This window comes from Paenibacillus glycinis, from assembly GCF_009909185.1.
Lineage (GTDB): Bacteria > Bacillota > Bacilli > Paenibacillales > Paenibacillaceae > Paenibacillus_Z > Paenibacillus_Z glycinis.
Genome location: NZ_JAAAMV010000022.1, coordinates 57,672 through 115,342 on the forward strand (window position 1 = coordinate 57,672; position 57,671 = coordinate 115,342).

At 59.8% G+C, this 57,671-nt stretch carries 47 protein-coding genes (1 of these 47 only partly in view); 7 read left to right on the forward strand and 40 right to left on the reverse strand.

Going from position 1 to position 57,671, the window contains the following annotated elements; translation table 11 throughout:
* Positions 1-260 precede the first annotated feature (260 nt).
* Complete coding sequence (locus GT019_RS22295; RefSeq protein WP_161745563.1) at positions 261-3,116, forward strand: efflux RND transporter permease subunit; 2,856 nt, start codon at positions 261-263, stop codon at positions 3,114-3,116.
* Here GT019_RS22295 and GT019_RS22300 read toward each other — a convergent pair.
* The 9 genes from GT019_RS22300 to GT019_RS22340 form a co-directional block, all read right to left on the reverse strand.
* On the reverse strand, positions 3,097-3,294 hold the full coding sequence (locus GT019_RS22300) for a hypothetical protein (RefSeq protein WP_161745565.1): 198 nt from the start codon (positions 3,292-3,294) through the stop codon (positions 3,097-3,099). The genes GT019_RS22295 and GT019_RS22300 overlap by 20 nt on opposite strands.
* Positions 3,295-3,409: 115 nt before the next feature.
* Positions 3,410-4,012: a hypothetical protein gene (locus tag GT019_RS22305; RefSeq protein ID WP_161745567.1), complete on the reverse strand. Its 603-nt coding sequence runs from the start codon at positions 4,010-4,012 to the stop codon at positions 3,410-3,412.
* A 496-nt stretch (positions 4,013-4,508) separates the two neighbouring features.
* Entirely contained in the window at positions 4,509-5,471 is a 963-nt protein-coding gene (locus GT019_RS22310) for an aldolase catalytic domain-containing protein (protein WP_161745569.1), read from the reverse strand.
* A 111-nt stretch (positions 5,472-5,582) separates the two neighbouring features.
* The gene (fumC, locus tag GT019_RS22315; RefSeq protein ID WP_161745571.1) at positions 5,583-6,965 is read right to left on the reverse strand and encodes a class II fumarate hydratase; all 1,383 of its coding nucleotides are present in this window, start codon (positions 6,963-6,965) and stop codon (positions 5,583-5,585) included.
* A 158-nt stretch (positions 6,966-7,123) separates the two neighbouring features.
* Entirely contained in the window at positions 7,124-7,537 is a 414-nt protein-coding gene (locus GT019_RS22320) for an acyl-CoA thioesterase (protein WP_161745573.1), read from the reverse strand.
* 287 nt (positions 7,538-7,824) lie between these two features.
* Positions 7,825-8,832: an iron-hydroxamate ABC transporter substrate-binding protein gene (locus tag GT019_RS22325; RefSeq protein ID WP_235949007.1), complete on the reverse strand. Its 1,008-nt coding sequence runs from the start codon at positions 8,830-8,832 to the stop codon at positions 7,825-7,827.
* A 317-nt stretch (positions 8,833-9,149) separates the two neighbouring features.
* Positions 9,150-9,632 (reverse strand): hypothetical protein, encoded by a 483-nt coding sequence (locus GT019_RS22330; RefSeq protein ID WP_161745574.1) that lies wholly within the window; start codon positions 9,630-9,632, stop codon positions 9,150-9,152.
* Between the two features lie 592 nt (positions 9,633-10,224).
* Complete coding sequence (dgoD, locus tag GT019_RS22335) at positions 10,225-11,358, reverse strand: galactonate dehydratase (RefSeq protein ID WP_161745576.1); 1,134 nt, start codon at positions 11,356-11,358, stop codon at positions 10,225-10,227.
* A 93-nt stretch (positions 11,359-11,451) separates the two neighbouring features.
* Positions 11,452-12,222 (reverse strand): SDR family NAD(P)-dependent oxidoreductase, encoded by a 771-nt coding sequence (locus tag GT019_RS22340; protein WP_161745578.1) that lies wholly within the window; start codon positions 12,220-12,222, stop codon positions 11,452-11,454.
* A 159-nt stretch (positions 12,223-12,381) separates the two neighbouring features.
* Between GT019_RS22340 and GT019_RS22345 the strand changes: the two genes are divergently transcribed.
* A complete protein-coding gene (locus tag GT019_RS22345) occupies positions 12,382-12,531 on the forward strand; it encodes a hypothetical protein (protein WP_161745580.1) in 150 nt (49 codons plus the stop codon).
* A gap of 299 nt (positions 12,532-12,830) precedes the next feature.
* Here the strand turns inward: GT019_RS22345 and GT019_RS22350 are convergent, their stop codons facing one another.
* The 14 genes from GT019_RS22350 to GT019_RS22415 form a co-directional block, all read right to left on the reverse strand.
* Positions 12,831-13,280: a hypothetical protein gene (locus GT019_RS22350; RefSeq protein ID WP_161745582.1), complete on the reverse strand. Its 450-nt coding sequence runs from the start codon at positions 13,278-13,280 to the stop codon at positions 12,831-12,833.
* Between the two features lie 132 nt (positions 13,281-13,412).
* On the reverse strand, positions 13,413-14,156 hold the full coding sequence (locus GT019_RS22355) for a Bax inhibitor-1/YccA family protein (RefSeq protein ID WP_161745584.1): 744 nt from the start codon (positions 14,154-14,156) through the stop codon (positions 13,413-13,415).
* A gap of 500 nt (positions 14,157-14,656) precedes the next feature.
* Complete coding sequence (locus tag GT019_RS22360; protein WP_161745586.1) at positions 14,657-15,433, reverse strand: hypothetical protein; 777 nt, start codon at positions 15,431-15,433, stop codon at positions 14,657-14,659.
* 601 nt (positions 15,434-16,034) lie between these two features.
* Positions 16,035-16,949 carry an N-acetylglucosamine kinase gene (locus GT019_RS22365; RefSeq protein WP_161745588.1) on the reverse strand — a complete coding sequence of 305 codons (915 nt, stop codon included), beginning with the start codon at positions 16,947-16,949 and terminating at the stop codon, positions 16,035-16,037.
* A gap of 29 nt (positions 16,950-16,978) precedes the next feature.
* Positions 16,979-18,544 carry a glycoside hydrolase family 3 protein gene (locus GT019_RS22370; protein WP_161745590.1) on the reverse strand — a complete coding sequence of 522 codons (1,566 nt, stop codon included), beginning with the start codon at positions 18,542-18,544 and terminating at the stop codon, positions 16,979-16,981.
* A gap of 13 nt (positions 18,545-18,557) precedes the next feature.
* Positions 18,558-19,697 (reverse strand): exo-beta-N-acetylmuramidase NamZ family protein, encoded by a 1,140-nt coding sequence (locus tag GT019_RS22375; RefSeq protein WP_161745592.1) that lies wholly within the window; start codon positions 19,695-19,697, stop codon positions 18,558-18,560.
* Positions 19,694-20,401, reverse strand: coding sequence for a PIG-L deacetylase family protein (locus tag GT019_RS22380; RefSeq protein ID WP_161745594.1), 708 nt, complete (start codon positions 20,399-20,401; stop codon positions 19,694-19,696). Before GT019_RS22380 ends, GT019_RS22375 begins: the two co-directional genes overlap by 4 nt.
* Positions 20,402-20,404: 3 nt before the next feature.
* On the reverse strand, positions 20,405-21,376 hold the full coding sequence (locus GT019_RS22385) for a GNAT family N-acetyltransferase (protein WP_161745597.1): 972 nt from the start codon (positions 21,374-21,376) through the stop codon (positions 20,405-20,407).
* 47 nt (positions 21,377-21,423) lie between these two features.
* Complete coding sequence (locus GT019_RS22390; RefSeq protein WP_161745599.1) at positions 21,424-22,620, reverse strand: anhydro-N-acetylmuramic acid kinase; 1,197 nt, start codon at positions 22,618-22,620, stop codon at positions 21,424-21,426.
* 1 nt (position 22,621) lies between these two features.
* Positions 22,622-23,482, reverse strand: a complete 861-nt coding sequence (locus tag GT019_RS22395) for a carbohydrate ABC transporter permease (RefSeq protein WP_161745601.1) — start codon at positions 23,480-23,482, stop codon at positions 22,622-22,624.
* Positions 23,483-23,500: 18 nt separating this feature from the next.
* Complete coding sequence (locus GT019_RS22400; protein ID WP_161745603.1) at positions 23,501-24,403, reverse strand: carbohydrate ABC transporter permease; 903 nt, start codon at positions 24,401-24,403, stop codon at positions 23,501-23,503.
* 98 nt (positions 24,404-24,501) lie between these two features.
* Positions 24,502-25,950 carry an ABC transporter substrate-binding protein gene (locus tag GT019_RS22405; protein ID WP_161745605.1) on the reverse strand — a complete coding sequence of 483 codons (1,449 nt, stop codon included), beginning with the start codon at positions 25,948-25,950 and terminating at the stop codon, positions 24,502-24,504.
* Positions 25,951-26,003: 53 nt separating this feature from the next.
* Positions 26,004-26,918 (reverse strand): N-acetylmuramic acid 6-phosphate etherase, encoded by a 915-nt coding sequence (gene murQ / locus GT019_RS22410; RefSeq protein ID WP_161745607.1) that lies wholly within the window; start codon positions 26,916-26,918, stop codon positions 26,004-26,006.
* Positions 26,919-27,121: 203 nt separating this feature from the next.
* Positions 27,122-27,985 (reverse strand): MurR/RpiR family transcriptional regulator, encoded by an 864-nt coding sequence (locus GT019_RS22415; RefSeq protein ID WP_161745609.1) that lies wholly within the window; start codon positions 27,983-27,985, stop codon positions 27,122-27,124.
* 250 nt (positions 27,986-28,235) lie between these two features.
* On the opposite strand from GT019_RS22415, the gene GT019_RS22420 reads away from it, so the two are divergent.
* The 4 genes from GT019_RS22420 to GT019_RS22435 all read left to right on the forward strand — a co-directional run bounded on the left by GT019_RS22420 (position 28,236) and on the right by GT019_RS22435 (position 32,626).
* A complete protein-coding gene (locus GT019_RS22420) occupies positions 28,236-29,540 on the forward strand; it encodes a 6-phospho-beta-glucosidase (RefSeq protein WP_161745611.1) in 1,305 nt (434 codons plus the stop codon).
* Positions 29,540-30,550, forward strand: a complete 1,011-nt coding sequence (locus tag GT019_RS22425; RefSeq protein ID WP_161745613.1) for an N-acetylglucosamine kinase — start codon at positions 29,540-29,542, stop codon at positions 30,548-30,550. Before GT019_RS22420 ends, GT019_RS22425 begins: the two co-directional genes overlap by 1 nt.
* Positions 30,551-30,840: 290 nt before the next feature.
* Entirely contained in the window at positions 30,841-31,914 is a 1,074-nt protein-coding gene (locus tag GT019_RS22430; protein ID WP_161745614.1) for a M42 family metallopeptidase, read from the forward strand.
* A 160-nt stretch (positions 31,915-32,074) separates the two neighbouring features.
* Positions 32,075-32,626 (forward strand): hypothetical protein, encoded by a 552-nt coding sequence (locus GT019_RS22435; protein ID WP_161745616.1) that lies wholly within the window; start codon positions 32,075-32,077, stop codon positions 32,624-32,626.
* A 5-nt stretch (positions 32,627-32,631) separates the two neighbouring features.
* Here GT019_RS22435 and gntK read toward each other — a convergent pair whose 3' ends face one another.
* From gntK to GT019_RS22450, 3 genes are all read right to left on the reverse strand, one after another.
* Entirely contained in the window at positions 32,632-34,176 is a 1,545-nt protein-coding gene (gene gntK / locus GT019_RS22440; protein ID WP_161745618.1) for a gluconokinase, read from the reverse strand.
* A gap of 24 nt (positions 34,177-34,200) precedes the next feature.
* Complete coding sequence (locus GT019_RS22445; RefSeq protein ID WP_161745620.1) at positions 34,201-34,908, reverse strand: DNA alkylation repair protein; 708 nt, start codon at positions 34,906-34,908, stop codon at positions 34,201-34,203.
* A gap of 276 nt (positions 34,909-35,184) precedes the next feature.
* Positions 35,185-35,676 (reverse strand): hypothetical protein, encoded by a 492-nt coding sequence (locus GT019_RS22450; RefSeq protein ID WP_201755524.1) that lies wholly within the window; start codon positions 35,674-35,676, stop codon positions 35,185-35,187.
* Positions 35,677-35,995: 319 nt separating this feature from the next.
* Between GT019_RS22450 and GT019_RS22455 the strand changes: the two genes are divergently transcribed.
* A complete protein-coding gene (locus tag GT019_RS22455) occupies positions 35,996-36,199 on the forward strand; it encodes a hypothetical protein (protein ID WP_161745622.1) in 204 nt (67 codons plus the stop codon).
* 183 nt (positions 36,200-36,382) lie between these two features.
* Here the strand turns inward: GT019_RS22455 and GT019_RS22460 are convergent, their stop codons facing one another.
* The 14 genes from GT019_RS22460 to GT019_RS22525 all read right to left on the reverse strand — a co-directional run.
* Complete coding sequence (locus GT019_RS22460) at positions 36,383-37,684, reverse strand: MFS transporter (RefSeq protein WP_161745624.1); 1,302 nt, start codon at positions 37,682-37,684, stop codon at positions 36,383-36,385.
* A 43-nt stretch (positions 37,685-37,727) separates the two neighbouring features.
* Positions 37,728-39,290, reverse strand: coding sequence for a leucyl aminopeptidase (locus GT019_RS22465; RefSeq protein ID WP_161745625.1), 1,563 nt, complete (start codon positions 39,288-39,290; stop codon positions 37,728-37,730).
* Between the two features lie 151 nt (positions 39,291-39,441).
* Positions 39,442-40,815, reverse strand: a complete 1,374-nt coding sequence (locus tag GT019_RS22470; protein ID WP_161745627.1) for an ATP-binding protein — start codon at positions 40,813-40,815, stop codon at positions 39,442-39,444.
* Positions 40,816-40,818: 3 nt separating this feature from the next.
* On the reverse strand, positions 40,819-41,217 hold the full coding sequence (locus GT019_RS22475) for an ATP-binding protein (protein ID WP_161745629.1): 399 nt from the start codon (positions 41,215-41,217) through the stop codon (positions 40,819-40,821).
* Between the two features lie 158 nt (positions 41,218-41,375).
* Positions 41,376-43,010 (reverse strand): anti-sigma factor domain-containing protein, encoded by a 1,635-nt coding sequence (locus GT019_RS22480; protein WP_161745631.1) that lies wholly within the window; start codon positions 43,008-43,010, stop codon positions 41,376-41,378.
* On the reverse strand, positions 43,007-43,828 hold the full coding sequence (gene sigI, locus GT019_RS22485; RefSeq protein WP_161745633.1) for an RNA polymerase sigma factor SigI: 822 nt from the start codon (positions 43,826-43,828) through the stop codon (positions 43,007-43,009). The genes GT019_RS22480 and sigI overlap by 4 nt, the downstream gene beginning before the upstream one ends.
* A 119-nt stretch (positions 43,829-43,947) precedes the next feature.
* The gene (locus tag GT019_RS22490) at positions 43,948-44,373 is read right to left on the reverse strand and encodes a hypothetical protein (RefSeq protein ID WP_161745635.1); all 426 of its coding nucleotides are present in this window, start codon (positions 44,371-44,373) and stop codon (positions 43,948-43,950) included.
* Between the two features lie 325 nt (positions 44,374-44,698).
* Positions 44,699-45,247, reverse strand: coding sequence for a peroxiredoxin (locus GT019_RS22495; protein ID WP_161745637.1), 549 nt, complete (start codon positions 45,245-45,247; stop codon positions 44,699-44,701).
* Positions 45,248-45,382: 135 nt separating this feature from the next.
* Positions 45,383-46,462 (reverse strand): 3-isopropylmalate dehydrogenase, encoded by a 1,080-nt coding sequence (gene leuB / locus GT019_RS22500; RefSeq protein WP_161745639.1) that lies wholly within the window; start codon positions 46,460-46,462, stop codon positions 45,383-45,385.
* Between the two features lie 484 nt (positions 46,463-46,946).
* A complete protein-coding gene (locus tag GT019_RS22505; RefSeq protein WP_161745641.1) occupies positions 46,947-48,650 on the reverse strand; it encodes an S-layer homology domain-containing protein in 1,704 nt (567 codons plus the stop codon).
* A gap of 193 nt (positions 48,651-48,843) precedes the next feature.
* On the reverse strand, positions 48,844-54,039 hold the full coding sequence (locus GT019_RS22510; RefSeq protein WP_235949010.1) for a cohesin domain-containing protein: 5,196 nt from the start codon (positions 54,037-54,039) through the stop codon (positions 48,844-48,846).
* 542 nt (positions 54,040-54,581) lie between these two features.
* A complete protein-coding gene (locus GT019_RS22515; protein ID WP_161745645.1) occupies positions 54,582-55,241 on the reverse strand; it encodes a response regulator in 660 nt (219 codons plus the stop codon).
* Positions 55,238-56,602 carry a sensor histidine kinase gene (locus tag GT019_RS22520; RefSeq protein WP_161745647.1) on the reverse strand — a complete coding sequence of 455 codons (1,365 nt, stop codon included), beginning with the start codon at positions 56,600-56,602 and terminating at the stop codon, positions 55,238-55,240. Before GT019_RS22520 ends, GT019_RS22515 begins: the two co-directional genes overlap by 4 nt.
* Before the next feature lie 583 nt (positions 56,603-57,185).
* Positions 57,186-57,671, reverse strand: the 3' end of a protein-coding gene (locus GT019_RS22525) for a 2-isopropylmalate synthase (RefSeq protein ID WP_161745649.1). It continues 1,059 nt past the right edge of the window; the window shows 486 of its 1,545 coding nt (coding positions 1,060-1,545); its start codon lies off the right edge, out of view; its stop codon occupies positions 57,186-57,188.

Consider the following 57,671-nt stretch of genomic DNA (forward strand, 5'->3'; position numbering starts at 1 on the left):
CCGTCGTGAGCCGTTCTGATATGCCCATTGTAGCATAGCGGCCGAATGCCGTAAAACAATAAATGACCAACGGTCATTTATTTAGCAAAACCTTGATCCATTTGTGTCATCCTCTATTCCATGCATGCATGATACCCTCTTCTAATCTATTATTCCCGATTGTGAAAAAATTATGACCAACGGTTCAATAATATTGACTTCGGCTTTTCCGATACGCTATAACTATTCATAGAGATTCCATGCATGAGGAGGGTTTGCTTATGACAGAAAGGTTTATCCGCGGCCTCGCCCGCGCCAAATGGGCGATATTGCTGGGATGGCTCGCCATTACCGCCGCGTCCATGCTTCTACTCCCCGACCTGGCGGCCATCGTGCGCCAGACCGAGCAGAAATTCGTGCCCGCGGATTCCGAATCCGTCGTCGCCAAGAACCTGCTGGAGCGGATCAATCCCGAAACGACGACCAAGTCGAGCGCGATTCTGGTCTATTCCAGGGCGGGCGGCATGACGGACCGGGACCGCGCGTGGCTGAAGGCCAAAGCGGCCGAGCTTGCGGCGCTGAGCGGCAAAGACGGCTTCAAGTCGGTCCAGTCCGCATACGAGACGCCGGAGCTCGCATCCAAGTTCCGCAGCAAGGACGGCACGACCGAGATGCTCATCGTCGGCTTTACCGGGACGGACAACGACGCGATTACCCAGGATGCGGTAGACTCGCTCAACGAACGAATCAAAGGAGCGCCGGGCGGCAGCAAGGTCGAGCTGACCGGCAGCGCGCCGATCGGCAAGGATTTTCAGGAAAGCTCCTCCGAAGGTCTCCAGAAAACGGAACTGCTGACCGTCGGGCTCGTGCTGGTCATTCTCCTGATCGTCTTCCGCTCGCCGGTCGCGCCGTTCATCCCGCTCGTCACGATCGGATTGTCGCTCGTCATCACGAGAGGGCTCGTCGCCGCGGCAACGCACTTCGGCATGCCGGTATCCTCGTTCACGGAATCGTTCCTGATCGCCGTCATGTTCGGGGCGGGAACGGATTACTGCATCCTGCTCATCCAGCGTTTCCGAGAAGAAATGAGCCATGACGGGGACAAGGTCGAAGCGCTCGCGCGCACGGCGCGCTCCGTGGGCAAGACGGTCGCTTTCTCCGCCAGCACCGTGTTCGTCGCGTTCTTCCTGATCGGCTTCGCGCAGTTCGGCCTGTACCAATCTGCCGTAGGCGTCGCCATCGGCGTGGCCGTTACGCTCGTCGCCGCGCTGACGCTGACGCCCGCGCTGCTGCTGATCTTCGGGAAAGCCACGTTCTGGCCGACGCGGATCGCCGGCGGGCAAGGACACGGGGAATCCAGGCTATGGAGCGCCATGGCTTCGCTCGCCGCGCGCAGGCCCGTCGCGATCATCGTCGTGACGGCCATCCTGCTCGCGCCGCTGACCTTGCTTTACCATAATAAGCGCTCCTTCGACGACTTGGCCGAGATCAGTCCAAGCCACGGCTCCGTGCAGGGCTTCCGCCAAGTGGAACGCAGCTTCGGCTCCGGCGAAGTATTCCCGCTCTCGATCGCGATTACGTCTTCCGCGTCCATGCGCGATCCGGCGGCGCTGGCGGTCATGGAAACGGCAAGCGCCAACGTCGCGAAGCTGAGCGGCGTCAAGGAGGTGCGCAGCGCGGTCCGCCCGCTCGGCGCGCAGCTACCCGATCTTACGGTGTCGGATCAGTTGACCAAGACCTCCGAGGCGCTGCAGCAGCTCAAGGACGGCGTGGATAAAGTCGCCGGCGGCCTGCAGGATGCGGAGACCTCCATCTCCGGCGGGCAGGGCGACGTCGACAAGCTGACGAGCGGATTGCGGACGATGGCGTCCAAGGCGAAGGAAGCGCAGCGCGGCCTGGATCAAATCCACGGCGGCCTGCAGCAGGCTTCCAAAGGCGCGGACCGGCTGGCCGGCGGCCTCAAGCAAAGCGCCTCCGTCTCGGACTCCATGAGCGCCGACATCAAGGCGCTGCTGAAGGCCCATCCCGAGCTGTTGCGAGAAGCAGCCATGCAGCAGCTCGTCGGCAAGCAGAAGGGGCTCTCGGACGGCTTGAAGCAGCTGCAGGGCGGCGCCGATCAGTTGACGTCCAGCTTTACGCAGCTGAATCCCGGGGTTGCCGGCGTGGCCAGCGGGCTGGGTCAGCTGGCCACGGGGCAAACGGATGCCGCCGACGGCACCGCCAAGCTCGGCAGCGGACTGACCGAGCTGACGAACGGGCTGGATTCCGGCGCCAAAGGGCTTCGCGACGTCTCCTCCGGTCTGACGCAGGTCAAGGAGGCGGAGCAATCGATCGGGGACAGCCAGATTCCCGGCTGGAATTTGCCGGCGTCCGCGCTTGACAGCCCCGAGCTGAAACAAGCGCTGGACTACTACATCTCCAAGGACGGCAAGACCGCGAAGATCGACGTCGTGCTCGCCGTCAATCCCTACTCCGAAGAAGCGCTGCGAACCGTCGATCAAGTCCGCGAAGCGCTGCGGCACAGCCTGGGCGGCAGTTCCTTGAAGGACGCGAAGGTTTACGTATCCGGCACCTCCGCGCAGATTACGGAACTGAAGGCTATCTCCAAGAACGATTTCTTGCGAACGGGCGGGTTTGTCCTGATCGGCATCTTCATCGTGCTCATGATCATGCTCCGTTCCATTCTGGCGCCGCTCTATCTGCTCCTGTCGCTCGTCTTCAACTTCCTCGTGACGATGGGCATCGTGGAGTTCATCTTCGTCCGATTGCTCGGCAAGGAAGGCTTGTCCTGGAGCGCGTCGTTCTTCATCTTCCTCATCATCGTGGCGCTCGGGGTGGACTACAGCATCTTCCTCATGGCGCGGTTCAAGGAAGAATACAAGCCCGGAGGCGTCCGGCTCGCCATGGCGAAAGCGATGTCCACGACCGGCGGCGTCATCGTCTCGGCGGCCATTATCATGGGCGGCACGTTCGCCGCGCTGATGATGTCGGGCGTGAACACGCTGCTCCAGATCGGCGCGGGCATCGTGATCGGCCTGATCCTGTACGCGTTCGTGTTCATGGGCCTGGTCGTGCCGGCGCTGGCGAATTTGTTTGGCGAAGCGAATTGGTATTTCTTTAGGCGCAGCAAGAAATAAAAATTCGGCTCTGGCGAGCTGGTAGTTCTTCTCGCGAAGCAAAGAACGGGAGCTCGGCGAAGCGAATTGGTATTTCTTTAGGCGCAGCAAGAAATAAAAATTCGGCTCTGGCGAGCTGGTAGTTCTTCTGGCGAAGCAAAGAACGGAAGCTCGGCGAAGCGAACTGGTAGTTCTTCACGCGGAGCGAACTCGCAACTTTCGCGGTCGCTTTCCGCTACGCGGCCGTCATGCACACGCAAAAAAATAAAAAGGCCGTATTCGCTCCACGACGAGCGAATACGGCCTTTCTCAAATTATACGATGGCGTGCCGCGCGGCCTGCTGCGTATGCGCGAACAGCTCCGTCAATTCCAAGTGCTGCAAATATTCCAAAGCGCCCCTGGATTCCTCGGACACGCTGCCGCTCTCCTGGAGCGAGATCATGCCGGTAAACGCGCTTGCGTTCCAACGCGCTTGCCGGGCGATCGCAGCCAGTCCGTCCCGGATCGCCCCGTCCGGCAGATCGTTCAGGATCGTGCTATTCCGCACCCAGTCCGCGGACCGTTCCTGCAGCCGCTGCATCGCGGGATGAGCCCCGGCCATATGGAACCAATAGTTCGCATTCGAGAAATCGCCTTCCATGCGATGCATGATGCCGTGCCAGTAACAGCCGGTCGCGTCGTCCTCGATCTCCTGGGCATGCGCATGCGAGGCGGCCAAACTTTCGTTGAGGAGATGCAGGCCCGCTTTCAGCGCGATCAACGCAGGCAAGTCGGCGCGCGGCGTAGCCGCGGTAATGAGCGGCAGGTCTTCGATTTGTTGCTCCAACGCAGCGTCCCATGCGTGCTTCGGCATCAATGCTTGCAGGGGTTGGCGGGATTCCAATCGTTCCGCGATCGACGTCAAGGCTTTGTACATGCGGCAAACACTCCTCCAGCGTTATAATGCCAATCCGGTTGTTGCGAGCGTAAGAAATGGCGAGCGGCGGAACATGTACGCCGTGAGTGACGGCCGAAGCCGCAAAAAAGTAGAATGGATTCTATTGTAATGGATGCATCCCGGCAATTCAATATCGCCCGCGGCAGAAACCGACGATCGGGTCGATCCGGCCGTGCCGCGGAAGCTCGGCTATCTTCAGCGTTGGCTCTGACCGGGCAACTGCCGGCGCACGGAACCGCCCGGATAAGCCATGCCCGCGAGCGGCCAGCGCCGCGAAAGCGCACCTCCGCGTCACTCTTCTTTATATGCGGCCGGAACGGAATTTTGTTAAGCGCCTCGCGCGAAATAGGCCGAAACGCAATAAAAACATGCGCGTTCCATACCATGCGATAGCGGCCAAATGAGCGATGCAAGCCTTGGAATACGCGACAAGCCCCCGAACCGGGTAGGATCGGGAGCTTGTCGATGGCTTTGCTTACTTGCTATGCAGCACTTCCGGCGTCGTCAGCTTGTCGTAGAAATCGACCGCTTTGTCCTTGTCGTCGGATTCGCGAAGCGCCATGGCGGAACGCGGATGTTCGTCCAGCATGCCCGTGATCATGTACGGGATGATGTAGCCCCATTCTTCTTTCTCGCGAAGCGGGATCATGTACTTCTCGATCATATCGAGCACCGGGCGCACGTTGTATTTCGTGTTCTTCAGGTGGGCGACGAGCAGTTCCGTCGGGCAGTTGCCTGCCGCGCGGCCCATGCCGTAAACGGATGCGTCCAGCAGCTCCACGCCTTGGTCGACGGCGGTAAGCGTGTTCGCGAACGCCAACTGCATGTTGTTGTGCGTATGCACGCCGAGACGCTTGCTCGGGACATGTTTCTTGAACTTGCTGATCAAGTAGTCGAAATCCTTCGGATCCAGACTGCCGTAGGAGTCCACCACGTACACGACGTCCACGACGCTGGCTTCGATCAGCTCGAACGCTTCCAGCAGCTGATTCTCCATGACGTTGGACAACGCCATGATGTTGATCGTCGTTTCGTAGCCGCGATCATGGAACACTTTCACGAGCTCGAGCGCCTTCTCCACGTCTTGGATGTAGCAGGCCACGCGGATCAGGTCGAGCAGGCTTTCTTCGCGCGGAAGAATATCGTTCTCGTCGACGCGGCCGATATCCACGAGCGCGGACAGCTTCGTGTTCAGCTTATGCGGAATGACCTTGCGCAGGAAATCGTCGTCCAGGAAGCGCCACGGTCCAGCGGATTCGGCACCTTTCAGCAGCTTCGGGGAGTTCTTGTAGCCGATCTCCATATAGTCCACGCCCGCATCGTTCAAGGTGCGGTACAGGTGCTGGACGAATTCGACGCTGAAATCCCAGTTGTTGACGAGCCCGCCGTCGCGGATCGTGCAGTCGACGATTTTGCAATTATTGTTCTTTGCGGTCATGTGCGTGTACTCCTTTGATCCATGCATTTTTTTATAATCATACTTGAAATCTGCCATGAACGCAAAAAAAATTTTGTCGCTTTAAAGCGAATCAGCGGTCTGAAATGGCGTTCAAATCATTGCGTCCGCGCGCACGACCTCGTCGAATTTCTCGGCGGAAATCAGTCCGCTGCGGATGGCGGCCTCGCGCAGGGTCAGTCCCTCCTTGTGCGCCGCTTTGGCGATCGACGCGGCATTTTCGTAGCCGATATGCGGATTCAGCGCCGTCACGAGCATCAGCGATTCGTTCAAATGCCGCTGAATCGCCTCGCGGTTCGGCTCGATGCCGACGGCGCAGTGCTCGTCGAACGAGCGCATGGCATCGCTCAGCAGCCGCGCCGATTGCAGGAAGTTGTGAATGATGACCGGCTTGAACACGTTGAGCTCGAAGTTGCCCTGGCTCGCCGCGAAGCCGATCGCCGCGTCGTTGCCCATGACCTGGCAGACGACCATCGTCAAGGCCTCGCATTGGGTCGGGTTCACCTTGCCCGGCATGATCGAGCTGCCCGGCTCGTTCTCGGGGATGCGGAGCTCGCCGATGCCGCAGCGCGGCCCGCTCGCCAGCCAGCGGACGTCGTTGGCGATCTTCATCAGATCCGCCGCCAGCGCCTTGAACGCGCCGTGCACGAAGACGAGCTCGTCGTGGCTCGTGAGCGCCTGGAACTTGTTCGGCGCGCCGATGAACCGCTTGCCCGTCAAGCCGGAGATCGCGTCGGCGACCTTGTCGCTGAAGCCCGGCGGCGCGTTGAGCCCCGTGCCGACGGCCGTGCCGCCGATGGCCAGCTCGCGCAGCTCCTCGCGCGCCGCGCCGATGTTCCGCTCGGCCTTCTCCAGCATGCGGACCCAGCCGCTGATCTCCTGGCCCAGCGTCAGCGGGGTCGCGTCCTGCAGATGCGTCCGGCCGATCTTGATGATGTCCGCGAAGGCCGCGCTTTTCTCAGCGAGGGTGGCCTTAAGCTGCGCAATGGCGGGCAGCACGTCATCTTCGACGGCGATCAGCGCCGCGACGTGCATCGCGGTCGGAAACGTGTCGTTGGAGCTCTGCGAGCGGTTCACGTCGTCGTTGGGATGCACCTTGGCGGCAGCATCGCCGCCGCGCTCCGCCAGCAGCTGCCCGGCGCGGCGCGCGATCACTTCGTTGACGTTCATGTTCGATTGCGTGCCGCTTCCGGTCTGCCAGACGGCCAGCGGAAATTCGCCGTCCCATCGCCCCGCGACGATCTCGTCGGCCGCCTCGGCGATCGCGCCCGCCTTCGCCTCGTCCAGCTTGCCGAGTCCCCCGTTCACGACGGCGGCCGCTTTCTTCAGGTACGCGAACGCCTGGATGAGCTCGCGCGGCATTTTCTCCGTGCCGATCTTGAAATTATGAAGACTGCGCTCGGTCTGCGCCCCCCATAGCCGGTTGGCGTCCACCTTGATTTCGCCCATGGAGTCCTTCTCGATCCGATAGTCCATCTTGCTTGCCCCTTCCTATGCTTGATTCTCCGCCGCTCGCGGCATATGTCGAAGACATGCGCTTACCTCTCTATTCAAGTAAATAGGCGATGCATGAATCATCATGCGCCGCCTCTATCCATGATTGCCTAATTCAGGGTATGCGATACCGCCCTCAATTAGGGCCCTATCGGAAAATGCGCCCGCAGCTCCTCCGGGATCGGCCGGCTCGCGCGCGTCCGCTCGTCCATCGCCACGCTCGTCACGAGCGCGTCCGCGCATCGTTCCCCGGACTGGTTGAAGATCTCCTGCTTCAACACGTAGCTCGTGCGGCCGGCCCGTTCCGCCTCCGTAACGATCGTCAGCCGGTCCCCCTGCCTGCATTCCTTGCGATAGTTGATGTTGATGTTGACCGTCACCGTCTGGACGCCCAGCGCCAAGAACGTCTCGTACGAGAGGCCGCGCCGCTCGTACCATTCCTCCCGGCCCCACTCCAAGTACTCCAAATACTTGGCGTTATTCACATGCCCGTTAACATCGATCTCCGTCGACCTGACGACGATTTCCAGGCTCACGCCCCCCATGATCTCCATGCCCTCCACGCTCCCTCGCCTCTGCGCCGGCTTCTTGCTTGCGCCGGCATCCGCATTTTGCTCATATGGTAGCCCTACGGAGAGCGATTGTCAAAAAGGCGGCGCAGCATCGGACATTTACCTAGGGCCGGCAACCATATTGGGCAACAATAACATCGTACGGCCTTCCCTGGAACGAGGCGATCGCAACGTTATGCGCACCGAAACGAAGAGAGACCCGGCCCCGGGGCCAAGTCTCTTTCCCGCGAAGGAAGAACCGCCTCCCCGGCGAATGCGGAGGATCGGGCTTACGATTTCGCGGACAGCAAGCTATCCGAGATGAACTTCAACTGCGCGTCGAGCGAGATCGGGTCGTTATACGTGTCGCCTTTCGGGTTGAGCTGGAATACGTGTCCGGCTTTGACGGCCGGCAGTCCCTGCCATATCGGGCTGTCGTAGACGATCTTCGGATCGCTGGTATCGCCGGACCATGCGCAAGTGAAGACGATGTCGCCGGAGAATTCAGGAAGCTTCTCGAGCGAGATCGAAGCCCAGCCCGTTCCGCTGTCGATAGCGGCCTTTTGCGCTTCCGGCGGCGCCTTCAAGCCGAATTCGCCGTAAATGATTTCGCCGCCGCGGCCGTAGTTGTGACCGAATACGTACAGCCCCTTCGCGTACGGGTTAATGATCGACACGGTTTTATTGCCGACGGCTTTCTGAACCTGCGGCTTCAGCTCGCCGATTTTTTTCTCCCATTGGCCAATCCACTGCTTCGCCTCGTTTTCTTTTCCGGTCAGCTTGCCGAAATCCAGCAATTGATCCTTGTAGTTTTTCTTGCCGTATTCGATCGCCACGACCGGCGCGATTTGCTCCAGCTGCTCGATGCCTTCCGTACCGCTATACGTCACGATCAGATCGGGCTTGAGCTCGAGAATCTTCTCCGGCGACGCGTCGTCGCCAATGCTGACGGCGCCGTCCAGCATCCCCTTGAAGTAAGGATTGCCCATGGCCCCTTCCCCGACTCCGACCGGCTTGGCGCCGAGTACCAGGAAGTAGCCGGTATAGAAAGTGGTCAAGTCGACGATCCGCTTGGGGTGCTTAGGCACTTGGATATCGCCGTTGGCCGCTTGGAAGGTGACCGTTTCCGCTTCTCCGGGAGCCGTATCTTCGGCAGGCTCGGTCACGGACGAGGCCGCATTCCCCGCCTTATTGCCGTTCTGGCTCGCATTCTCCCGCGTATTCCCGCAAGCCCCGAGAAGCAGCGCCATTCCAACTGAAAGCAAAAGCATAACCGGCATGAACTTCAATCTGCGCAAAACCAATTCCTCCTAATTGATATTGATTATCATTATCAAAAATAGCATAAGTTGCATCGGTTGGCAATCATTTAAAATGGACGCGCGTCGCCGCAGGACCGCAGCCTCAGCGCGCCAAGTCCCCTTCGGCGGCAATTGTCCGGCAAGTGAGCCATGAATACCAACCAAATAACCGCACATGTTGCAGATAAAAAAAACAGCCTCGGCCCAATGAAATTCAGGACCAAAGCCGTTCATGGACTTGCCGGGGGCAGTTCACCGATTATCCTATTGATTCAAAAGACGCCGCGCTGCACGCGACGTTCTTCAAGCGAAGCCTATTGATCGGCGTCCATCCGCACGCCTTGTCCAAGCGGGATCGGGGTTCTTGTTCTGGCCGCGAGGCGCTCGACGGCATAGACGAGGCCAAGCACGGCGAGCAGGCCGCCAAGCGAAACGGCGACGGACAGCGGAGCCATCCATAGATCCGCGGGGTGCGCGAAGAACGGAATAAGCGAGACGGCGATGATCGGCGGCGCGTTCAGCTTGAGCGTACGGACGAGCCAGATCACGATCAGCGTGCTGACGAACAAGGATACCATGCCGCTGTCGACGGCGTAGGCGAGCGTGCCAATGATGGAGGACAGCACCGCGCAGCAGGCGATGCCGAGCAGCTCCGGCAGCCGCGGAGAACGGGTAATGAAGAGGAAGCCGAAAGCCCCCAGCGTCGGGAAGAACAGCATATGCATGCCTGGCCCTTGCGAGGACAGCCAATAGACGAACATAATGAACAAGCCGAGGCCGACGGATCGAATCAACATCGCGCAGCAACCTTTCTTTCGTAAAAGGATCAACCAAGCAAACCTGACATGAAAATCACTTTTACGAGCTTAAATCAGTTCGGCGCGAACGTCAATGGAAAATTCCGAGCGGTTGTCCCGTTCGCGGCGGAAGCGAAGCCGACCCGGAAAGAAACGGCGGAAGCGCGGTCGGCCGCAAGCCGCGATCAGCAAGCATGTCTTTTTAAGTACGCTAATCGCTCTTCAAGGCTATCTGAAATGGTTTTAATCGATTCGGAAGCTTTGCAGTAGCCGACGCTTATGATCTGACCTTCTTTTTTCGTGAATCCGCCCAAGAAAATCGTTTCGGTCGTGGAATGTACATGTGTTATGTTGCATCTAACGCAAAAATACATTGCAATTCCTCCCTTTGTAAGTGCTTATGCTTGATCATAGTACGAATGGAAAAATATAGATATCATTATTTTCCAGCCGCTTTATACCGCTGAGAATAAGAGATACGCGATTCGTGCATGCTCTCGAATACGAAAAAGAGCTGCCCTGCGGCCTTGGCACGCAGGAAGCAGCTCCCTTATTCCGTACTTTACCCGGCGGACATGCCTTCCTTATGCGCCTACCATTCCGCGAACGAGCCGTCGTCGTACGCCAGTCTCGGCGTATCCCAATCGCCGCCGTAGCCGCGTTCGATCAGCGCTTCCTCGTTGATCTCGATGCCGAGGCCCGGTCCCTGCGGCACGGCAATGTGCCCGCCTTCGACTACGAACGGCCGCTTCAGGTAGCCTTCGCCGAGGTCCCATTTCTCCGCCATGGACGGATGCTCCTGGATGAGGAAGTTCGGCGTGCAGGCATCGAGCTGCAGGCAGGAAGCCAGCGAGATCGGCCCGAGCGGGTTATGCGGCGCGACGGAGGCGTAGTGCACCTCGGCCATCGCCGCGATCTTGCGGCCTTCGAAGATTCCCCCGGCATGGCACAGATCCGGCTGGACGATGGCCACGGCGCCCTTCTCGAGCGCCTCGCGGAAGCCCCAGCGCGTGAACAGCCGCTCGCCGGTGGCGATCGGAATGCTCGTCGACTGCGCAACGCGAAGCAGCGCGTCCACGTTCTCCGGCAGCACGGGCTCTTCGATGAACATCGGATAATACGGCTCCAGCGCGGCCGCGAGCCGGATCGACATCGCCGGGCTGACCCGCCCGTGGAAGTCGATCGCGATGTCGAGCCCGCTGCCCGCGGCTTCGCGGATCGCCGCGAACTTATTCGTCACGTTCTCCACGAACGCCAGGGTATCCACCTGCCGCACCGGCGCGTCCACGCCGATCTTGATCGCGGTGAAGCCCGCTTCCATGCGCTTCTTCGCGTTCGCCGCGATCTCGTCCGGCGTCGCGCCGCCGCAGTGGCTGTACATGCGGATAGTCTCGCGTACCTTGCCGCCGAGCATCTCGTAGACGGGCATGTTGTAAAACTTGCCCTTGATGTCCCACAGCGCCTGCTCGATGCCGCTGATCGCGCTGACCAGCACCGGGCCGCCGCGGTAGAACGTGCCGCGGTACATGACCTGCCAGTGATGCTCGATGCGCAGCGGATCCTCTCCGATCAGGTAACGCTTCAGCTCCTCCACCGCGGTCGCGACGGTGAGCGCGCGCCCTTCCACGATCGGCTCTCCCCAGCCGCTGATTCCCTCGTCGGTCTCGATCTTGAGAAACAACCAGCGCGGTTTCACATGGTAAAGCTTCATATCGGTGATCTTCATAACGATTCGTCTCCTCTTGCGTTCCGCTTTGGATTGATCTTGCATCGCCTGCCGTCAACCGCATGCCCATCACGCATGGCGCGTATGCTTCGGTTACCCTTTATCCGCCCATACCGGCAGCAGCGCGCCGCCGTCCATGTACACCGTCGTCCCCGTCATGTAGCCCGCCTTGTCGGAGGAGAGGTATACGGCCGCCTCGCCGACCTCGTCCGTCGTGGCGAAGCGGCCTAACGGAATGCGCGAGGCCACGCCGGCGATGCGTTCGCGCGCCTGCTCGTCCTTCGGCTCGCCGAGCAGGGTGTAGCCCGGCGCGATGCCGACGACGCGGATGCCGTAGCCGGCCAGGTCGAGCGCCATGTTCTTCGTCAGCTTGTTGACCGCCGCCTTGGCCGCGGCGTACACCGTCGCGTTCGACCACGTGCCCTCCGCATGGTTGGAGCTGATGTGGATCAGCACGCCCCCCGTGCCCTGCTCCGCCATGAGGCGCGCCGCCCGCTGCGAGCAGAAATAAAGCCCTTTCAAATCCGTGTTCATCACTTCGTCGTACAGCTCCGGCGTCGTCTCGAGAAACGGCCGCATCCGCGTAATGCCGGAATTCGCCACGCTGACGTCGAGCCGGCCGAACGCCGCGCGCGCCCCGTCGTACAACGCGTCGACGCCTTCGATCGTCGAGATGTCCGCCTGCACCGATTCGGCCCGCACGCCGACGGCCCGAATCTCCTGCACGACGGCCTCCGCCTTCTCCGCGCTGCGGTTGTAGTTCACGCAGACATCGTAGCCCGCTCTCGCGAACGCCAGCGCGATGCCTCTGCCGATGCCCCTGCCGGAGCCCGTAACCAATGCTACTTTGCGTTCCGCCTGCATTCCCTCGCCTCCTTGCGCCTTCGGCCGCGATCGCCGCCGAAACCGCCCTGTCCTTTCAGCCCCATAAACGACACGCCTTTCTCGATCAGCTTGTGGCAGGAAATGATGATGATCTTGCAGCTTATCCATCTTCAAATAGAGCGGAACGAGGCTTGCACGATGCAAGGATCGAACAGCCGCTTCCAGTTCCCAGACTCTGAAATCGCTTGCAATTCTCGGAGCAGCTTGATCCGCATCTTCGCGTCCGCGGCGAGCTGGGTCGACAAGATCTGCGGCCGTCCGATCGTGAAATTGTACGCGGGCATGTAAGCTTTATATACGACGCGGCGTCCTTGATTCCTGTCACGCGCATGGCGCCGATCGGGTCGTTTTTCATTTTTTTCCACGCGAACCGGATGCTGATGAGCAGCTCGTCGATGAAGGCGCCGGGAACGGCAGAAAGCTCCGTCCCATTCGGGAACGGAGCTCTCTTGTTTACGTTCGCGTTACGCGATCCAACTCTGGCAAGCCGCGCCAAAAAAATCGAAGCGGTCTCTGATTCGGCGAGACACGTCTTGCTCGTGCGTCGAGAGCCGCGCGAGGCCTATTATCCCGCCCGGCCACCGACGTTATTTGCCGATGAACGTCCGCGAGCCGTTGTCCCCGCTATACGGCGGAGCATTCGGCGCCGTGACGTAGCAGATGATCAGCTTGTACGATTTGCCCGTCGGGATCACGCTCTTGAAGGTCAGGATGAAGCTCGTGTTCGTCGTGTCCGCCGAAGTAATCGTCACCTTGTCCGCCGTCAGCGCGTTGCCCGGATTCACCGTGTCGTTCATGCCGAGCGTCGCGATGCCGGTCGGCATCGTTTCGCTCAGGCTCTGAATCCAGTAGTTGCCCGGTTTGATGCCTTTCGCTCCGTCGACCGGCTGGTCGTACGTCACTTTCAGCTGGTTCCCGGACAGCTGCTGCAAGTCCTTCAGCATCGGGATCGTCTCGGCGCTCGCGCCATGCGGCAGGACGAGCGCGAACAGCATGGCGAGCGCCAAGCCGGCGGCGAATTTCGTTAATCTGTTCATATCGTTGGTGACCTCCTCTTGTTCAGCCAAATTAAGGCAGTGCCGGTTCATAAGGAGGTTTCCCCGCGGCTTGGCTCGTTATGCACGCAAAAAAGGCGCCGTTTCGGAGAACGGCGCCTTCGGCGCGGAATGCTATCTGCTCCGCAGCTTCGAGAGCAGGCGGAGGATCTCGATATACAGCCAGACCAGCGTGACGATCAGGCCGAACGCGCCGTACCATTCCATGTATTTCGGCGCTCCGCGGTCGGCGCCTTGTTCGATGAAATCGAAGTCGAGCACGAGATTGAGCGCGGCCACGACGACGATCACGAGCGAGATGCCGATGCCGATCAAGCTGCTGTCGTGCAGATACGGCACGGTCACGCCGAACATGTTCAACACCATGCTGGCCAGGTAGACGAGCGCGATGCCCGCCGTGGCCGCGAACACGCCAAGCTTGAAATTCTCGGTCGCGCGGATGATCCGCGTCTTGTACGCCACGAGCAGCGCGAAGAACACGCACATCGTGATCAGCGCCGCCTGCATCGTGATGCCGCCGTACGCCGATTCGTAATTCGCGCTCAGCGCGCCGAGGAACGCGCCTTCGAGCGCCGCGTAGACCGGCACCAGGAACGGCGCCGTGCGCGGCACGAAGCTGATGATCAGCGCGCAGATCAATCCGCCGATCGCCCCGCCGATGACGTACGGCATCACGTCGTTGCCTTTGAAATACAGGTTCCACGTCGCGAAAGCCGCGCCGAGCAGCACCGCCAGCGTGATAAAGGTTTTGTTGACCGTGCCGTTGATCGTCATTCTGTCGGTACCGGAATACGAGCCATGCCCCGTCCGGTCGAACGTTTTGTCGTTCAAGGTTGGATTGCCGCTTCTGCCTAGCATGCCTGAACACCCCATCGTCATTTTTTACCAAGTATATCATATTCTCCGCGATTTAGAACAAGCCCCGGCGGGATCGTCAAGGCGATGGCGGCTTGACGCACCCGGTCGACCGGATGCGGGAAGAGATCAAGACAAGAAAGACGAACCGGAAGGTGCGTCCCCGCCCCTACACGACGAACGCGACCCGGGCTAGCTGCGTTAAAAAAACCCAATCTTCCGCTTCCGCAATAGCGAAAATCAGGGTTTGCCGCGAACGGGGAATTCCGGCAGGATTCACCCTTGGACCGAACCCAAGCGGATTCCCCCCCTGTAAACTGGAGCATTGCCCTATTCAGGCACGTTTCCGCTGCCGTTATAGTTAGGTCATGCTGCCGTCTCGAGAAGAGACTAACTGCTCGAGCATGCACGCGCAAACGCAGGCAGGCAAAAGAAGGACGCAAACACATGAACGTGTTCGCGTCCTTTCTTTTGCCGCTCGAATGCCGGCTTGCCGCAGGCCGTCAGCCCTCGATGCGTTCGTATTCTTCCATGAACGCCAGCTGCATCCCGGCGAAAATATAATCGTACAGAAACAGAAGCAGGAAGAAGAAGAACGAGAGCCATATCGCGTTGACCAGCAGACCGAAGATCACGTTCAGGATGACCGCGGCGACGATCAGGCCCGCCGTTGCCCCCGTACGGTTGCGGAACGCCCGGAGCGAGCGGGGAAACGCCTCCGGTATCGTGCAATTTTGCGCGACGAGCGTGAATTCCAGGTAGACGAACCAAACCCGGAGGATGAGGAAAGCCAGCAGGCTGACGACGGCGCCGATGCCGTGCAGCAGCAGCACGGCGAAGCTGCCCCCGACCAGCATGAGGCCAAGCACGAGCAGGTTGAGCAGCAGGAATCGGCCGAAGAATCGCGAGCCGTAGGCCGCGAACTTCGCCATCGACAACGGCCGCTCGCCGGCCGCTTCCCGCAGCAGGCCGATGTAGCCGCCCTGGAAGAAGGCTTGCGCGAGCAGGAAGATCAGCAGCGCGATCAGTACGGTTGCGGCGCTGCCGGCAGGGATTCCCCCGCCTTCGTTCAGTTGGACGGTGCCGGCCATGAACCGCTGTTCGGTCACGGCGCTGATCGACGGCATGCCCATTTGCAGCGCGAGCTTGAACGTCACGTGCGGGCTGCCCTGGAAGCCGTTCATCAGGATTCCGGCCAGCACGGACAGCCCGTCCACGGCGACCGGAAGCCCGACGAGCAGCGGAAACCCCGGCAATTTGCGAATGGCGCTGAGCAGCAACCCTATCGCCTCCTTGGCCTTGCTTATTTTCGCTTCTGTCTTCGCCTCGTGCCGCGCATGCGATGTCTGATGGATGCGGATTTATATAGTACGCGGATTGCCAATGAAACGTTGCACGCTGCGGACAATTCGGCAGCTTCTGACAGCGCGGCTGCCTGCCCCTATCTAATTCACCGTTTCGCGTCGGATCGAATAACGAATATGCCAGGCGTCCGCCTTCGGTCGACGGGAAAAATCGAAGCGTCGATGCCGGCTCGGGATACGTCGCGCGGCGTCGAACGCATCGGCCAAGCGGACTGATGGACGCGAAGCTGGGCTTGCGAAACTGGGGCTTGATAGATGGGCTTGCGAGACTGAGGCTTGCGAGATGGGCTTGCGAGACTGAGGCTTGCTAGATGGGCTTTCTAGTTGGGCTTGCGAGACGCGCCTGCGAGACTGGCGTGCGAGATTGGGCAAGGCGTGCTTGCGAGATTGGGCGAGACGAACTTGCGAGACTGGGCTTGCGAGACGGAAAGGGCTTCCGGGCGAGGCTTGCAGTCCCCGCCGAATAACGTCAAGAAGCTGCCGGCATCTCGCCGACAGCTTCTTGACGTTCCTTCGCCTACTGCGCGAGCGCCGACAGCGCCATGCGAACCGCCCCGCCGGACGCATCGGCCGGCGCGTCCACGCAGGACATCCCCGGGTACGCCTGCTTCAGCAGCGCCTCGAAGGCTCCCCGCACGTAAGCGTTCTTCAACAGCACGCTTCCCGCCAGCACGAGCCTGCCATCCTGCAGCGCCAGCTTCTCCGCGACGGGAACGACCAGCTCCAGCAGCGAGGCGGCGCTGCGCTTGACGATGGCCATCGCCACGGCGTCCCCGGCTTCGCAAGCCGCGGTCAGCAGGGGAGCGAGCGCCGCGATGTCCTTCTTGTTCGTGCGCTTGTCGTGCGCGAACCCGATCAGCTCCCTCACCGTCGTCATCGCCAGCCGCTCATAGACGAGACCGGTAATGACCGTCGGCGGAATCCGGCCGTCGTTCGCCTTCGCGACCGCCGTCAATAGGTCGCGGCCGATGCTGTAGCCGCTTCCCTCGTCGTCGATCAGGTAGCCGCAGCCGCCTGCGCGATGGGATAGGCCGGCATCGTTCGCGCCGTAGCAGATCGATCCCGTGCCGGCGATCAGGATCATCCCGACCGGACTGTCGAGCGCGCCGATCAGCGCCGTCTCGTGATCGCCGGTAATGAGCAGTCCGCCCGCGTAGCCGCATTCCCGGACGTTCGCGGCCAGACGTTCACGGACGACGGGATTGCTGACGCCGGCCGCGCCGATGCATAGCTGCGCGACGTTCGAGAGGCCGCCGGCGGCCCGCTCGATCTCGGCCATGATCGCCCGGAAGCTGAGCGCGATGCTCGCTTCGTCCTGCCCGTTGTAATTGATGGCGCCGGACGCAAACGCATGCACCGTCCGTCCGAATTCATCGGCCACGGTCACGGCCGTCTTGGTTCCGCCGCCGTCCAAGCCCGCTACGTACCTCATCTCGTTTTCACATCCTTGCCAGAAGCCTGTTAGTGGGTGCCCGATATGGCGATGCTTAACCGTCCGGTCGGCCGAATCCCGCCGCCCAGGATGCGGATCAAAGAATCGATCGCGAGCGGCGTGTACTCGAACGCGGCCAACCCGCAGACGCCGTCCGCCACGTGCTCGAGGTCGTAAGGCTTGCCGAGCGCGACGGCGGTCACCGCATGCCCGTTCGCGGCCAACCGGTTCACGAGCTCCAGCTGCCCGGCATTCTCGCGGCCGTTGTACAAGCCGACCACGACTTGCTTGTAACCGGCCGCGCGCGCCAGCGTCCGCCCGATCTCCGCTTCGTCCGGATCGAATCCGATCATGACATGCGGCGCGTCGAACGCCGCGGCCATCGCCGCCGGGAAAGACAACCCCGTCTTCGCTTGGCTCGAAGCTTGATCCGTCCGGTACGGATAGCTGCCGACGAAGATCGTCTCGCCGCCGCCCCTGCGCACGGTCGCGAGCTCGCCCTTCGCGAGGCAGACGCTTTCCTCGCTCATGGCCGCCGCCGCGCGGCGATGCGTCTCGCAGCCGACGATGCCGAGATCCGCTTCGGCCGCGTCGCCGTATTTCTTCTTATAATAAAGCACCTTCTCGAGCGCTTCGTCCAGGATGGACTCCGACAACTCGCCGGATGCCACCGCCTCCTCGATCGTCGCCACCGTTTCCATCACGAGCGCGGGCGTATGGCTGACGAAGAGCAGATGCACGCCGGCCTTCAGCGCGCCGAGCGCGCCGCGAGCGGTGCCGTAGCATTCCTTGATCGCGTCCATCTCCAGGCAATCCGAGACGACCAGCCCTTCGTAGCCCAGCCGTCGCTTCAGCAGATCGGTGATGATCGTCCGCGACATCGTCGCCGGCACCCGCTCCGCCTCGACGAGCGGGAAGAGGATATGCGAGCTCATGAGGGCTTCCGCCCCCGCCGCGATCGCCGCTTGAAACGGCTTCAGCTCCAGCTCCAGCAGCTGCTCGATCGATTTCTCGATCGCGGGCAGTCCCAGATGCGAGTCGACCGCCGTATCGCCGTGGCCCGGAAAATGCTTGACGGATGCCAGCACGCCGCCGTCCGTCAAGCCCCGCATCATAGGCAGGCCGTATGCGATGACGGCATCGGGCGTATCCCCGTAAGAGCGGACGTTGATGACCGGGTTCCGTTTATTGTTGTTGATATCGAGCACCGGCGCAAGATTGAAATTAATGCCGAGCGCGCGCAGCTCGCGCGCCGTCATCCGGCCCGCGGCGTAGGCGTTCTCCGGCCGGCCCGTCGAGGCGATCGCCATCGCGCCGGGCACGCTCGTCGCGTCGGAGGGCAGGCGCGTCACCCGGCCGCCTTCCTGGTCGACGGAGATCAGCGCCGGGAACCCGGTATGCGCGGCAATCGTATGCTGCAGCTCGGCGCACAGCTCCCGCAGCTGCGTTTTGCCCTCGACGTTATGCGAGAACAGAATGATGTTGCCGATCTTGAATTCCGCGATCAGATGCCGCAGCTCGCCGGTCATGCCCGTCGCCGGAAATCCGGTCACGATCAGCTGGCCGATTTTCTCCCGTAACGTTAATGCTTTCATGCTCGCACTCCCCTCAGTACAGATGATACTGCCGCTTCCGCTCCGCGAACTCCCGGCTTTCCTCGCGGAATTGCGCCAGCAGTCCCGGAACGTCCACGGATTCGGCGCGGTACAGGCTGTCCCCGCCGAGCAAATCGATGAACGGCCGCGCGCCTTCCTTGAACGGCGGCAGCCAAGCGAACGCCTCGTAGTTGTCCTTGATCGCGTACAGCAGCGAGACGCCCGTATCCACGGGCCTCACCGCGCGCGCATCGGTCACGTGCAATTGCACCCCGCCGCAGCGCTCGCCCTGATGCTTCGAGGCGGTCGGCTTGTAATGAACGGGACGGAAATGCACGCCGGGCAGTCCCTTGCCGTTCATCTCGTCCGCCAGCCGCTGCGGCTCGATGAACGGCGCGCCGATGATCTCGAACGGGAAGGTCGTGCCCCTGCCCTCGGACAGATTGGTTCCTTCGAACAAGCAGGTGCCTCCGTACAGCAGCGCGGTCTCGTACCGCGGGATGCCCATCGACGGCTGCACCCAGACGCGGTTCAGATCCGGGAAGCGCATCTCCCGCTTCCAGCCCTCGCAAGGGACGACGCGCAGCTTGCAATTCCAACCCATCTCGTCGTTCGCCATCATGGCGAGCTCGCCGACGGTCAGCCCATAACGCACGGCAAGCGGATAATTCCCGACGAACGACCGGTAGCCCGGCTTCAGCACGTTGCCTTCCACCGTCGCGCCGTCCAGCGGATTGAACCGGTCGAGCACGATGAATTCCTTGCCCGCCTTGGCGCAATCCTCGAGCGCGTAGAGCATCGTATAGATAAACGTATAATAGCGAATGCCGACATCCTGAATGTCGTAAACGACCGCGTCGACTTCGTCCAGCATGGCCGGCGTGAGCCGCTTGGAATCTTGACGATAGAGGCTGTGCACGGGAACGCCGGTCTGCGGATCGACGTATGTCTCCACGAGCCCGCCCGCGTCCTGATCGCCGCGCACGCCGTGCTCGGGCGAGAACAACGCAGCCAGCTTGAACCGTTCGTGCAGGATGCCGATGGTCGACGCGAATGCCCTGTCGAGGCCGGTGGGCGACGTGATCAAGCCGAGCCGTTTCCCCTGGAACAGCTCCGCGTGCCGGCCGATCCGATCGATCCCGTTCAGCATCATGCGAGCGAATCCTGGCGCAGGCGCATCGTTTCCTCCGGCACCATGAAGGTTTCCGCGTAGTGCTTGCGCGCCTCGATGCCGCGCACGCGGGCAAGATGCTTATAGTATTCGAGGTACGGGAACGACTTGCTGCCCGTCACGAACCAATGCGTCGATACCGCTTTGATCCACAGCTCGTACGCCTCGTGATTGAAATCGACGTAGACGTACGGCTTGTAATCGACCGCGTCCTCCCAATTCTCCGCATAGTAGAGCTTGGCCGCGAAGTGCGCCGGCAGCTCCCGCTCGAAGGACGCGAGGCCCGCGAAGAAGCGCGCGTCGTTCACGATGCGATGCGTCGTCATATGATCCTTGTGCATGCTGTTCTTGAAATGCGTGATGATCACGTCCGGCTTCACGCGGCGGATGACGTCGCACACCCGGTACCGCATCTCGTCGCTGTCCTCGAGCTCCCCGTCCGGAATCTCGAACACGATCGCCTCGCCGCCCAGCATCGCCGCGAATTGCTCCGCTTCACGCACCTTCTGCGCCCGGTAGTCCGCCATGTCCCGGCCCGCCGGAACGCCGCGTTCCCCGGCCGTCAGCGCCAAGGTGACGATCCTGTCTCCCTTCAGGGCATGGCTCGCCAGCACGCCGCCCGCCGTCAATTCCGCATCCCCTACATGTCCGCCGATCGCCATGATCGTCAACCGCCGCTCGCCCATTCGTTAAAACTCCTTCCGCATGATCGCAAAATGTTTGACCGGCCGGAATCCGGCTTTCTCGTAGATCCGAATGGCCGGATTCTTGATTCCCGTGTATAGCGACATATAGTCCGCGCCGATCGCCTTGAACGCCTCGCAGAGCCGGAAGAACAACAAACTCCCGAGTCCGTGCCCTTCATGCTCGGGATGCACCCCGATCCCGGCGAAATAGCCTCGGCCGTTGTCCTCGCGGATCACGGGACCGGCGAATCCGACGGCCCGGCCCGCGCGCGCCGCGATAACGACGGGCACGCCGTCCGCCGCGCACCGCGCGATCTCGCGCCGCCAGAGCGGGTTGTCGAACCCGTCCAGCATCGCTTCGATGCCCGCATGCCGCCGCGGATCGAACAGCTCGACCGCGTACCCGCCGTCGCCGGCTCTCGCTTCCTTCGCCCGTATCTCGTCCGTCCAGGCGAACCCGGACAGCTCCAGGTACATCGCGCACTCCTGCGTCCGTTCGGCGTAGCCGCGCGCCAGCAGGTACGCATGAAGCGGGCTGCCGACCGGAACCCCGGGCGCGTTGTTGTGCTCGTGCTTCGGCGTGCCAGGCACGTACCACGGGAGCATCATCGGATTGAAGAACAGCACGTCGGCTTGTTTCTTGCCGAGCTGCCGAAAGCGCGCCTCCAGCGCGTCCAGCAGCTGCCCGTAAGCGTCATCATTCCGGCATGCGGCCGAGAGGACGACGCACGTCACGTAGCCCGCGACGTCGCCGAGCGGGAGTTCGTCGCCCGTGCAGCCGCACGCGAAGCCCGCTATCTCCCCGTAAGCATCCAGCAGCACGAACGCGCACGCCGCGTCGAAATGCGGATTGCCCGCGAATATCCGCTCGAAGCTTGCCGCATCCAATTCCTTGTAATCTTCCTGCACGGCTTCCCGGTTCCATAACGCCAGGATGCCGTCCACGTAACGATGCTCGAAAGAGGCGATCCTCATTCGGCGTCACCTCGCTCGCGATCTGATATGAAATGTTCGTATTCGTGCTAGTACGAGATTTTCCCCAGCACGACGGGCCGGTTCGCGCCCGTGACGCTCGGCAAATTATTCGGCCTGCGCGCGATCGCATAGTCCGCCAGCAGCGCGAACGCCACGGCTTCCTTGGCGTCGCTGCTCTGACCGATGTCTTCCTGGATCAGCACCTGCACCCCCATCGGTTCCATCTCCCGCTTCAGCCATCCGATCAGCGTCGGATTATAGCTTCCGCCGCCGCCGACCAGCATGACGTCCGCGGCATGCAGCGGCGCCGCGAACCGCCGGTACGCGTCTCCGATGGACCAGGCCGTCAGCATCGTGACGGTCGCGATCAGGTCCTTCGCGGACAAGCCGTGCTTCTGCTTATACGCGAGCAGCTCCTCCGCGTACGCGGCGCCGAAGCGCTCCCGGCCGGTCGATTTCGGCAGCGGCTGCGCGTAATACGGTTCCTGCTTCAGCCGGTTCAGCAGCGCTTCGTTCACGCGGCCGGACGCGGCGATGGCGCCGCCGGCGTCCATCTTCAGCTCCCCGCCGGTCAGCAGCGACACGACGCCGTCGATCAGCATATTGCCGGGGCCCGTGTCGAAGGCGAATACGCCTTCGGCGCCGCTGCCGGCAGGCAGCACGGTGATGTTCCCGATGCCGCCGATGTTTTGCAGCAGCAGCGTCCGCTCCGTCTCCCGGTACAGCAAATATTCCGTGAACGGCACGAGCGGCGCGCCCTGCCCGCCGACCGCCATGTCGGCGACCCGGAAATCGGACACGCACGGGATGCCGGTCCGCGCGGCGATCACCGCGCCTTCGCCGATCTGCACCGTGAAGCGCAGATCGCGGCCGTCCTCGATATGCGGCTCCGGCGCGTGGTAGATCGTCTGCCCGTGCGAGCCGACGACCGCGATGTCCGCCGGCGCCAGACCCGCGGCCGCGATGACCGACAGGGCCGCTTCGGCGTACAGCTCGCCCAGCCGGACGTTCATCCGGCCGACCCGGTCGATCGTGGCGCGGGCGGGATCGAACAGCTCGAAGATCGCCTCCCGCACGGCCGGCGGATAGGCGGTATTCGCGAACGCGACCAGCTGCGCCGCCGATCGATCGCTTTCGCCGCCGGCGATCCGGATCACCGCGGCGTCGATCCCGTCGACCGACGTGCCCGACATCAAGCCGACGGCGTATCTCTCCGCGCGCGTCTTCGCGCTGCCCGCCGTCATATCAGCCTTTGACCGCGCCGACGGTCACGCCCTCGAGAAAGTAACGCTGCAGGCTGAAGAACAGGACGAACATCGGCAGGGCGGAGATCGTCGCGCCCGCCATCATCGGGGCGAAGTAGGTCGTGTTCGCGAACCGGAAGTTTTTGAGGCCGACCTGGATCGTCTGCATATCCATCGTGTTCGTGACGAGGAACGGCCAGAAGAACGTATTCCAGCTGTCCATGAACGTGAGGATGGCCATGACGGCAAGGACGGTTTTGGATAACGGCAGAATGATCCGCACGTAGATTTGGAACTGGCTGCAGCCTTCCATCTTCGCGCTCTCGATGATTTCCTTCGGAATGGACGACATGAACTGCTTCGCGAGGAAGATGTTATAGACCGTCACCAGACCCGGCACGATCAGCGCGCTGTACGTGTTCTGCAGATCGAATACGTTGACGATCAGGATGTACAGCGGCACTTGGGTAACCTGGTAAGGAATCATCATGGCGACGAGCAGCAGCGTGAAGAGAAACGATCTGCCCTTGAAATCGATCTTGGAGAACGCGTAGCCCGCCATGCTGGCGAACACCACGTTGGACAGCATGACGCTGCCGGCCACGATGAGCGAATTGAACAGCCACCGGAGCGAATATTCGCTGTAATCGAAGAAGAATTTATAGGAAGCGAACGAGATTTTGCTCGGAAACAGCGAGTAGTTCATCGCGCCCGCCTCGACCGGATCGCCCAGGGAAGAGATGATCATGAAATAGATCGGGAATATGGTAGCGAGCGCGAAGAGCAGCAGCAGCACGACGATCGTGCCGTTGCGGAACAGCTTGCCTTTGCTGCGGTCCGGATAATTTTTGTACAGCGACATCTGCGTTTCCTCCTTCCTCTAATATTCCACTTCTTTGCCGAAAAACTTGAATTGCAGCAACGCTACGATGGCGATGAATGCCGCCAGGACGAGCGATTGGGCCGCCGCTTTGCCGAATTCGAAGTACTTGAACGCGTTGTTGAAGATCAACAGGCCGACCATCGTGGTCGCGTTGTCCGGTCCGCCTCCGGTCATGAGATAGGCGTTCTGGAACACCTGGAAGGAACCGATGACCCCGGTGACGAGCAGGAACAGCGTCGTCGGCTTCAAGCACGGGATGACGATATACCGCAGCTTCTGCAGGAAGGACGCCCCGTCCAGATCCGCGGCCTCGTAGTAGCTCGTGTCGATGCCGAGCAAAGCGGCCAAGTAGATAATGATGCTCGTGCCGTGGCTCGACAGCCAAGCCATGAAGACCAGCGAGAACATCGCCGTGCTGCTCGAGCCGAGCCAGTTCTGATTGCCGATGCCGAAGAGGCCGATCAGCTTGTTGAAGATCCCGGATTCCATCGGGTCGAAGATCCACAGCCAGACGACCGAGAGCGCGACCCCGGACGCGACCGCGGGCAAATAGTAGACGGCTTTGAACGTCGTTTGCATCCACTTCTTGAGAGGCAGTATGAGAATCGCCACCGCGAACGACAGCAGCAGCGCGACTGGCACGGTTAGAATCGTGTACACGATCGTGGTGCGGATGGAGCGCCAGAACAGCGCATCCTTGAACGTTTCGGTGTAATTGTCCAACCCGATGAAGGTCGAGCCGAGCGGTTTATAGTCTTGGAAACTGATAATGAACGCGCTCGCGACGGGATAGGCCGTGAACAATGCGAAGACGACCAAAGCGACGGCGATGAAGATGTATCCCCAGCCGGCATCGCCTCCGAATTTGCGTTTGATGAATGATTTCTTGGACGGGTTCATGAAGGCAGCACCTCTTTTCGGCAATCGGATCAGTGGCCACGCGGTAAAATGAGTTCGGATAGCCGCCTGGGATACGAGCGGCTATCCGAATGGGAAAATCAGTCCTTGACGACGCCGTCTTCGCCGAACGCGTCGATCGCGGCTTTCTTCAGCGCGTCGTACATGTCCTCCGGCTTGAGCTCGCCGGCAAGCAGCGCCTGCAGCTTCGGAATCATCACTTCGTCTTCCAGCTTGATCGCTTTCGCGCCGAGCTCGACCGGAATGTCGGGACGAGCCGGTGCCGCATGGGAGAGAAGCGTGCTGACCGCCGCCACGTTGTCCGGGTTGCGGTTGACCGTCATGCTTTCGGCCGCCGTTCTGCCGGTTTTGGTAATATGCGCGACGAACAGATCGTTGTTCGTCGTTGCCGCGACTTTGCCGCTGGCGAGGAAGTACGCCGCTTTGACGACGTTCGCCTTATGCTCGGCCGTCGGCTCTTTCTTGCCGCGGAAGGTGACGTAGCCGTCGACCGCGACGGTCGTGACCGCCGGCTGGCCGAGGAACGAAGGCACGGGAAGAACGATGTAGTCCGCTTTGATGCTGCCCTTGACCGCGCTGCCGTCATTGGCGTCGATTTTCTCGTTGTTCTTGTTCGCCGAGTTCTCGAACGTCGCGAGGCCTTTGCCCGTGATCATCGTTTGGCCGGTCAGGAACATGTTCCAGCGTTTGCCCGCATCCACGGAGCTCAGCTCCTTCGGCATGGAGCCGTCGTCGATCAGCTGGCGGATGTCCTTCAGCACTTCCAGGAAGTTTTTGCTCGTGTAGGCGTATTTGTTGTCCGTCGTGAACGCGTTCGGCATGCCGGCGTTTTTGACGAGAATGTTCAAGTAATCCTTGGAAGCGACGCCCGCGGTCGCGAACACGAAGCCGTAGCGGCTCGTTTTGTCGCCTTCCTTCACGACGCCTTTCTTGATGGCTTCGCGGAACTCGTCATAGGTCCAGCCGTTTTTCTGCACGCTCTTGTAATCGATGCCGGCTTTCTCCAGGAACTCCTTGTTGCCGCCGAGCGCATGCGCTTCCATATAAGCCGGGAAGCCGTAGATGCCGTCGCCGTTCTTCATGTATTCCATCGGGGCGGGATCGTAATCCGCGATCATGTCGGAGGTCGCCGCGTCCTTGATATCCATCAGCATGCCCTGCTGCACGTACTTGGAGATGCCGTCCGAGCCGATGAACGCGATGTCCGGCGGGCTGCCCGCGTTCACCTGCGTATCCAGCTTCTGCGTCATGTCTTCCCAGCTGGCGGGCTCGATCTTCAACGTCAAGTTCGGGTTCGCCGCGTTGAAATCCTTGGCCATCTGCTCGAAATTGTCCTGGTAGGTCGGGGATACCGGCGGGAGCAGCGCCGTGATCGTATCCTTCGCGCCGGACGCGCCGCCTGCGTTCGCGTTGCCCCCGGCGTTGCTCGCGCCGCCGTTATCGCCGTTGTTGGATGAACATGCGGCAAGCGTCGTTACGGATAAACCGAGTGCCAATACGGATGCCAAAACGCGGGATTTCGTCTTCATAGGAATAATCCTCCTTAAGGATTCAGCATTTATAGTGTCCTGATCAAACCTCGTTAACCGACTTTCGTGCAATTTCGGATCGCAGTCTTCAGGCTGCCTTCGCTGCGCGCGAGCTCCTGTTCGGCCTGCGCCGCGTCCAAACCGGTAATGATCATCATAATGGCGAGCTTGCAGTTCATGGAGGCCGCTTGAAGCGCCTGCTTTGCCGTCTCCGGATCCGCGCCCGTCGCGGTTTGGATGATTCGGATCGAGCGGTCGTTCAGCTTGATATTGCTGGCTTTCAGGTCCACCATGAGGTTGTTGTACGTCTTGCCGAGCTTGACCATCGTGCATGTTGTCAGCATGTTGAGCACCAGCTTCGTCGCCGTGCCCGCCTTCAGCCGCGTCGAGCCCATGATGACTTCCGGCCCGACGACGGGCGCGATGCACACGTCGCAGACTTCCGCGAGCCTGGAGTTCTTGTTGTTCGCGACGCCGATCGTCGCCGCGCCAAGCTCGGCGGCCCGCTTCAACCCGGCGATGACGAAGCTTGCGCTTCCGCTGGCCGAGATGCCGATCACCGCGTCTTTCTCTGTAATGCCGCAGCGATCGATTAACCCTACCCCCTCCTCTGCACTGTCTTCGAATCCTTCCACGGCGACCCGCAACGCGACGTCCCCGCCGGCGATATATCCTTGCACCAGCGAAGGGTCGGTCCCGAACGTCGGCGGAATCTCCGATGCGTCGAGCACCCCTAATCTGCCGGAAGTGCCTGCTCCGATGTAAAACATGCGTCCGCCGTTCTTCAGCAGCCGATGCAGCAGATCGACCGCTTTCGCAATCTGCGGAATTTCCGCGGCGACCGCGGCAGGAACCTTCGCATCCTCTTGATTCAGGAGGCGGACCATGTCCTCGGTCGAGCATTCGTCGATCATCAGCGTGTCCCGGTTGATTTCCTCCGTCGTCAATCCCGCCAAATATTCGTTCATAACCATTCTCCTACCCTCAAGTCGTGATGTTAGGTTATCTAACACACTTGTTATTTCTTAAGACCCATATTACGTCGACTTGCCATCCTCGTCAATAGATTCTGAAATAAAATTTTATACTAAAATTAATAACTGTTTTTTTATTTTGGACGAGGCCATAAAAAAAGACATGTTCAGCGCTAGCTTTCCCATGTCCCGTTCCCTTATTTGCGATGCTTGCCCGACAAGATGTTATGCGTCTTGGTCAAATACTTCTTCACGTTCTGGTATTCGGCGCTCGCGACGCCCGCGAAGAGCATGTCGATCACGGTCAGCATGGCGATCCGCGAGCCCATCGCGCCGCTGCGCATGGTCAGCTCCGGCGTCGAAATGCTGAGCAGGATATCCGATTTGTCCGCGAGCTCGCTCTTGTTGTATTTGGTAATGGCGATCGTCGTCGCCCCGTTCTTCTGCGCCAGCTCCAGCGTATCGAGAATCTCCACGGTATCGCCGGAGTTCGAGACGAAGAAGGCGACGTCGCCCTTGCCGAGCAGCGTGGCCGCGGTCAGCTGGCTGTGGCTGTCGGTGTAAGCATGGCACATTTTGTTGATGCGGCTGAACTTCTGCTCCGCGTCCATGCAGACGATCCCCGAAGCGCCTACGCCGAAGAACACGATCCGGCTGCTCTCGCGAAGCACCTTCACGGCCTTGGCGACCTGCTCGCGGTCGATGACGCTGAGCGTGTCTTCGATGGACTTGATGTTGTTGCGGGAGATGTTGGAGATGATGATGGACAAGTCGTCTCCGGGCTGAATATCGGTGTACTGGTCCTTCTGCTCTTCGTCCCTGGAGCCGAGCGAAGCCGAGATGCTGACGATAAAGCTTCGATAGCCGCCGTAGCCCAGCGTTTTGCAGAAGCGCAGCACGGACGCGTCGCTCGTCTTGCTCATTTGGGCAAGGCTCTTGATCGAGAGATGCGGCACTTCGTCCGTATTCTCCAATATAAAATCGGCAACCAGCTTCTCAACGGGCGTCATGCTGTCCTTCATGTCCCGAATCTTGATCAAAATGTTGTCGTTTATCGCCATAATCGTCCCTACCCGCCTAGTTTGTCCCTCTCGAATTCACTCTTATCTTAAGTGTATTTATGGCAAAACACAAGAAAAAAGCGACGTTGCATGTCATGTTTTAGGACATCTTATTTAGAAATTTTATTTCAAAACAAACATTCAATATGAAATTTTATACCTGATTTTTATTGTTGGATCAACCCTTGCGTGCTATAATGGCCTCACATTATGCCGCTATCCCGGCAACCCCACACCCGAGGTGAAGGACATGAAGAAAGCAAACATCAAAATCGCCATTATCGGTTCCGGCAGCACGTATACGCCCGAGCTCATCGAAGGCATGATCAAGCGCAAGGACGCGCTGCCTATCGGCGAGCTCGTCCTGATGGATATCGACGCGCGCAAGCTGCGCATCGTCGGCGAGCTGTGCGCGCGGATGATCGCCGCCGCGAACATGCCTTGCCGCGTCGTGATGACCCAGGACTTGGACGAAGCGCTGACCGGCGCCGATTTCGTGCTCGGCCAGATCCGCGTCGGCAAGCTGCCGGCGCGCGTGCTCGACGAGAAGATTCCGCTCCGATACGGCATGATCGGCCAGGAAACCTGCGGTATCGGCGGCTTCTTCAAGGCGATGCGCACCATCCCCGTCATGCTTCGGATCGCCGAGCGCATGAAGGCGCTGTGCCCGGATGCGTGGCTCATCAACTTCTCCAATCCGGCGGGCATCATCACCGAAGCCATCCTGAACCATGCCGGCGTCAAGATGCTCGGCCTGTGCAACGTGCCCTACAACATGTTCAAGAGCATCCGCGAGTCGCTGCAGCTCGACCGTCCGAACATCGAGTACGTCGGGTTGAACCACCTCAGCTGGATCACCGGCATCGAGCAGGACGGCAAGGATTATTTGAAGACGGCGCTCGAGATGGGCCTGAACAGCGAGACGATGAAGAACATCCCGGCCAGCGGCTTCAGCAAAGAGCTGATTCGGATGGCGGGCGCGATTCCGTCCTCGTACCTGGAATATTACTATTTCAAGAACAAGAAGCTGCAGGTCGTCCTCGACATGGAGCTGTCCCGCGGCGAGAAATGCATGCAGATCGAGGAGGAGCTTCTGGATATCTACTCCGATTCCGCGCTGCATGCCAAGCCGGAGCTGCTCGCTTCCCGCGGCGGCGCCAATTATTCCGAGGTAGCGATCAGCCTCGTCGACGCGATCCACAACGACAAGCAGGAAGTGCATGTCGTGAACCTGCTGAACAACGGCGCGCTCGACTTCATGCGCGACGACGATGCCGTCGAAGTATGCGCGGTCGTCGGCAAGGACGGCGCGAAGCCGGTCAAGATCGAGGGCTTCGACAACCGGCATATCATCGATTACATGCGGATGGTGAAGGCGTACGAGCGCGAGACCGTCGCCGCCGCGATCGCCGGCGACGAGGACGCGGCCATGCGCGCGCTGCTGATGAACCCGCTGGTCGGCGACTACGACGCGGCGCGCGGCGCTTTCGAGGAGTTGAAGGAAGCGCACAAGGAGTACCTGCCGCAGTTCTTCAAGGAAGCAGCGAACGCGTAATGAGCGACCGCTACGTTATCGGCGTCGACGGCGGCAACAGCAAGACCGATTACTTCCTGTTCGGCGTCGACGGTCGTTTCGTCGATCATCTGGGCGCCGGCACCTGCAGCCATGAACGCTTCGCGGATGCGTACGCCAGTTCTTTCCGCGTCATGGACGAGAATATCCGCGCGTTGTTGACGCGCAACGGACTGACGATGGCGCAGGTCGCCGCCGGCGCGTTCGGCCTCGCGGGCGCGGATATTCCCTCGCAGAAGGAGCAGCTCGGCCGAATCGTCGAACGGCTCGGGTTCGCGAATTATGCCGTCGATAACGACTCCTTCCTCGGCATCAAGGCGGGCATCGCCCGCGGCTACGGCATCTGCTCCATCAACGGCTCCGGCACGGTTGCCGGCGGCATCTCCCCGAGCGGCCGCCGGCTCCAGGTCGGCGGCATCGGCAGCGAGCTGGCCGGCGACGAAGCCGGCGGCTTCTATCTGGGTCGAAAGGTGCTGCGCGCCGTCTACGATAGCTTGTACCGGCTCGGTCCGGCGACGTCGATGGCCGAGCCCGTCATGAAGCTGCTCGGCGCGCCCGCGAAGGAAGCGTTCATGGAATGCGCCGTGGAAGGTTCCGCGAGCCGGACGCTGCCGAATACCGAGCTGATCCGGCTTCTGCTGCGCGCCGCGGAAGCCGGCGACGAAGCCGCCCTCGGCATCATCGGCCATTCGGCCAGGCAGCTGGCCCATTCCGCCGCCGGCTGCCTGCATCATCTCGATTTCGGCGGCGAAGACATCATCGACGTCGTGCTCGCGGGCTCCGTGTGGGTCAAGGCGGACAGTCCGCTGCTGTTCGATCGCTTCAAAAGTTACATGGCCGAGCTCGTCGTTCAGCCGTGCAGGTACGTGCTGCTGCAGGTACCGCCGGCGACCGGCGCCGTGCTCTGGGCACTCGAGCTCGCGCACGGCAAGCCGGTCGACGCGAATACGCGCCGCGGCGTCATCGCGAGCGTGGAGCTGCTGCAGCAATAAGCTTCATGCGCCGGAGGTGCGATCGCCGGTATGCGGCGCAGCAAGATTCAAGGTCGGATTCATATGCGTCGAGCTTGAGCGGCGGATTCCGTTTCGCAGCCCCGCCGACTTCGCCACCGCGCGAAGTCGGCGTTTTTTGTTGCGCCGCGGACCTCCAGCGACGCGCGGATTTTACCCGGAAGGAAAAAAGCGGTACTATGGAGCTGACGCGGGTTCAAGCACCCTAGGCGACAGATGGTTAGGACGAAGCGCGGGAAGCGCATTACTTTAAGGATTGCGAGGAATGTGGAATGAACCAGGAAACGATGGAGCTGTTCCGGACCTTGACGGACTATCAAGCGGCGTCCGGTTTCGAACGGGAGCTGCGCGGTTTTGTCCGCGGCGAGATGGGAAAATACACGAACGAGATCGTGCAGGATCGATTGGGAAGCATCTTCGGCGTGCTTCGCGGCGACGAGGGAGGCCCTATCATCATGGCGGCCGGCCACTTGGACGAGGTCGGCTTTCTGATCACCGGCATTACCGAGAGCGGCATGCTGAAATTCCAAACGCTCGGCGGCTGGTTCAGCCAGGTTCTGCCGGCGCAGCGGATTCAAGTCATGACGGATCACGGGCCGTTGGTCGGCATCATCGGTACGACGCCGGTCCACCTGCTCGACGAAGCGGCGCGCGGCAAGCCGCTGGACGTGAAAGGCATGTACATCGACATCGGCGCCGACAGCAGAGAGCATGCGCAGGAGATCGGCGTCCGCATCGGCCAGCAGGCGGTCCCTTACTGTCCCTTCACCCCGCTCGCGAACCCGAAGAAAATCATGGCCAAAGCCTGGGACAACCGCTACGGCGTCGGTCTTGCCATCGAGCTGCTGAAGGAGCTGCAGGGCAAGAAGCTGCCGAACGTGCTTTACTCCGGCGCGACGGTCCAAGAGGAGCTTGGCCTGCGCGGCGCGCGGACGTCCTCGAACATGATCAAGCCCGATCTGTTCTTCGCGATGGACGCCAGCGCCGCCAACGATATGAACGGCGATAAATCCGCCTTCGGCCAGCTCGGCCAAGGCACGCTGCTTCGCATCTACGATCCTTCGATGCTGACGCACCGGGGGATGGTGGAGTATGTCTTGGATATGGCGCAGACGCATCGCATTCCGTACCAATATTTCATCTCGCAAGGCGGCACGGACGCCGGAGCCGTCCATACGCAGGGCAGCGGCATCCCGTCGGCGGTCGTCGGCGTGTGCGCGCGGTATATTCATACTTCCGCTTCCGTGCTGCATACCGACGATTACGACGCCGCCAAGGAACTGCTCGTGAAGCTCGTGGAGCACTGCGATCGCTCGACGTACCGAACGATTCTCGACCGTTCCTAGCGCCAATGCGCCCGAACGCAAAAAACACGCCGTCCGGCGTGTTTTTTTGCTGCGTCTTTGCCGATCCACTTTTTTCATGGGACCTGGCCGAAACATTAATTCGTATCCCTTCGTCCATAAAGTGAAAGCATAAGGCTATACAAGGAAGGGTGCATGCAAAATGAGAGTCCCCATCGTCCGTTTCGATTCGCCCCGTTCACGCTCGCGGCTCTTCGCGGCCGTTCTCATATCGATGGCGCTGCTGCTGAACGTCGGCTGCGCCGCCTCAACCAACGACGACGCAGGCAACGCCGGACCTGCGGTCAGCACGGGCGCGCTCGTCTCCACCAAGATCGCGGACGGGCAAAATCCGTTCGCGGCGGCGGGCATCGACGATCCGCAAGCGTTCCTGAACGCCTTCAACGCGGTCAAGGCCGCGATCGCGAAAGGCGACAAGGCGGAGGTCGCGAACTATATTCTCTATCCGCTGCGGGTGAACGAGGCCATCGGCAAGCACGCGATGATCCAGACGCGGCATGAATTCGTCGACCAATACGACGCCATCATGACCAAAGCGGTCAAAGACGCCATCGCGAACCAAAACGCCGATCATCTGTTCGTCAACTATCAAGGCGTCATGGTAGGCAACGGCGAGATTTGGTTCGGCGGCAGCGCGGACACGCCGCAGGTGATCGGCATGATCGCCGTCAATCACAATACCGGGCAACCGTAATACGATCAGTAGAACAAGCTGCGCTGGAATTCCGCGATGTTCGCGTACTCGTCCTCCAGCTTGTCGGCAATCCGCAAGTAGATCGGCAGCAGCCTTTGGTACAGGGCTGCTGTTTTTGCGTCCGGCCGGTGCGCGTGCGTGGAGCCGACCATCCGCGAGACGGCGGATAAGGAATCGATTCGCCCGATCGCCATGAGGCCCAGCACGACCGCGCCCAGACACGAGCTCTCGAAGCTCTCGGGGATGACGACCTCCTGGTTGAAGATATCGGCCATCATCTGGCGCCATAGAGGCGAACGCGCGAACCCGCCGGTGGCGTGGATCCGCTTCGGCTTGCCGGTCGATTCCTCGAGCGCCTGCAGCACCGCGTACAAATTGAAATTGACGCCTTCGAGCACCGCGCGCATCATATGCGGCTTTCCATGGTGGAGCGTCAGCCCGAAGAACGAGCCGCGGGCGTCGGCATTCCAGAGCGGCGCCCGCTCCCCCGTCAGATACGGGTGGAAGAGCAGCCCGTCCGAGCCGGGACGCACCCGTTCCATGATCTGCGTCAGCAGATCGTACGGGTCTTTGCCGAGCAGCTTCGCCGTCTCGATCTCCGAGCCGCCGAGCTCGTCCTTCAACCAGCGGAAGATGACGCCGCCGTTATTGACCGCCCCGCCGATGACCCACTTGTCCTCCGTCAGCGCGTAGCAGAAATACCGCCCCTTCGGATCCGTGACCGGCCTGTCCACCACCGTGCGGATGGCGCCGCTCGTGCCGATCGTCGCCGCCACGACGCCGGGCTCGATCGCGTCCACGCCGAGATTGGACAACACGCCGTCGCTTGCGCCCACGACGAACGGCGTGTCCGGCCGCAATCCCATCGCCTCCGCATAGTGCGGCTTCATGCCGCGCATCACGTGCGTCGTCGGCACGAGCCGAGACAGCCGATCCGGCGCGATGCCCGCGATCTCGAGCGCTTCCGCGTCCCAGTCCAGCTTCTCCAGATTCAACATGCCCGTCGCGGAGGCGATGGAGTGATCGATTACGTACTCGCCGTATAGCTTGGCGAAAACGTACTCCTTGATCGAGACGAATTTGCGCGTCTGATTGAAGACCTCCGGTACGTCGTTTCGCAGCCATAACAATTTGGTAATCGGCGACATCGGGTGGATCGGCGTGCCCGTCCGCCTGTAGATCGCCTGCCCGTTCATCTCGTTCTTCAGGCGGCCGGTCCATGCCGCGCTGCGGTTGTCCGCCCAGGTCAGGCAGTTCATCAAAGGCTTTCCCGCCGCGTCGACCGGGATGACGCTGTGCATGGCCGAGCTGAACGAAACGAGCAGCACCTTCTCCGGCTCGATGCCCGCCATGACCTGCATGATGGTCGAGACGACCGCCGCGAAAATCTGTTCGGGGTCCTGTTCCGCCACGGCCGGCGTCGGCGTATGCAAAGGGTATTCCCCGTGAGCCGAGGCGACGACGTCTCCGTTTTCCCGGAACAGCACCGATTTGGTGCTTGTCGTTCCGATATCGACGCCGATCATATACGTATCCTGCTGACGATCCATAGTCTGTACGTACCTTCTTTCCGATTAGCAAATGCAAGTTTTGCGTTTCTGTCCGATTCTGTCCATCGTTTCCAGCTTGGCGATATCGTCCGCGGCGACCGGCACCTTGCAGGCCGTATTGCCGACGTCGACGCGAACCTTGCCGATCGTTTCGGCGACGGCCTTGGCTTCCGCGTGCAGCGGCTTCACGTAACCGCCTGCCGCGATCACGAACGCGTTCATCGCGTAGCGGACCCGGTTGCGTTCGGAATGGATGCTTTCGCCCGCCAGCCGCAGCAGTCCGCGCAGTTCATCGAGATCCAGCTCGCCGTCCGGCGTAATCGACGCCAGGTTGGCATACGTGCTCCAGCCGCAGCAGGCGACCAGCTCGAGCGGCGAGGCGATCCATTCCATGGCGAGCGCGCGACCGTGAGGACTTTCCGCGGCCAAGCCGGGCACCGTCGTTTCCGCAAGCAGGTACCAATTCGCACGGAGCGCCCAGTCCCGCAGACGTTCCATCGTCAACGCGCCGGGATCGACCGACAGGCCGGCCAGGTACATCGCGTCGCTGTTGCCGGATTCGTACAGCGCATAGGCCAGCGCCTGATCCTTCTTCACGGCTTTGACCAGCTTCTTCAGATCGCCGATCTTCACGCCGAAGAGCGGCTCCTGCGCGCCGTGATTGAGGAACGTCTTCTTCGTCTGCTCCGAGCCCATGGAGGCCAGTTGACGCATCGTTTCTTCGTAGGTCATCGCTTGGCTTCACCGCCTTTCGGGCAGACGGAATGAACGACTGCGCGAAAACGGCCGTAACGCGCAGTCGTTCATCCCCGCATGCGTTATGCTCTTACTATAGCATGTTTGGCGGCCAACCTCACTTCGGGCACGCGCATTCGCGGTCCCGGCACTGGTGCACGGTCGCGGAAATAAGCCGCAAAACCGATCTGCCGAGCGACTTCGGCACCCCGTGCCGGACGCGGCGCTCGCAGTCGATGGCCGTCCCGAGCAAGCGCGGCGCATCGCTCGAATTCAGCTGCCGTCCCACTCGGGAAGCGTGAGCGAGGCTACCGTATTGACGTTTTTGAGCAGCCACGTCCGATTGCTTCCGCTTTCGAGCTGCCGGGAGAACTGCTCGGCTAGCGCGATGTTTTGGTCGCGGCGCGCAGCGTCTCCATATACGGCATACGCCCGTGCCAACGCTTCGTATGCAAAGCCGGTGTCAAACGACCCAAGCTGATTGTCCACGCATAGCGCCAGCGATTTTTCGGCGTGAACCAATGCCGGCTCGGCTCTGCCTACGAGCGAATAGACCCGGGAAATCAGCCATTCGCCTCTCGCAGCATGCAGCGGCGTTCCTGCCATGCCCCAATGGTAACGAGACGCATGGGCCGCGTTCACCATCGTATCGTCATCGTATGCGCTGCGATTCTTTTTCTCGATCAAATCCCATGTCGCGTTAAACGTCTCCGCAGCCAACTTCTTATGCACGTCGAGCTCCGCGCTTGTTTTCTTCTCCGTCATCTCCAGCCTCCCGGCACCAGTCATTGAAGCGCAAGACCATTTCCGAACTTGCGCAGGTAAGGAATCGCTACGAAATCAACCCGCAGCTTCAAGAACGCACGTTCCCCGATCATTGTACCACCCCATCCTGCCGGATGCCATGACGAGAGCCGTTTCTTTCGCAGCCCGGTGCCCGCCGAAGCCGGATCGTCCTTCGACCGTCGGACTTTCATGCGATAGTCCGAACACTATAATGCGAGCTCTATCCCGCAAAGGCACCCGACCGCGCGAGCCGCCTGGACTTCACGGGCAACCGCTCGCCGAGGAGAACGGAGGTACGATGACGATACGCGCATGTTTACAGCAAGCCCGGCAGTCGTGGCAGCTCGTCGCGATTCGCACGGACGACGGGGAACAGTTGACGGGACTGGTCGAGGAGCTTACCCGTTGGACGGTTACGCTGCGCAGGATCGACGGAAGCGTCCTCGTGCCGTTCGTCGAGATCGTGAGCGCGTCCGTTCTGCGTCAACTGGGCGATGGATAATAGGCAGCCATGAACGCCGTGCCGGATTGCATGCGCGAGAAACGGCATGTCTGATTGGCACAAGCCAAGCTTTATGCGGCAATGCCTCCGCGCTCGCGACGTATGCAACCGCATAAAAGACCGCCAAGCGCGTTGGCGCCCGAACGGTCTTCCTAACTTCCGCTCTATTCGATTGCAATCCGCTTAATGCTTTCCTTCCGTCAGCGCCTGAACGTCATTGCGTCCCGCTTTGAGCACGAACGGTCCGACCGTTGCCGTCAGCACGAGCAGGCCGATCCCGATGAACAGCGAGACGCCGTAGCTCTGCAGCCAGTACGCGCCGTCTTCGATCTGCTTGTATATCCAGCCGCCGAGCAGCGGACCGATAAAGCCCGTCGCGCCGGTCAGCGCCGAGAATACCGCGACGTACATCGGACGATCGGACTTCGGCGTATCCCCGATGATGAAATTGAAGATCAACAGGTTATAGCCGCCGAGCCCGACGCCCAGCGTTATGTTCACGATCATCAGCACCAGGATGACCGGCAAGATCTCGATGCCCGCCCACAGCACGCAGGAGACCGCGATGATCGGCAGCGTCCACAGCAGCAGCGTCCGCGTCGCGTGCCGGGCGTTCATGTTGCCCCAATAATAATAGCTGAACATCGTGACGATCATCTGAACCGTCGTGATGACCGTGATCCACCACTTGCTGAGATGCAGCGTTTCCAGCATGACGTAAGAAAATAACGGAACGGCGATATTTTGCAGCAAAATGAATACCGCGATGAAGCTCGTCGCTTTCATATAGCCGCTATCCCGCAGCGGCTTCCCAAAGAGCGCGGCGGAGCTCGAAGCGGCGGAGCGTTCGAACGGCAGATCCGGATACCGCCACAGCTCGGCGGCGTTCCACACGGTGCAAAGCGCGCTTACGGCGTAGAGGATGACGAATCCCGTCCGGTTGTCCAGCTGCTCGAGAATTTGGCCGCCGATCAGCAGCGAGATGCTCGCCACGGCCCAGTGAATCGTGTTGCGGATGCCGAAGTACCGGCCCCGAACCTGCGCGGGCACTATGTCCGCGATCATGGAGGTCCAGAACACCGCGCTGGTCGAAGCGCAGATGAAGGACAGGAGGAACATGCCGATGAACACGTCGACTTGCAGCGATTTCGTCACGAGAAACGGAATCAGGCCCGTCGCCACCCAGAGCATCCGGTGCGTCACGGCAAACCAGAAGAGCAGCAGCCGCCTGTTGGTGAAGCGCTGGATGTAGAACGCCGCGACCAGCTGGACCATATTGGCCAGCGCCGGAATCGCGACGACAAGGCCGACGTCCGAGGCCGTTCCGCCCAGATAAACGACGTAAATGGTAAGGATCGGGCCGCCCAGCAGGTTGCCGATCACGTTGGCCGGGATGCCTTCCATGATGGAAGTCAGCAGCCCCTTCCGCTGATCGGACAGTTTCTTGCGACGAAATACCGAAATGACGTGGCTCCAAAATGACATGACCCTGCTCCAGCTCCCCGTTATAATTCCCTAGTTGTTCCGTTCAGGTCCCATCATCGGCCAGCAGCTCGCCGAGCGTGCGTACCATGACGCCCGTTCCGCCTTTCGCTTCCCAGGAACGGTCCCGCTCCAGCCAAGCGGTTCCCGCGATATCCAGATGCACCCACGGCCTCTCCTCCGCGAATGCCCCGATGAACAGTCCCCCGATGCTCGCCGCGCCGTAGCGGCTGGCGCCGTTCTTCATGTCGGCCGCATCGCTGTCCAGCTGCCTGCGGAATTCCGGGTATGGCGGAAGCGGCCATATCCGCTCGCCGGCCCGCTTGGAGGCGTCGATCACCTGCTGCTGGAACGCTTCGTCGTTCGTCACGGAGCCCGTCGCGACGTTGCCGAGCAGGACGAGCACGGCTCCCGTCAACGTCGCAACGTCGATGAGCTTCGTCGCGCCGCCGCGGATCGCCGTCGTGAGCCCGTCCGCCAGCACGAGCCGGCCTTCCGCGTCCGTGTTGACGATTTCGACCGTCGTGCCGTTCATCATCGTCAGCACGTCGCCCGGCTTGAACGCCCGGTCGGACGGCATGTTCTCCGCCGTCGGGATCACGAACACCGCGTTGCGCTTCGGCTTCAGCTCGCCGAAGAGGCGAACGAGGCCGAGCACGGCAGCGGCGCCCCCCATGTCGGAGATCATCTCCTCCATGCCGGGTCCCTTCTTCAGCGATATGCCGCCGGTGTCGAACGTGATCCCTTTGCCGACGATGCCCCATTTCTCCGGATCGCCCGGGTTTCCTTCATATTGGATGACGATCATCCGGGGCGGATGGATGCTGCCTTTGCCGACGCCGACCAGCCCGCCCATCCCTTGAGCTTCCGCGGCGGCTTCGTCGATGATCTCGCAATCGAATCCGTAGGACGCCGCCAGCCGGGCGGCTTCCTCGGCCAGCTTGGACGGGATGAGCGCATTGCCCGGCAGGTTCGTCAGATCCCGGGCGTAGATCACGGACTCCGCGAAAATCCGCCCGCGCCGAATGCCGGCTTCCCATTGCTCCGCAACGGCGGCCGCCGCATCCGGATCGGCAGTCGGCGGCACGGACGGTTCGAAAGCGATGTCCGTGATGAGCGACTTCCGTCTCGTATCCACTTTCTTGGCCGTCGCGCGCGTGTATAAACCTAGCCAATACCCTTCGACGAGCGCTTGCGCCGCCTGGCTTGCCGGCAAGCCCGTCGTTCCCGCCGACAACCAGGCGGGCAGCAGCTGCTTGACCGTCACCGCTTTCAACCGCTTGGCCGCTTTGGCCGCCGCAGCGGCCGCATCGCGCAGGCCGTCCGCCGTCAAGCCGCCCTGCGGGGCCACGCCGACATAGACGACATGCGCCGACGGGTACAGTCCGAGCGTCGGCAGCACGAGCGTCTCCTTCGGCTCGGCCTTGAACAGCTCCTTGGCGGCATGCTGCCTCATCGCCTCGTCGAGCGAGGGATGAATCCATCGCGCGCTCTGCCCGGCTCCGGCGTCATCGCCGGCTTGAAGGTCTTGCTTGGTTACGAGGGCGACGACGATATCGACGTCGGCCGTTCCGTTTTCGCCGGGACCATATGTAAATTGAATGCTCATTCGTATGAACATCCTCCATTCTCTCAAACGTTAATGGCGATCGTATGCCGCGAACCCGGCGGCGTTCCCGCCCGGCTCGGAACCACGCAAAAAAACCGGGTTTTTCCCCGGTTTTCCGTGCCTATCCGGGTTATAACCCGATTCTAATCGTTTATTCCGCTATTGGCAAATAGATATTGAACTCCGTTCCTTCGCCGGTGTCGCTCGCCACCCGGATCTTCCCGCCGTGGTTGCGCACGATGCGGTAGCTGACCGATAACCCGAGGCCCGTGCCCGCCGCTTTCGTCGTGTAGAACGGATCGAACAGCTTGGATTTCGTCAGCGGGTCCATCCCCATGCCGTTGTCCCGGATGGTGATCTCGACGTCGCGGCCGTCCCGCCTCGTGATGATGTCGATCCGTCCGCTCCGCTCTCCATCGAGCTCGCCGATCGCGTCCATCGCGTTGCGGACGATGTTGAGCACGACTTGTTTCACCTGCTTCACGTCGATGGATACCGTCAGCTCTTCGTCGTACGTCTCGAACTGAATCTGGCAGCCTTTCATCAGCGCCTCGCTGTCCGAGAGAAGAATGACTTCCTTCAACAGGGAATTGATGCGCACCTTCTGCTTCATCGGCGCCGACGGCTTGGAGGAATTCAGAAATTCATAGATGATGTCGTTGGCGCGGTCGATCTCGGTCAAAATGATGCGGGAATACTCCTCCTTGCCGAGCTGCGACAGATGCGGCTTCAGCAGCTGGATGAACCCGCGGATCGACGTCAGCGGATTGCGGATTTCATGCGCGATGGAAGCGGCGATTTTGCCCAGCATCGCCAGCTTGTCGTTCTGGTACGCCGTTTGCTCGATTTGCTTGTACTCCGTGACGTCCTTCACGCTGAACAAATAATCGCCGTCCAGCTGGTCCCCGTAGGTGACGGTGACGAGCAGGGTCCGCCCGTTCGCGTCCACGAACTCCAAATACCGGCTGCGCCGAAGAAAGACTTCCTTGTAAAGCTTCAGAATGATCCGCTTGGTGCTCTTGCGGAGCCTACTATGCGACAGAATATCGATCAAATTGCAGCCGATGAGCGTCGTGCGGGGAATATCGAGCAGCTTGGCCATCTGGACGTTGATGAACGACAGCATGCCGTCCCCGTCGAAAATCGCGATGCCGCTGTCCATATGCTGCAGCACGTTCTCGTACTTGTTCTTGACCATCCGAAACGAGCGGTGCGAGCGAAGCAGCATATCCCTCATCTCGCTGAAGCGCTGCTCCGAGGATTGCTCCGGCTGTACCCGGAACCGAAAGGCCACCATCAGCTCTATCAAAAAAATAAACGAACGGCTGTACAGCCGCAGCGCTTCTTCCGAATCGACATTGGCCACTAGCATCTGCATGGATTCCTCGTGAACGGCGATAATATCCTCCGGGTGGATATCCTGCAGCATTTTGCCGATTTCCGTAGCTTCGAATAATGATGCCTCACTGCCGCTGCGAATATATTCCGCCAACGCAGGGAAGTAGCGCGTACGTATTGCCTGCATGATTTACTCCTCTCCTGCCGCACAAAACGGTGAATCGATGCGCAGTGGAGCGTGAACCCATTTGCGAAACGTAATCATCGTTCCCCGGGTCTGATCGTGGCTGAGTTCCATATCGTCGGTCATCTTCTCCATCCACTGCAAATGAATTCGACTTGGACCTTTGAAATGATCGAATAGTCTGACTTCTATACCGCTGGCAGACTCTCCTTTGTAGAGGCTGACGGGACGCATCATCATGTGGCCTTTTTCCGAGATCGAAATCAGCTTCAAGGCCAGTTCCGAAATCGTATAAGCGATAACCGTTTGATCGACGAGACTGAAGCCGATCGTTTTCGCGATTTCTCTCCCTCGCTGACGTGCCAGGATCGCATCCGCCTTCTCCCGAATATGGAACATTTCCACGTGATTAACTCGCCTCCGCCCTTAAAATATCCGTGCAGATTCCGAGATGATATCGCTTACAGTAATCATAGAAAAAACTCCTAATTTCTGTCAACGGGAAATCCTGTCGAATTCGCTCGATTAAGCGCAAAGCCAGCCTAACGCAAAGAAAAGGCGCATTAGCGCCCTTTCCCGCCTCTGGAGTGATTCTTATCCCCGTCATCGCTTCGGTTGTCCCCGCTGCCGTGATTGTCGCTATCGTCCGCATCCTTGCCGCGGCCGCCGTTCTTGCCTCGATCGTCGTCCTTGGCGCGGTCGTCGTCCTTGTCCCGATCCGAGCCGGACGAGTCTTCTTCCTTCGCCGGCTTGCCGCCGCCGTTGCCGTTAGCCGGCTGAACGCCTTCATGGCGGCCGCCCGAAGCGTTTTTCGCTTCGTCGCTGCCGCCATTGCCTTTGCCGTTCGAGCCGGAATGGCCGTGCCCGCCGTTATCGCGGGAATCGGAATTAGAATGGGATTGCGGAGGCTGCTGCGGAGGCGGCGGAGCCGGTGCTTTCACGGGCTTCCCGCTATCACCCTGCTTGCTTCCGCCGCCTTTGCCATGGCTCCCGTTATTATTGCCCGGGGAATGTTGATCGTCGCTAACGTTGATCATCCCGCTATTCTTAAGAGGCACGTTCGCGGGGTTCGCGCCGTTTTTGGCGTCGTCGTTCTTAGGCCCGCCATTCTTGGCGTTATCGCTCTTGGCGTCGTTCGGCTTATCGTCGCCGTCCCGCGAGCCGCGATCGTCCGGACCATGATCGCCCGGACGATGGCCGCCGCTTTCTTCGCGCTCCTTGCGTTTCTCCTGCTCGTGCTTCAGCAATTCCTGAAGCTGCTGCTTCTGCTGCTCCCGCAGCGTTTCCTTGGATGCCTCTTTCGCCGAGGCCGGATTCTGCGGCTCGTTCGTTTGCTGTTTGATCGGCGTTGTGTCGGCTACCTTGCCGCCGTTTGCGCCGATGCCTTCCTTCCCTTTGCCGCTTTCGATGTCATCCTTGCCGCCGCCGTCGTTCAAGACCGCCGCAACGCCGCCCATCGGCTTCGCAGCCTGATGAATGGATTCCGTCTTCAATTGTTTGATCGAGATGCGGTAGCCCTGCTCCTTGGCCATCAGGTAGAACGCCATCTTGCCGGAAGACACCCCTGCCCGCTCCGCTTCGTCGCGGATTTCCGCCGGCGCGGACAACGTCGTCACCTCGACCTTGAGCTCGCGTCCTTTATCCGTTTTCGCCAACGACTTGCGCACGGCCGTATCCATATGCGAAGTCAGGTCGACCTCGTTGGCAGGCAGCACTCCGCTGCCGACGGCGACGCTCGTAATGACGACGTCCCCTTCCCCGCTGTTCAGGTACGGTCCCGCGCTGATGCGGTCCATGATGGCTTCGGTCACCTGCTGAAGCGGAAGGCCCTTGAATGCCAAGTCTTTCGTCACCGCCGCCCCGTCGGCATTGATCGCCCTCAGCACTTCCACGTGCTCGTTCTTGTCGATGCCAAGCTCGATGCTGGGGTTCACGTCCATGGTGAGATAGGCGACGACATTCGGCTGTTTCGAGAAATGCTGCACGATGAAGGGCGCAAACAGCAGGATCATCACGGCGGCGGCGCCGGCGCTGAAGCTGTAAAGCTTGCGCGGCCGCTGCAGGCGCCTTTGTTCCGCGAAGATGAACTCCTCGCCGATTCGAGGCTTGAGCGCAGTCCGCACTTTGCGGAATTGACCGTCCGGCATTAACACGATGACATGCTTGCTGCCGGTTTCCATCACGATTCCACGACTCATGCTCTCACTCCTTCCGCTGCGGGCAGTTCCTTCTGTACCGGTTCTTCGGGTTTTATGTATTGTTGCAGATACGGGAAATCGCCATTATGTAAAATCGAAAGCGCGATGATGTATTTACGGTTGCGTTCGATCGTCTTGCGCGACACGCCCGTCATCTCGCAAAGCTCCTTGATGGGCAGCTTCTGCTTCGTTTCCAAATTATCGTAAAGCACGGGATCGTTCGCCAGCCGGCGGCTGATCGCGATGAGGAGCTGCCTGGAATCCGAATGCTTCGGCGAGATATCCGGCAGCTCGCCGAACGTGATGGCGAACTCCTGCAGCCGCTCGTCGTACTCCGCGATCTCAAGCCTGCGCGCGTCCGCCTCCTGGCTCAGGGAATAGCGGTACATCGCTTCGTTCGTTTCGATCGGGTTCACGACCGAATCTTCTTCGTCATCCTGATCGAAGGAGCTGTAAGGCACCATTCCCTGATGGCGGCTCTCTTTGCGGACATAGTCAATAAGCCTGCGCCGGATGACCGTTTCGGCAAAGCCGAGAAACGATTTTCCTGCCTGACTGGAGAATTGCTCGATCGCTTCGTCGAACGCGGCCAGCGCGATGCTGAACTCGTCCGAGCGTTCGGGGTCGATGTATCGTTTGCAAAATCGGCTCGTCACCTTGGCGATGTAAGGCTGGTACGCGTCAATGAACGCATTGCGCGACGCTTCGCCGCGGCGAATCCGCTCCACCATGTCTTCCGGCGAAACGCGGGTATCGGGGGTGACTGCGGACGTATCGTGCTTGCCGCCAAAAATTCGTTTGAACAGTACAAGTAGCAACCGCTCCACCTCACAAGTACAATTTTCGTGCTGTCGTGTTCGCTTGAGGGGGTAGACATTAAGAAATTCTCATAAATTTTCGCATATAAAAAGCCCCCTTCGTCAGGAGGCCGGGATGCTTAACAATATCCTTCGGAGGTTCTGCGCTGCTTCAGCTTATTGCGCCGCTGGTTCAGCACGCCGAGGCGTTTCTTGAGCTCGCCCTGCCAGCCTTCGTCCCCGATTTGCTTCGCAAAGCAGAGCAGGTCCAGCGCCATGTCGATTTGATTGCTGACGACGTCCATGGGATCCTCGTTCTCGTTGTTGACGCAATTCTCGAACAGCTCTTTGTCTTCCTGTTCAACGTATTCGATGAAGTCGACCTCGGAAGCGCCGTCGCCGTGTGCGTATTCCGCCAGGATCTCGTATTCGTTTTCGATCAGATAATGAATCTCGACGCGATGACATACCGGACAGAACAGAATAGGGACATTGTGTATATGCGTACGAAAATGCTTCAACGTGCCATTCGTGCCGATCATGCTGGCTCCGCAGCAAAAACTCATGACGGACTCCCTCCTTAACTCCATAACCTCGTTCCACGCATCATGAATCATGATTTACCTTATTCGTCCCGGGAAGGCATAATTCCTGCTTGCGCCGAGGCTGCAAACGCTCTCCGGCTCGCCATATATGCAAAGTATAGCCAAAATAACCGCTTACGTACAGAGAAGATGAAAAAGGAGACGCCGATCCGGCAACCCGATTCCTTAAACCTAGCGGACCTGAGGCCGAAAATTAAACTTTCCTCATCCTGTTGAAAAAGCAGATTGAACGGCAAAAACCCGAGGTCTCGGAAGACCCCGGGTTTTCGCCGTTCGGTACGGATGCTTATTTGGCAACCAGGTGCTTGTCGCCCGGTTTCCAGTTGATCGGGCACAGTCCGCCGGATTGCAGAGCTTGCAATACGCGGAGCGTTTCTTCAACGGAGCGGCCAACGTCGTTGTGGTTGACGACTTGGTATTTGATCTCGCCTTCCGGATCGATGATGAACAGGCCGCGAAGCGCGATGCCTTCTTCTTCGATCAGGACGCCGTAGTCGCGCGCGACGTTCTTCGTGATGTCGGCTGCGAGCGGGAAGTTCAGCGTGCCAAGACCGTTGTCGTTGACAGGCGTATTGATCCAAGCGCGGTGGCTGTGCTTGCTGTCTACGCTGACGCCGAGGATCTCGGTGTCGAGCTTCTTGAATTCTTCGGCTGCCAAGCTAAGCGCCGTAATTTCAGTCGGGCATACGAACGTGAAATCCAATGGGTAGAAGAAAAGGACGAGCCATTTGCCTTTGTAGTCGGAAAGTGCTGCCGTGCTGAAATCTTGACCGTTGCCAGTTGCGGTTTCCATCGAGAAATCCGGAGCCGGACGACCAACCAAACGTTCTGCCATGTAAAAAACCTCCTAAAAAGTTTTGGTTTGCATTGATTGAGAATGAAACTCAATTGGTGACTATGCTTAGAATAATACCAACTCTTTGGAACGAAGTCAATATTGAAACGATTCCTTATTTATAACAATTCTAAATTATTTTTTCATGGCGGCAATGATCAAATCGCCCATCGCCGTCGTGCCGATCGCCTTGCTCTTGTCGACCGCGATGTCGCCCGTGCGGTGTCCGGCATCCAGAACGGACTTCACCGCATCCTCGATGCTTTGCGCCGCATCGGCATAACCGAAGGTCAGGCGGAACATGAGCGCCACGGAGAGGATGGTCGCGATCGGGTTGGAGATGCCTTGGCCCGCGATGTCCGGCGCGGAGCCGTGCACCGGCTCATAGAGGCCGAAGCTGCCTTCCCCGAGCGAAGCGGAGGAGAGCATGCCGATGGAGCCCGTCAGCATCGCGGCCTCGTCGCTGATGATGTCGCCGAACATGTTCTCGGTCACGATGACGTCGAAGCTCGACGGACGGCGCAGCAGCTGCATCGCGCAGTTGTCGACGAGCACGTGCTCCAGCTCGACGTCCGGGTATTCGACCGCGATCCGGTTCACGACTTCGCGCCAAAGGCGGGATGTCTCGAGCACGTTCGCTTTGTCGACGGAAGCGAGCTTCTTGTGGCGGGTAAGGGCGATCTCGAAGCCTTGGCGCGCGATGCGCTCGATCTCGGTCACGTTGTATACGCACGTATCGACGGCTTCCGTGCCGTGTTCGCCTTCGCGGCGGAACTTCTCGCCGAAGTAAATGCCGCCCGTCAGCTCGCGCACGACGATCAAATCCGTGCCGTCAAGCACTTCCGGCTTCAGCGTGGACGCTTCCTTCAGGCAGTCGAACACGTTGGCCGGGCGGATGTTCGAGAACAAGCCCAGCGCTTTGCGAATGCCGAGCAGGCCCGTCTCGGGACGAAGCTCTTTCGGGTTATTGTCCCATTTCGGGCCGCCTACCGCGCCGAGAAGAACGGCATCGGCGTTTTGGCAGATGTCGAGCGTTTCCTGCGGAAGCGGCGTGCCTTTCTCGTCGATGGCGATGCCGCCGAACAGACCGTGCTCCGTCTCGAACTGGTAGCCGAACAATTCTTCCGTTCTCTTCAATACTTTGAGTGCTTCGCCGACAACTTCCGGACCGATGCCGTCACCGGCGATGACCGCGATTTTTTTTACGTCTGCCATGGGATAATGAGCTCCTTTATTCAGGACCTGTAGGGCGTCCTTTGATTATGATTCTCAGTCTAAGCTTAGTTGTACCATAAGAACGCCATAAAGACAAAGATATGAAAGCTATGACTTTTATAGGCTGGAGATATAAACGAAGATTCGCGACGGTTGCTTGCCTTCGGATGGTGCATCCTCCCCCAGATCAAGCCGAAGATCCAATAGCAGCGTCTTCGCGGCTACGGCGACCGGCACGACGGATCCGAACCGGCGGAACAAGCGCCCGCGCTGCAGCTTCCGATTATCCGCGTTCGCAAATCCAGCGTCGGAAGTCGGTTCGCACCTGGCCAAGCAGGCAAAGAAAACGAGCACGGAGAGCGACGCCGACCGTTTTAACGCCGGCGAAGCTCCTCCATGCTCGTTGTCGCGCCATTTACATCTTCATGCCTGTTGTCGCGCGAATCGCATTCTCATCTATATAGCAGGTTTGTGATTAAAGGGTTTACTTATAAAAATAATTGTATAGGCGATACATCAACACGGCCGTTTCCGCCCGGGTCGTCCACGCTTTCGGATGGATGTTCTGATTCGACCCGTTCACCAAGCCGGTATGAATCAGTGCGGCGACGCTGTCCCGGGCGTAATCGGCGACGCTGCCGGCATCCGCGAAGCCGCTTAGAGGTTCCGCGGGCGCAGGCACGGCTTTGTTCGCGCTCGCCAACGCTTTGGCGATCAACACCATCATATCTTGTCTCGAAATGGCATCGTCGGGACGGAACTGATTGTCGCCGGTGCCCGTGGCGATGCCCAAGCCGCGCAATACGGCTACCGCTTCGGCATAATACGCGTCGGGCGCCACATCGGCAAACGCCTCGCCCTTCGCTCCCTGCAGGCCCATCGTTCGGACGAGCAGCAGCGCAAAATCCGCCCGGCTCACGGAAGACTCCGGCCGATATTCGGTTGCGGAAACGCCGTTGATGATCCCTTTGGAAGCCATCGCTTCAATGGCCGATTTGGCCCAAGCGACGCCGCCCAGGTCATCGAACGTCTTCTGCACGAATACGACGGCATATTTGCCGAATTGCGTCGCCTGGAACAGCACGGCCCCCGCCGCCGAATCATACCGGGCGTTCGGTACCGCGATCGCGTTGCCTTGTTCGTCAATATACCAGATCGTAATATGCTCGGGATTGGCCCTTTCCTCCGCAGTCGGACGATACGCGATGCTGATCGTCGCCGGCGCGTTCGGATTGCTCCAGGAAATCTCTTGTCCGCCGCTGCGAACGCTCAAATCGATAACGGGACGATCGCCGATTTGCGCGCGCAGTTTTGCGTCCAATCCGCCGATGTCGGCTCGTTCGATGCCGAATTCGATATCGCCCTCCGGCAGACTGCCGTCCTGGAACATATCGCTCGGCACGGTTACCGTGCCAAACGGTGCGGAAATCTCGACCAGCACGTCCTCGGCGGAAGGACCGAACGCCACAGCCGGCAGTTCCAACGCGTGAGACGTGCTGCCGGGCACCTCGGTCAATACCACTTGAATCTTCTTGAATCCGCCGCCCGCTGCCGTCGCCTTGGCGACCGCCTTCAACCAGGTCTGCTCGTCGATTTTCGATACGGCCCGGCCCGTCGAGGCGTCGACTTTTGACGTCGGCGTGATGACGACTTTACCGTCTTCGTCGACGACGACAGAAGTATCGCCTTCGTCGTCAACGACAGGCGTAACGCCGCCGGAGCCGCCCGGGCTTCCCGGGTCGGTGGTGCCCGGCCCAGAATCGTCCGGCGCCTCGATCACCTTCAAGCTCGCGATCGCGTTCGCGTCGTAATCGACGACGTTCATTGCGCTGTCCACGGTTTTTGCTTTTTTCAGCTCGACCGTGCCGCTTCCCAATGCCTTCGCCTCAAAAACCATTTCCGCCAGCACGGCCGTCCCGGCCTCCCCGGACTTCGGTCCGACTTTCGTAAACGCCAATACAATTTGATTGCCGTTTACGGCAGGCGCAACGGCATAATCGAATCGGTCGCTGGATGCGCTGATGAATCGCAAATGATCGGCGTCGAACGTCGCTTGCAGCTCTGTCGCGTACACGTCGGACAGCTCCTGACCGATCACCTGGACTTTCACTTGGCTCCCGACGATCGGCTCATTGTTCGAGACGGAAAGCGTATACGCCGGAGCGGCGTAAGCGACATCAGTCGCCAAGGAAAACGCGCCTAACAGAATCGAGCCGGCCAGCAAAAGACTTAAGCAGACGATTGGGACCTTTCTCAGCGCAGTCATCCTCTTGGTATGTATCATTCGTCAACTTCCTTTCCGAATGGATGGGGAGGAAGGCGCGCAAGCGCCTCCTCCCGACCGATCAACCGATCGTTAAATTAAAGACCCGGTTCGTTGATTACGGATTTCCCATGATGCGGTAAGCGACAGCCGCCAGATCCTGCACGCCGATCGGACGAGGCGTGGTAATGCCTAGCGCCTTGTACAGCGGCCAATTGACGTCCGCGCTGCTTTGCCCGTAGTATCTTCCGATGACCGCCAAATCTCCGATGGTCAACGCGCTTGATCCGGACAGCGTTTTTAACGAGCCGTCGAATGCGGATATCGCTGTCGTCAACTCCGTTGTTGCTTCTTGAATTTCTGCCTGGGACAGGGTCGGATCGGCCAGCGCGGCGTTGGCGGCTGCCAGCTTCGTCAGCAGCAGCGCTTTGGAACCTGGCGCATATTGTCCAAGGAACGAACCTTCTGTCGCGCCGGTCAAGCGGCTGTCGGCCGCGGCGATTGCCGCGCTCAGAGCCGTCTTGTCGCTAACCTCGATCGTCACATTATGACTGGTCGAGCTTACCGGCGTTTCGGCGACGCCGTCCGAGATGATGACATTTTCGACCGTGACGGCGTTAAGCTCGACGGTCGCGCCGACGGTTCTGGCCTTGAAGTTCAGCTCCAGCAGGTTGTCGGTATTGGAAATGGCCTGGCCCGCGCCTGCGGCAAGGAATCGGATGTTGGCTTCGCCGCCGCCCGACGTGCCTTCCTGATCGAGCACGATCGAGAAGCCGTCTACCAGCGAGGTGCCCGACACGTATTCCACCTTCGCAGGGTCGTAACGAACGGTCAAATCGATCGCATAAACGTCGGACGTCAGGTTATTCAAGCCAAAGTTCAATTTGAACGGTTCCCCGGATACGACGGCAGCCGGTCCGCTCAGCAACGCGCCTTCCTGACCGCTGATCGAGATCAGCGCGCTGCCGCTCAAGCTGGACCCGACGGCTTTCGCCGTTACTTTCACGACGCCGTTCTTTTTGGCCGACAGCAATCCCGTCTCGCCGATGATCGCCGCATTGGTCTCCGACCCGTCTTCCGCGGTGACCGACCATACGACGGGAACTCCCGCCGACGCCGACATTTGCAGCGTGCCGTCTTTCGTCGTGATGGAGGTCGCTCCGGCCGCGCCGGAAACCTCCAGCTCCACGAACAATTGAAGCGCTTTGAACGCGTCGCGCAGCGCGTAATAGGCATTGTCCGCTGCTTCCTGCCCGACCGCGCCATTCGAGGCTGCAGCTTGGGCCTCGCTTAAAGCGCTTGCAAAAACGTTCCATGAATCGCTTGTATAAAGCGTATTGTCCAGGTTACCGACGTCCCCGATCAGTGCGGTCAGCAGGGTTTTGTCGACTGCCGCGGGGACGATCGGGCTCGCGGATCCGCCGCGGCCGGCTTTGACCTCGTTAAAATAGGTTTCTACTTTCGAAACTTCGTCAGCCGTCAGCACCCTGTCGTAGATGAGAATCTGCGCGACCCTGCCCAAGAAGCGGAAGGGGGTTGCAGCCGCCATCGAGTAACCTACGCCCAGATCCGATCTGTTCCCTGAAAGCGCCTTGGCATTGGTACCAGGAGTGCCGATGACGCTGTTATTAACATAAACGGCTCTATTGGTTCCGTCTAGCTGCGCCCGAACGCTGACCAGATCGTCCGTGGCGGTTGTCGCAATTTGTTGCCCGCCGCCCGATACGCCTCCGTCCGCGTTACCGAAACGGACGTTAACCCTGTTCGTTCCGACACCGAGATTAATGCCGCTCCAACCGTCGTTGGCGGCCCATGTTTGGTAAGCTTCGTTCAATCCGAAATAAACAAGGCCGTTTTGGTCGCTGGAGTTGTTGGCTGTGGTCGTTGGTCTAACCAGCGTGTATATCGTCATCTGCGTACTGCCGTTATAATCTTTAAAGCCGGCGGCTTTTAGCGGCCTTGCGTTCGCGGCGAAATCCACATAGTCGTATACGTCCTTCTTCAGCGTGGGATTGCCGGTCGGCGTTCCAAGATTATCGCCGCCGCTGCCGGGGACGTTCGCCGGGACAAGCTTCGCCGGGACGCTTCCCATATTCGTCCATCCGGTCACGTTCCCGCTGCTATCCTTTTCCACGCCCTCGTCGGCTTTGAGCCATAGGTCGAGACCGTTTCTAGGGATATCGGCCGGCGTCTTGTCGCTCACCACGACGCGGGCGTGCGATTGACTTAGCACTTCGCCGTCTGCCGCCAGCACGTAAATAATGTATGGACCGGGCAACAGGGGCGCGGTCATCCCGAGCACGTCGCCGGAGGCCACCGTTTCATCGTCGCCTCCATCGAAATGTCCGCCGCTCGACGAGGAAATCCATATCTTTTTCGTCGCGTCGTCCAAATCGAAAGCAAACCTGACTTTCCCGCCGGGGGCTACCGATACGTCAGCCGGAAGCAGCCGATTTGCCTCCGATAGGGTGGTGGTAAAGTTGACGGTTATGGCATTCGGCTCCGTCGTTGTGCCGGCTACCAAGGTCCAGCTTCCTTCGGCGGCGATTTGGTACCCGTTCTCCACGGGATTGCCGTTGAGCGTATAGGTGTAGCCTCCGCCCAAAGTCAGTTCAAGAGGCCGTACCGCCGAAACTTCGTAATTTTGCCCGTCTTCCACATTGATCGCCGACGCGTTCTGGTCGACGTATACCGTATATTTGGAAGTGGCCGTTTCCTTGCCGTCTGCGTAGTCGATATAGAGTTTGTATTCGCCTGCCGCCGCCGGAGCTTTGATGGACTTTGCGTCGCCTGCAGCTTTTGTCATCGTATTGCTTTCATTGAAGGCCGTCGTGTTCGCGGGCGCGAGCCAAACGGTGTCTTGCGCTTTCAGCAGACCCCTGCGGTTCAGCTTTTCGCCTTTGCCCATGATGACGTTGGAAGCCAGTTCGAACTCGGTGTCGGCAATGAGGCTTCTTGGGATCATATCCGTGTATTCGTTGGTTAGACCCGAATTCAAAACGATTTCGTTGCCCTTAACCGGCCAAATGCGGGCTTCGCTCTTGTAATTGTCGTTCGTAATCCTAGGGGCGCCATTCTGGTTGTTATTCCCGTCCACGTATCCTCCGACGGCATACATATCGCTTTTGCGCTTCCAGTTGTTAAATTCAAAAAGACGGCTTTGCCCGACGGCATGGGAGAGCTTCGACTGCACGACGTTGCCGATCATCTTGATGAACGTGCTGCCTTCGTCGGGATGGAACCCGTTCGTCCAGTTGTTGGAGGTTGTCGGTTTGTCCGTTGGATTCGGGTTAAGGAAGTTGTAGTTCATCTCGGTGAAATTCGTCCAGTTGTCAGGATTCCAGTTGCTGTTCTTGTCGGTGACGGGGTCGCTTGTCAAATTGTTGACGGTGTCCCACGTCCCTCCGCCCGGCAAATTACCCGGATCGCCCTGCCTTCCCAGCGAGTAGATGGCTCCGGAGTCGTTAACGACCGTGCAAATTTCCTCTATCCGGTTATAGTTGATTTTGTTGTTTCTGGATGTTTTGGAAATTTCGGGAGATCTCGCGAGGCTCGTTTCGCTCGTACCATGGTAAGGGCCGCCGGTCTTGTTGGTCCCTTGGGCGGTAAAGCCGAACCCATCGTACTCGTCCCAGCCCCAGCCGATGCTCATCGCGCCGTACGTGGTGTCATAAATGTAGTTGTGCAGTACCTGCATGTTAGTGGTGTAGAAGGAGGCTAGCGCGTTGGCGCCCGGAAATCCGTAGCAGGTCCTGTACAAAAAGTTGTTCGTAATAAAAATATTTTCCGGCACGGCTTCCGTGCCCGCCGTGAATTTCTCCTTATCGACGCCGGCCCAGTTCCTGATCGGCGTGCCGGAAACCGAAGCGCTGGATTCGTTCCTGATCGCCACATCGTTTTCATAGATATGCTGCGGATGTCCGACTACAACGCCGGAAGCGAGCGTATCTACGATATAGTTGCCCGTGACTTCGATATCCTTGGCATCGTTCTCCACATGGATGCCGTTAAATCCGGCAAGCCCGATCTCGCCGTTCAACACCTTAATGTTCCGCGCGGCATTGATCATGACCGCCGCAGGCGGTATGTCATACCCCCGGTAGAACGTCTCATGCCAGTTTATGCTGCTCGGAAAGTATACTTTGTTCACGATAGAGCCCTGAACGGAAGCGTAGCCGCGGGAAGTGGTCGTTACCGGACCGGATCCGTCGCTATACGTATACGTGCCCGTGAGTTCGTACAGCTTGTAGTCGGTATGGGCAAACGTCAGCCCGTCGAAGGTGATGTTTTTGACGCGTCCGTCATCCGAACCCTCGATCGGGTTCAACCGGTCTCCTACGGGGATTCCTCTGATGTCGAGGACCGTCTCGAGCCTTGGAACGACCACGTTGGCGTTATTGATATCCTCGCCTTCGAGCGGGATGTAATACAGCGTGCTTTCTGCCTGGTCGAAATAGAAATCCCCGCGTTTGTTGAAGAATTCGAACGCGTTGCGGATGACTTGATTGTTGCCTGGATTGTATTGCGTGTTATTGCTTAAAGACTGCGAAATCGCTGCATACGGCATCTGGAACCGGAGCATGACGCCGCCGGGCTTGTTGCTGGCCGCAGGCGCCTGTTCGATCGACGCGAAAGTGACGAAAGGCCTCGCCCATCTGGCAGTGGAGCCGCCCATGCTTTCGGCTTCGATGTTTTGGGGGTTTTTCGTTGCCGTCGTCAGACCTACGCTGGCATCGAATACGATACCCGCACGGATGTTGCTGCCGTTCTGCCACGCCCAAGGGTTATCGGCAGCGGTAAAGCTGACCGTGGGGGTGCCGGTGACGGTTCTGTTGGCCGAACCGATTTGCGGGCTCGTCGTCATGTTGGCGCGCTTGTCGTTTACGTAGATCGCGCGCAGCTTATCGCTCCGGTTGAGGGTCGTTTTATACGCCGTCAAGCCTCCGGTCTGGGTAAGGCCGACAGCCTCCGTCCATGCGCCTTTTTCCAGCATTTCACCGGCGCTGATGACCGGCTTCGCACCCGGCGCCGCTTCATAGCGAACCGTGCTGCTTGCGCTTCCGGAATCCTCCTTGGTAAAAACCAAGGTTTCGTTAAGCGGATAAAAGCCATCCGCAATCCGAACGACGATATCGCCGCCGGACTTCGGCAGCGTCCTCACTACCGCTTTCGCCTTGCCAAGCGTTTTGTACGGCTTGTCTTGCGTTCCGTCACCCGTGTTGTCATTGCCGGTCGCAGCAACGTAGATCGTTGCTTTCGGCGCGCTGTCAGCCGCCGCTGCCGACCTTGAAACCGGTAGCATGGAAACTACCATTACCAAAGTCATCATCCAAATTAACGCTCTGTTTCCCACCCTCATAAAACCTCCTTGATACTGATTTATACACATTACCGCCTAAGCGGTATTAGTGCCGGTTTCTCTGCTGTATTTGCAATCCATACAGCCCGTTGGCGCATTTTTGAGCATATACGGCAACATGAGATAAAAGCGCTTTCATTTTCTTGCTATGAACAAACCGTTATTAGGAATTTGATAATCCTATACTATAATCGGGACCCTATTTATTGAAGGGAATATTATAAGCGAACAAGGAAGATTATTGGTTGTATGCTGCCGATTGCGTATTTTGTTGAATAAACGAAATGATGAGCGCCATTACCGGCTTCAAAAAAGCGATGTCCATCCGAAATCTCATTACTGAATATCCCATAAAACAAAAAGAAGGACGCCAAAAGGAGACACAAGTCCCTTATGGGTCCAACTCGTCAAGAAAATTTATTCATTGCAGGGCCGCTCCGCAGACCCCGGGTGGTGAGCAAGTACCGACTTTCTCCGCTCCCCCGCCCGGCGACTGCTCAAAACAACTCGTGGTCCTTCGCCTTCTGCGCCGCTTCCTTGCTGCTCTTGCCGCCGATCTTGCGCAAAATATTGCCCACGTGGTTCTTTACCGTGCGCAGCGACAGGAACGATTGCTCGGCGATCTGCGTCTGGCTGTAACCGTCGTGGATCATGGAGAGCAGCTGCACCTCCGAAGGCGTCAGCATGCGCTTGAATTTGTCCGTCTCGTATTCGCGCTCCAGCTTCTTCAACCTTCGGAATTCCTCCAGCATTTGCCTGGCGGCCGACGCGTCGATGGCGGACCGGTCCGACGCCGCCTGTCTGACCGCCGCGGGAATCGAGGCAAAATCCGATTTGACGAGATAATTCACCGCGCCAGCCCGAAACGCTTCCGCGACGAACGCTTTGTCCTCCATGGACGTGAGCATGATGATGCGCGCCTGCGACGAGGTCGACAATTCTCCCGCAAGCCTGAGGCCTTCGGGGCTGTCCGCCATCATGATGTCGAGCAGGATAACGTCGGGCGCGGCGTCGGCGGCCAAGGAGAGCGCGAGCGCCGGATCTTCCGTCTCGCCCACGACCGTCAGATCCGGCTCTCCGTTCAAATACGCGCTTAGCCCCCTGCGCCAGTCGGGATCGTCTTCCACGAGCATGATTCGAATCGGCATGCCGTTCATCGCGCCCCTCCTCTTTTTCTGCGAACCGCGCGAAAATGAAACCGCACGACCGTGCCGGCGCCGGGCTCGCTGGCGATGCGAAGCTCGCCGCCCTGCCGGCTCATCAATTGAAAACAGTAGGCCAGGCCGAGGCCGAAATTCATTTCCCTGCCGTTCTTGGTCGTGAAGAACGGTTCCGTCACTTTGCGCAGATGCGCCTTGTCGATGCCCGTGCCGGTATCGCGGACTTCGATCGTGCCGCCGCGCCTGCCGCTGAAGACCGAGACGGTCAAGACGCCTCCGCCCGGCATCGCGTCGATCGCGTTTTGCAGCACGTTATGAATCGCTTCCTTCGTTTGCTCGGGATCCGCCTCGGCGATGGCGTCGTCGTCCAGCTGCGCATGCACGGCGATGCCCCGTTCGGACGTTTGTCCCGCGATGGCTCCAAGCTGGCTCCTTACCAATTCGGACAACTGCGCTTCCCGTACCTGCAGCCGCAGCTCCTGCGTCCGCTCATGGACGCTGCGGATCATCGCTTCGATGTGCACGGCGGCCGTGCTCACGACGCGCAAGTCGGCGCGCAGCTCGTCTTGTCCGCCTGCCTCGCGGGCGATTTTTTCGGTAAAGAGCTTGATTTTGCCGATGTCGTTCTTGATGGCGTGGTTCAGCATCGCGGTACCGCTCGTGATGGCCCGCAGCGAATAATCGATCTGCCGTTTCTCGATCAGCAGCTGGACGCCGAGGAAGCCGAAATTGAACAGCGAAAACAGGAAAATCACGAACGCGAATCCGATCGGCCATACATTGTACACCCACAGCCGGTACAAGCCGAAGAGCGGCAGCACGTAATTCATCGTCAGCGCGATCAGCACGGCCGGCAGCACGGCCAGCAGCAGCAAGGCGTGCGCGCGGCGCTCCGCCGGGTGAACATGCGCCTTGGTCACCATGAGCGCCGTTCCGAGCGCGGAATACGGAAGCGCCCAAACCGCGAGCAGGTTGTAGTGCACGGGATAATGCTCCGCAAGCGGAAGCAGCAGCATGCCGAGCGGCGGCAGCAGCGCGACGTAGTGCAGCCACCTGTACACGCTCGAAGGGAGCAGATCCCGATTATAAGCGGCGCCGAAGCACAGAAAGCCGTAAGGCAGCCCGTAATAGCTGGTCCACGAACAGCAGCGCTGCAGGACGCGCAGCACCTGTTCGTCCGCGACGTCGATCGCGCCGCTAACCAGCCAAGCCGCGATCCAGTCGTCCAGCACCGAAGCGAGCGCTCCCATCCCTCCGCAAAACGCGACAAAACTAAGCCAGCGTCCCGCCGGATTCCGCCGGTTGGCGATGAGCAGCAACCCCGATGCGGTCCAAAGCACGATCCATACAAACAACATTCCCCAGATGCTCCCCCATCGAACGGCCAACAATTGTCGGATTTTCTTCATTATACCATGGCGAAACCGAGACCAGCGCACGATTTACAAACAACAAACCATTGCAAGCGTCCTATGGCGCAGAAGCGCGGCAAGCGTGCGAGCGATCAAGCGTCCCAACCGTGTCACTTTACATGGTCATTGTTCTCGATCGTGAGGCAAGGTGAACGGAGGCTTGCTGCACATCCGTCGATACGCACCGACGCTCGGGTGCAACGATGCCTGTCCTTAAGGCAAGACGAACGGAGGATTGCTGCACTTTATGCCTAGCGCAGCAGCAATCAGGTGCTTCCGCGCCCGTCCTAGAAAAAAACGCCCCAGCAAGCCCAACCGGGCCGCTGAAGCGTAGTCTTCTGCATTAAGATTTAAAGGTTCGATTAACAAGCGTGCCCGGAGGGCGGGACGGAGTCGGAGAAATGAAAGGTTCGCCTTTGCAGTCGGATTTCCATCTCTACATGTTTCATCACATCAAGGAAATCCGAACTGCACCAGCGATCGTAGACCCGTCCCGCCCGCAGGGCGCCCCCCCTTGTTCAATGAGCCGTCAAATCAGGCTCATTTTGTCGCGTCTGCCCGGCGTCTTCCGCTTCTCCACCAACCGGTTCAAAGCATCGACGTAAGCGCGCGCGCTGGCTTCGAGAATATCCGTGCTGAGGCCCCGGCCTTGGGCGGATACTTCGTCCTGCTTCAGCACGACATGCACCTCGCCGAGCGCGTCCTTGCCGTGCGTGACGGATTTGATGGAGTAATCCTCCAGCTCCACGTTCTCCGCCGTCAGCGCATCGATGGCGTTGTAGATCGCATCGACGGAGCCGTTGCCTTCCGCCCGCGTCTCCTGCACGCTGCCGTCCCCGATGCGGATGCGCAGCGTCGCGCTAGGCGTCGACTTGTTGCCGTAGCTGACTTCGATCTGCTCGAGCGCGTACACCTCGGGCGTATCCACGAGCTTCTCTTCCAGCATCGCGCGGATGTCTTCGTCGCTGACGTTCTTCTTCTTGTCCGCCAGATCCTTGAACTTCGCGAATGCCGC

Bases quoted from the DNA above. Each gene is read 5' to 3' on its own strand.
- GT019_RS22295 (WP_161745563.1), top strand. From the start codon at position 261: ATGACAGAAAGGTTTATCCGCGGCCTCGCCCGCGCCAAATGGGCGATA.
- GT019_RS22305 (WP_161745567.1), bottom strand. From the start codon at position 4,012: ATGTACAAAGCCTTGACGTCGATCGCGGAACGATTGGAATCCCGCCAA.
- GT019_RS22310 (WP_161745569.1), bottom strand. From the start codon at position 5,471: ATGACCGCAAAGAACAATAATTGCAAAATCGTCGACTGCACGATCCGC.
- fumC (WP_161745571.1), bottom strand. From the start codon at position 6,965: ATGGACTATCGGATCGAGAAGGACTCCATGGGCGAAATCAAGGTGGAC.
- GT019_RS22320 (WP_161745573.1), bottom strand. From the start codon at position 7,537: ATGGAGATCATGGGGGGCGTGAGCCTGGAAATCGTCGTCAGGTCGACG.
- GT019_RS22330 (WP_161745574.1), bottom strand. From the start codon at position 9,632: ATGTTGATTCGATCCGTCGGCCTCGGCTTGTTCATTATGTTCGTCTAT.
- dgoD (WP_161745576.1), bottom strand. From the start codon at position 11,358: ATGAAGATCACCGATATGAAGCTTTACCATGTGAAACCGCGCTGGTTG.
- GT019_RS22340 (WP_161745578.1), bottom strand. From the start codon at position 12,222: ATGCAGGCGGAACGCAAAGTAGCATTGGTTACGGGCTCCGGCAGGGGC.
- GT019_RS22345 (WP_161745580.1), top strand. From the start codon at position 12,382: ATGCAAGGATCGAACAGCCGCTTCCAGTTCCCAGACTCTGAAATCGCT.
- GT019_RS22350 (WP_161745582.1), bottom strand. From the start codon at position 13,280: ATGAACAGATTAACGAAATTCGCCGCCGGCTTGGCGCTCGCCATGCTG.
- GT019_RS22355 (WP_161745584.1), bottom strand. From the start codon at position 14,156: ATGCTAGGCAGAAGCGGCAATCCAACCTTGAACGACAAAACGTTCGAC.
- GT019_RS22365 (WP_161745588.1), bottom strand. From the start codon at position 16,949: ATGAGGTACGTAGCGGGCTTGGACGGCGGCGGAACCAAGACGGCCGTG.
- GT019_RS22370 (WP_161745590.1), bottom strand. From the start codon at position 18,544: ATGAAAGCATTAACGTTACGGGAGAAAATCGGCCAGCTGATCGTGACC.
- GT019_RS22375 (WP_161745592.1), bottom strand. From the start codon at position 19,697: ATGATGCTGAACGGGATCGATCGGATCGGCCGGCACGCGGAGCTGTTC.
- GT019_RS22380 (WP_161745594.1), bottom strand. From the start codon at position 20,401: ATGGGCGAGCGGCGGTTGACGATCATGGCGATCGGCGGACATGTAGGG.
- GT019_RS22385 (WP_161745597.1), bottom strand. From the start codon at position 21,376: ATGAGGATCGCCTCTTTCGAGCATCGTTACGTGGACGGCATCCTGGCG.
- GT019_RS22390 (WP_161745599.1), bottom strand. From the start codon at position 22,620: ATGACGGCGGGCAGCGCGAAGACGCGCGCGGAGAGATACGCCGTCGGC.
- GT019_RS22395 (WP_161745601.1), bottom strand. From the start codon at position 23,482: ATGTCGCTGTACAAAAATTATCCGGACCGCAGCAAAGGCAAGCTGTTC.
- GT019_RS22400 (WP_161745603.1), bottom strand. From the start codon at position 24,403: ATGAACCCGTCCAAGAAATCATTCATCAAACGCAAATTCGGAGGCGAT.
- GT019_RS22405 (WP_161745605.1), bottom strand. From the start codon at position 25,950: ATGAAGACGAAATCCCGCGTTTTGGCATCCGTATTGGCACTCGGTTTA.
- murQ (WP_161745607.1), bottom strand. From the start codon at position 26,918: ATGAACGAATATTTGGCGGGATTGACGACGGAGGAAATCAACCGGGAC.
- GT019_RS22415 (WP_161745609.1), bottom strand. From the start codon at position 27,985: ATGGCGATAAACGACAACATTTTGATCAAGATTCGGGACATGAAGGAC.
- GT019_RS22420 (WP_161745611.1), top strand. From the start codon at position 28,236: ATGAAGAAAGCAAACATCAAAATCGCCATTATCGGTTCCGGCAGCACG.
- GT019_RS22425 (WP_161745613.1), top strand. From the start codon at position 29,540: ATGAGCGACCGCTACGTTATCGGCGTCGACGGCGGCAACAGCAAGACC.
- GT019_RS22430 (WP_161745614.1), top strand. From the start codon at position 30,841: ATGAACCAGGAAACGATGGAGCTGTTCCGGACCTTGACGGACTATCAA.
- GT019_RS22435 (WP_161745616.1), top strand. From the start codon at position 32,075: ATGAGAGTCCCCATCGTCCGTTTCGATTCGCCCCGTTCACGCTCGCGG.
- gntK (WP_161745618.1), bottom strand. From the start codon at position 34,176: ATGGATCGTCAGCAGGATACGTATATGATCGGCGTCGATATCGGAACG.
- GT019_RS22445 (WP_161745620.1), bottom strand. From the start codon at position 34,908: ATGACCTACGAAGAAACGATGCGTCAACTGGCCTCCATGGGCTCGGAG.
- GT019_RS22450 (WP_201755524.1), bottom strand. From the start codon at position 35,676: ATGACGGAGAAGAAAACAAGCGCGGAGCTCGACGTGCATAAGAAGTTG.
- GT019_RS22455 (WP_161745622.1), top strand. From the start codon at position 35,996: ATGACGATACGCGCATGTTTACAGCAAGCCCGGCAGTCGTGGCAGCTC.
- GT019_RS22460 (WP_161745624.1), bottom strand. From the start codon at position 37,684: ATGTCATTTTGGAGCCACGTCATTTCGGTATTTCGTCGCAAGAAACTG.
- GT019_RS22465 (WP_161745625.1), bottom strand. From the start codon at position 39,290: ATGAGCATTCAATTTACATATGGTCCCGGCGAAAACGGAACGGCCGAC.
- GT019_RS22470 (WP_161745627.1), bottom strand. From the start codon at position 40,815: ATGCAGGCAATACGTACGCGCTACTTCCCTGCGTTGGCGGAATATATT.
- GT019_RS22480 (WP_161745631.1), bottom strand. From the start codon at position 43,010: ATGAGTCGTGGAATCGTGATGGAAACCGGCAGCAAGCATGTCATCGTG.
- GT019_RS22490 (WP_161745635.1), bottom strand. From the start codon at position 44,373: ATGAGTTTTTGCTGCGGAGCCAGCATGATCGGCACGAATGGCACGTTG.
- GT019_RS22495 (WP_161745637.1), bottom strand. From the start codon at position 45,247: ATGGCAGAACGTTTGGTTGGTCGTCCGGCTCCGGATTTCTCGATGGAA.
- leuB (WP_161745639.1), bottom strand. From the start codon at position 46,462: ATGGCAGACGTAAAAAAAATCGCGGTCATCGCCGGTGACGGCATCGGT.
- GT019_RS22510 (WP_235949010.1), bottom strand. From the start codon at position 54,039: ATGGTAGTTTCCATGCTACCGGTTTCAAGGTCGGCAGCGGCGGCTGAC.
- GT019_RS22515 (WP_161745645.1), bottom strand. From the start codon at position 55,241: ATGAACGGCATGCCGATTCGAATCATGCTCGTGGAAGACGATCCCGAC.
- GT019_RS22520 (WP_161745647.1), bottom strand. From the start codon at position 56,602: ATGTTGTTTGTATGGATCGTGCTTTGGACCGCATCGGGGTTGCTGCTC.